General features: G+C 67.0%; 54 protein-coding genes. 10 read left to right on the forward strand and 44 right to left on the reverse strand.

Annotated features, from left to right (window positions below; genetic code table 11):
* Positions 1-175 precede the first annotated feature (175 nt).
* The 31 genes from AB4Y98_RS09000 to AB4Y98_RS09150 form a co-directional block, all read right to left on the reverse strand.
* On the reverse strand, positions 176-3,514 hold the full coding sequence (locus tag AB4Y98_RS09000; protein WP_442244200.1) for an ankyrin repeat domain-containing protein: 3,339 nt from the start codon (positions 3,512-3,514) through the stop codon (positions 176-178).
* Positions 3,507-3,767 (reverse strand): YcgL domain-containing protein, encoded by a 261-nt coding sequence (locus AB4Y98_RS09005; protein WP_442244201.1) that lies wholly within the window; start codon positions 3,765-3,767, stop codon positions 3,507-3,509. The genes AB4Y98_RS09000 and AB4Y98_RS09005 overlap by 8 nt, the downstream gene beginning before the upstream one ends.
* Positions 3,768-3,926: 159 nt before the next feature.
* Entirely contained in the window at positions 3,927-4,367 is a 441-nt protein-coding gene (locus AB4Y98_RS09010; protein WP_025877987.1) for a hypothetical protein, read from the reverse strand.
* Between the two features lie 37 nt (positions 4,368-4,404).
* On the reverse strand, positions 4,405-5,643 hold the full coding sequence (locus AB4Y98_RS09015) for a beta-ketoacyl-ACP synthase (protein WP_025877989.1): 1,239 nt from the start codon (positions 5,641-5,643) through the stop codon (positions 4,405-4,407).
* A complete protein-coding gene (locus AB4Y98_RS09020; protein ID WP_191077616.1) occupies positions 5,643-6,374 on the reverse strand; it encodes a 3-ketoacyl-ACP reductase FabG2 in 732 nt (243 codons plus the stop codon). Before AB4Y98_RS09020 ends, AB4Y98_RS09015 begins: the two co-directional genes overlap by 1 nt.
* Entirely contained in the window at positions 6,371-6,829 is a 459-nt protein-coding gene (locus AB4Y98_RS09025; RefSeq protein ID WP_442244202.1) for an ApeP family dehydratase, read from the reverse strand. Before AB4Y98_RS09025 ends, AB4Y98_RS09020 begins: the two co-directional genes overlap by 4 nt.
* The gene (locus tag AB4Y98_RS09030; protein WP_099844121.1) at positions 6,826-8,013 is read right to left on the reverse strand and encodes a beta-ketoacyl-[acyl-carrier-protein] synthase family protein; all 1,188 of its coding nucleotides are present in this window, start codon (positions 8,011-8,013) and stop codon (positions 6,826-6,828) included. The genes AB4Y98_RS09025 and AB4Y98_RS09030 overlap by 4 nt, the downstream gene beginning before the upstream one ends.
* On the reverse strand, positions 8,010-8,564 hold the full coding sequence (locus AB4Y98_RS09035; RefSeq protein ID WP_442244203.1) for a DUF3261 domain-containing protein: 555 nt from the start codon (positions 8,562-8,564) through the stop codon (positions 8,010-8,012). The genes AB4Y98_RS09030 and AB4Y98_RS09035 overlap by 4 nt, the downstream gene beginning before the upstream one ends.
* Positions 8,552-9,826, reverse strand: coding sequence for an NAD(P)/FAD-dependent oxidoreductase (locus AB4Y98_RS09040; protein ID WP_312788168.1), 1,275 nt, complete (start codon positions 9,824-9,826; stop codon positions 8,552-8,554). The genes AB4Y98_RS09035 and AB4Y98_RS09040 overlap by 13 nt, the downstream gene beginning before the upstream one ends.
* A gap of 62 nt (positions 9,827-9,888) precedes the next feature.
* Positions 9,889-12,234, reverse strand: coding sequence for an MMPL family transporter (locus AB4Y98_RS09045; protein ID WP_442244204.1), 2,346 nt, complete (start codon positions 12,232-12,234; stop codon positions 9,889-9,891).
* The gene (locus AB4Y98_RS09050; protein ID WP_099785846.1) at positions 12,227-12,856 is read right to left on the reverse strand and encodes an outer membrane lipoprotein carrier protein LolA; all 630 of its coding nucleotides are present in this window, start codon (positions 12,854-12,856) and stop codon (positions 12,227-12,229) included. The genes AB4Y98_RS09045 and AB4Y98_RS09050 overlap by 8 nt, the downstream gene beginning before the upstream one ends.
* The gene (locus AB4Y98_RS09055; RefSeq protein ID WP_025878003.1) at positions 12,853-13,284 is read right to left on the reverse strand and encodes an acyl-CoA thioesterase; all 432 of its coding nucleotides are present in this window, start codon (positions 13,282-13,284) and stop codon (positions 12,853-12,855) included. The genes AB4Y98_RS09050 and AB4Y98_RS09055 overlap by 4 nt, the downstream gene beginning before the upstream one ends.
* Positions 13,271-14,821 carry an HAL/PAL/TAL family ammonia-lyase gene (locus AB4Y98_RS09060; RefSeq protein ID WP_280884364.1) on the reverse strand — a complete coding sequence of 517 codons (1,551 nt, stop codon included), beginning with the start codon at positions 14,819-14,821 and terminating at the stop codon, positions 13,271-13,273. The genes AB4Y98_RS09055 and AB4Y98_RS09060 overlap by 14 nt, the downstream gene beginning before the upstream one ends.
* The gene (locus AB4Y98_RS09065; RefSeq protein ID WP_442244205.1) at positions 14,811-15,752 is read right to left on the reverse strand and encodes an LpxL/LpxP family acyltransferase; all 942 of its coding nucleotides are present in this window, start codon (positions 15,750-15,752) and stop codon (positions 14,811-14,813) included. The genes AB4Y98_RS09060 and AB4Y98_RS09065 overlap by 11 nt, the downstream gene beginning before the upstream one ends.
* Before the next feature lies 1 nt (position 15,753).
* Positions 15,754-16,524, reverse strand: a complete 771-nt coding sequence (locus AB4Y98_RS09070) for a glycosyltransferase family 2 protein (protein WP_442244206.1) — start codon at positions 16,522-16,524, stop codon at positions 15,754-15,756.
* The gene (locus tag AB4Y98_RS09075) at positions 16,514-18,202 is read right to left on the reverse strand and encodes an AMP-binding protein (protein WP_394197004.1); all 1,689 of its coding nucleotides are present in this window, start codon (positions 18,200-18,202) and stop codon (positions 16,514-16,516) included. Before AB4Y98_RS09075 ends, AB4Y98_RS09070 begins: the two co-directional genes overlap by 11 nt.
* Positions 18,195-18,746, reverse strand: a complete 552-nt coding sequence (locus AB4Y98_RS09080; protein WP_089238175.1) for a hypothetical protein — start codon at positions 18,744-18,746, stop codon at positions 18,195-18,197. The genes AB4Y98_RS09075 and AB4Y98_RS09080 overlap by 8 nt, the downstream gene beginning before the upstream one ends.
* A 22-nt stretch (positions 18,747-18,768) precedes the next feature.
* On the reverse strand, positions 18,769-19,026 hold the full coding sequence (locus AB4Y98_RS09085; protein ID WP_025878014.1) for an acyl carrier protein: 258 nt from the start codon (positions 19,024-19,026) through the stop codon (positions 18,769-18,771).
* Between the two features lie 16 nt (positions 19,027-19,042).
* Positions 19,043-19,300, reverse strand: coding sequence for a phosphopantetheine-binding protein (locus AB4Y98_RS09090; protein WP_005411610.1), 258 nt, complete (start codon positions 19,298-19,300; stop codon positions 19,043-19,045).
* Positions 19,287-20,084, reverse strand: coding sequence for a lysophospholipid acyltransferase family protein (locus tag AB4Y98_RS09095; RefSeq protein WP_442244207.1), 798 nt, complete (start codon positions 20,082-20,084; stop codon positions 19,287-19,289). Before AB4Y98_RS09095 ends, AB4Y98_RS09090 begins: the two co-directional genes overlap by 14 nt.
* Positions 20,077-20,823 (reverse strand): beta-ketoacyl synthase chain length factor, encoded by a 747-nt coding sequence (locus tag AB4Y98_RS09100; protein WP_442244208.1) that lies wholly within the window; start codon positions 20,821-20,823, stop codon positions 20,077-20,079. The genes AB4Y98_RS09095 and AB4Y98_RS09100 overlap by 8 nt, the downstream gene beginning before the upstream one ends.
* A 229-nt stretch (positions 20,824-21,052) precedes the next feature.
* Positions 21,053-22,066 (reverse strand): cytochrome d ubiquinol oxidase subunit II, encoded by a 1,014-nt coding sequence (gene cydB, locus AB4Y98_RS09105; protein ID WP_025878022.1) that lies wholly within the window; start codon positions 22,064-22,066, stop codon positions 21,053-21,055.
* A gap of 1 nt (position 22,067) precedes the next feature.
* A complete protein-coding gene (locus AB4Y98_RS09110; RefSeq protein WP_442244209.1) occupies positions 22,068-23,465 on the reverse strand; it encodes a cytochrome ubiquinol oxidase subunit I in 1,398 nt (465 codons plus the stop codon).
* Positions 23,466-23,594: 129 nt separating this feature from the next.
* Positions 23,595-24,794 (reverse strand): ABC transporter permease, encoded by a 1,200-nt coding sequence (locus AB4Y98_RS09115; protein WP_442244210.1) that lies wholly within the window; start codon positions 24,792-24,794, stop codon positions 23,595-23,597.
* A gap of 1 nt (position 24,795) precedes the next feature.
* On the reverse strand, positions 24,796-26,094 hold the full coding sequence (locus AB4Y98_RS09120; RefSeq protein ID WP_442244211.1) for an ABC transporter permease: 1,299 nt from the start codon (positions 26,092-26,094) through the stop codon (positions 24,796-24,798).
* 27 nt (positions 26,095-26,121) lie between these two features.
* Positions 26,122-26,946, reverse strand: coding sequence for a hypothetical protein (locus AB4Y98_RS09125; RefSeq protein WP_313250349.1), 825 nt, complete (start codon positions 26,944-26,946; stop codon positions 26,122-26,124).
* A complete protein-coding gene (locus AB4Y98_RS09130) occupies positions 26,943-28,154 on the reverse strand; it encodes a hypothetical protein (RefSeq protein WP_442244212.1) in 1,212 nt (403 codons plus the stop codon). The genes AB4Y98_RS09125 and AB4Y98_RS09130 overlap by 4 nt, the downstream gene beginning before the upstream one ends.
* A gap of 51 nt (positions 28,155-28,205) precedes the next feature.
* Positions 28,206-28,514: a hypothetical protein gene (locus AB4Y98_RS09135; RefSeq protein WP_313250347.1), complete on the reverse strand. Its 309-nt coding sequence runs from the start codon at positions 28,512-28,514 to the stop codon at positions 28,206-28,208.
* A gap of 326 nt (positions 28,515-28,840) precedes the next feature.
* Positions 28,841-29,056, reverse strand: coding sequence for a hypothetical protein (locus AB4Y98_RS09140; RefSeq protein ID WP_442244213.1), 216 nt, complete (start codon positions 29,054-29,056; stop codon positions 28,841-28,843).
* On the reverse strand, positions 29,053-29,706 hold the full coding sequence (locus AB4Y98_RS09145) for an RNA polymerase sigma factor (RefSeq protein WP_442244214.1): 654 nt from the start codon (positions 29,704-29,706) through the stop codon (positions 29,053-29,055). The genes AB4Y98_RS09140 and AB4Y98_RS09145 overlap by 4 nt, the downstream gene beginning before the upstream one ends.
* 37 nt (positions 29,707-29,743) lie before the next feature.
* Entirely contained in the window at positions 29,744-30,073 is a 330-nt protein-coding gene (locus tag AB4Y98_RS09150) for a hypothetical protein (protein ID WP_428703739.1), read from the reverse strand.
* Positions 30,074-30,240: 167 nt separating this feature from the next.
* Between AB4Y98_RS09150 and AB4Y98_RS09155 the strand changes: the two genes are divergently transcribed.
* From AB4Y98_RS09155 to AB4Y98_RS09180, 6 genes are all read left to right on the forward strand, one after another.
* Entirely contained in the window at positions 30,241-32,613 is a 2,373-nt protein-coding gene (locus AB4Y98_RS09155) for a S9 family peptidase (RefSeq protein ID WP_442244215.1), read from the forward strand.
* The gene (locus tag AB4Y98_RS09160; RefSeq protein ID WP_312112218.1) at positions 32,610-33,029 is read left to right on the forward strand and encodes an NUDIX hydrolase; all 420 of its coding nucleotides are present in this window, start codon (positions 32,610-32,612) and stop codon (positions 33,027-33,029) included. The genes AB4Y98_RS09155 and AB4Y98_RS09160 overlap by 4 nt, the downstream gene beginning before the upstream one ends.
* A gap of 30 nt (positions 33,030-33,059) precedes the next feature.
* Positions 33,060-33,623, forward strand: a complete 564-nt coding sequence (locus AB4Y98_RS09165; protein ID WP_223497138.1) for a hypothetical protein — start codon at positions 33,060-33,062, stop codon at positions 33,621-33,623.
* Between the two features lie 37 nt (positions 33,624-33,660).
* Entirely contained in the window at positions 33,661-34,842 is a 1,182-nt protein-coding gene (locus AB4Y98_RS09170; RefSeq protein ID WP_442244216.1) for a hypothetical protein, read from the forward strand.
* A 10-nt stretch (positions 34,843-34,852) separates the two neighbouring features.
* Positions 34,853-35,749 carry an oxygen-dependent coproporphyrinogen oxidase gene (gene hemF, locus AB4Y98_RS09175; RefSeq protein WP_312788025.1) on the forward strand — a complete coding sequence of 299 codons (897 nt, stop codon included), beginning with the start codon at positions 34,853-34,855 and terminating at the stop codon, positions 35,747-35,749.
* Between the two features lie 130 nt (positions 35,750-35,879).
* Positions 35,880-37,400 carry a hypothetical protein gene (locus AB4Y98_RS09180; RefSeq protein WP_312109268.1) on the forward strand — a complete coding sequence of 507 codons (1,521 nt, stop codon included), beginning with the start codon at positions 35,880-35,882 and terminating at the stop codon, positions 37,398-37,400.
* Between the two features lie 37 nt (positions 37,401-37,437).
* Here AB4Y98_RS09180 and AB4Y98_RS09185 read toward each other — a convergent pair whose 3' ends face one another.
* Positions 37,438-37,920: a DUF421 domain-containing protein gene (locus AB4Y98_RS09185; protein WP_223497144.1), complete on the reverse strand. Its 483-nt coding sequence runs from the start codon at positions 37,918-37,920 to the stop codon at positions 37,438-37,440.
* A 315-nt stretch (positions 37,921-38,235) separates the two neighbouring features.
* Positions 38,236-41,010: a DNA polymerase I gene (gene polA / locus AB4Y98_RS09190; protein ID WP_442244217.1), complete on the reverse strand. Its 2,775-nt coding sequence runs from the start codon at positions 41,008-41,010 to the stop codon at positions 38,236-38,238.
* Between the two features lie 97 nt (positions 41,011-41,107).
* Here polA and AB4Y98_RS09195 point away from each other — a divergent pair, with 97 nt between their 5' ends.
* Positions 41,108-41,392, forward strand: a complete 285-nt coding sequence (locus tag AB4Y98_RS09195; RefSeq protein ID WP_025878043.1) for a DUF2782 domain-containing protein — start codon at positions 41,108-41,110, stop codon at positions 41,390-41,392.
* A gap of 419 nt (positions 41,393-41,811) precedes the next feature.
* Here the strand turns inward: AB4Y98_RS09195 and AB4Y98_RS09200 are convergent, their stop codons facing one another.
* The 4 genes from AB4Y98_RS09200 to AB4Y98_RS09215 form a co-directional block, all read right to left on the reverse strand.
* The gene (locus AB4Y98_RS09200) at positions 41,812-42,258 is read right to left on the reverse strand and encodes a universal stress protein (RefSeq protein WP_025878044.1); all 447 of its coding nucleotides are present in this window, start codon (positions 42,256-42,258) and stop codon (positions 41,812-41,814) included.
* Between the two features lie 192 nt (positions 42,259-42,450).
* Positions 42,451-43,467, reverse strand: a complete 1,017-nt coding sequence (gene rtcA / locus AB4Y98_RS09205; RefSeq protein ID WP_025878045.1) for an RNA 3'-terminal phosphate cyclase — start codon at positions 43,465-43,467, stop codon at positions 42,451-42,453.
* Positions 43,468-43,548: 81 nt separating this feature from the next.
* Positions 43,549-44,775: an RtcB family protein gene (locus AB4Y98_RS09210; RefSeq protein ID WP_134833270.1), complete on the reverse strand. Its 1,227-nt coding sequence runs from the start codon at positions 44,773-44,775 to the stop codon at positions 43,549-43,551.
* Between the two features lie 529 nt (positions 44,776-45,304).
* The gene (locus AB4Y98_RS09215; RefSeq protein ID WP_230111241.1) at positions 45,305-46,852 is read right to left on the reverse strand and encodes a VWA domain-containing protein; all 1,548 of its coding nucleotides are present in this window, start codon (positions 46,850-46,852) and stop codon (positions 45,305-45,307) included.
* A gap of 187 nt (positions 46,853-47,039) precedes the next feature.
* Between AB4Y98_RS09215 and rtcR the strand changes: the two genes are divergently transcribed.
* Entirely contained in the window at positions 47,040-48,632 is a 1,593-nt protein-coding gene (gene rtcR / locus AB4Y98_RS09220; protein ID WP_442244218.1) for an RNA repair transcriptional activator RtcR, read from the forward strand.
* Positions 48,633-48,710: 78 nt separating this feature from the next.
* A complete protein-coding gene (locus AB4Y98_RS09225; protein ID WP_442244219.1) occupies positions 48,711-48,869 on the forward strand; it encodes a hypothetical protein in 159 nt (52 codons plus the stop codon).
* Positions 48,870-48,958: 89 nt separating this feature from the next.
* On the opposite strand, the gene AB4Y98_RS09230 is transcribed toward AB4Y98_RS09225, so the two are convergent.
* The gene (locus AB4Y98_RS09230; protein WP_033832536.1) at positions 48,959-49,513 is read right to left on the reverse strand and encodes a hypothetical protein; all 555 of its coding nucleotides are present in this window, start codon (positions 49,511-49,513) and stop codon (positions 48,959-48,961) included.
* Between the two features lie 141 nt (positions 49,514-49,654).
* On the opposite strand from AB4Y98_RS09230, the gene AB4Y98_RS09235 reads away from it, so the two are divergent.
* The gene (locus AB4Y98_RS09235) at positions 49,655-50,281 is read left to right on the forward strand and encodes a hypothetical protein (protein WP_442244220.1); all 627 of its coding nucleotides are present in this window, start codon (positions 49,655-49,657) and stop codon (positions 50,279-50,281) included.
* 12 nt (positions 50,282-50,293) lie between these two features.
* On the opposite strand, the gene AB4Y98_RS09240 is transcribed toward AB4Y98_RS09235, so the two are convergent.
* The 6 genes from AB4Y98_RS09240 to rpmB form a co-directional block, all read right to left on the reverse strand.
* Positions 50,294-50,620, reverse strand: coding sequence for a low molecular weight protein tyrosine phosphatase family protein (locus AB4Y98_RS09240; protein ID WP_025878054.1), 327 nt, complete (start codon positions 50,618-50,620; stop codon positions 50,294-50,296).
* Between the two features lie 97 nt (positions 50,621-50,717).
* Positions 50,718-52,910 (reverse strand): DNA helicase II, encoded by a 2,193-nt coding sequence (uvrD, locus tag AB4Y98_RS09245; protein ID WP_134833272.1) that lies wholly within the window; start codon positions 52,908-52,910, stop codon positions 50,718-50,720.
* Between the two features lie 9 nt (positions 52,911-52,919).
* Positions 52,920-54,341, reverse strand: coding sequence for an FAD/NAD(P)-binding protein (locus AB4Y98_RS09250; protein WP_442244221.1), 1,422 nt, complete (start codon positions 54,339-54,341; stop codon positions 52,920-52,922).
* A 24-nt stretch (positions 54,342-54,365) separates the two neighbouring features.
* On the reverse strand, positions 54,366-55,784 hold the full coding sequence (gene cls, locus AB4Y98_RS09255; RefSeq protein ID WP_025878058.1) for a cardiolipin synthase: 1,419 nt from the start codon (positions 55,782-55,784) through the stop codon (positions 54,366-54,368).
* A gap of 206 nt (positions 55,785-55,990) precedes the next feature.
* Complete coding sequence (gene rpmG / locus AB4Y98_RS09260; protein ID WP_170272460.1) at positions 55,991-56,158, reverse strand: 50S ribosomal protein L33; 168 nt, start codon at positions 56,156-56,158, stop codon at positions 55,991-55,993.
* A gap of 10 nt (positions 56,159-56,168) precedes the next feature.
* Positions 56,169-56,405 (reverse strand): 50S ribosomal protein L28, encoded by a 237-nt coding sequence (gene rpmB, locus AB4Y98_RS09265; RefSeq protein WP_005411638.1) that lies wholly within the window; start codon positions 56,403-56,405, stop codon positions 56,169-56,171.
* Positions 56,406-56,560 lie beyond the last annotated feature (155 nt).

Raw genomic sequence — 56,560 nt, forward strand, 5'->3', positions numbered from 1 at the left:
ACCTCATGAACCTCGCCAGGATTGCGAAGCTGCCGGCCAGCGGCCGGCACTGCCGCGCCTTGGGGTCAGCCGTTGTCGCGCAGGAACCTGGCCATCGAAGAGACACCCGGACCTCATGAACCTCGCCAGGATTGCGAAGCTGCCGGCCAGCGGCCGGCACTGCCGCGCCTTGGGGTCAGCCGTTGTCGCGCAGGAACCTGGCCATCGAAGAGACACCCGGCACGCGCGGCTCGAACTCGGCGGCGACGTCGATGAAGCCGCGCATCACCGCGATCTCGCGCGGGCTGCGGTTCAAGCCGTCACGTGCTTCCGGGTCGGCACCGGCGCGCAGCAGGCGCTGCACCAGCAGCGGCAACCCGTGCAGGGCGGCCAGGTGCAGCGGGCCGAAGCCGCGCGGATCGCGCACGTCCAGGCTGACGTCTTCATCCAGCAGGCGCTCGACGGCGGCCATCACCACCTGCTCGTCGCAGGCGGTTCCCGGTTCGGCGCGCGCGCCCAGCAGCAGCAGCAACGGCGTGACCGCACCGGCGGCGGCCTGGTCCGGCTCTGCACCAGCCAGCAGCAGGGTATCGAGCAGCGCCAGCAGGCGCGAACGGTCGCGCGCACTGAAGCCATACAGGGCTGCGCAGTGCAGCGGCGCCAGCTGCTGGGCATCGCCGGCGTGCACATCGGCACCGGCGGTGAGCAGGCGCGCCACGATGTCCGGCAGGCCCAGCGCCGAGGCCAGCATCAGCACGGTGACCCCGCCTGGCAGGCGGTGTTCGAGCTGCGCACCGGCGTCGAGCAGGGCCGAGACGATCTCGACCTGGCGCATGCTGACCGCCGCTGACAACGGCGTGGCACCACTGGCAGCGGCATGCTGCGGATCAGCGCCGCGCGCCAGCAGCAGGTCGACCACGGCCAGGTGGCCACCGCCGGCAGCACGCAGCAGCGCGGTGCAGCCCTGCGCATCGACGGCGTCGATGGCAAAGCCCAGATCATTCAGACGACGCACGGCGTCGACATCACCGGCCATCGCGGCGGCCGGAAGATCACCTTCGCGCAGGGTCCGGCGCGGCAGCGGCCAGACGCGCCAGTCCAGCCAATCAGCCAGATCACGACGACCGATCGACAACGCTACGCCCAGCGGTGTCTGCCCATCGGCTGCACGCGCTTCCGGCGAGGCGCCGTGCTGCACCAGCAGTTTCAAGGCGCTTTCGCGCGCCAGTGCAGTGGCCAGATGCAGCGCGGTCATGCCATGGCTGTCGCGTGCTTCGCGATCCACGCCAGTGGTGAGCAGGGCCTGCTGCAGGCGCAGCCAACCCAGGCGCACCGCCAGTGACAGCGGCGGATCACCGGCCGGCGAGGCCGCAAACGGATCGGCGCCGCGTTCCAGCAGTTCCAGCGCCAGCTGTTCCAGGCCACGCGCCGCCTGGTCGTGCTGCGCGCAGGCGGCCAGGAAACGCGCCAGGCCACCACGGCCGGCCGGCGACAGGCCATGCTGCAGCATCACCTGCAGGGCCGGTACGGCATCGATACCGCGCGACAGCAGCGCGAACATCGGTGTATCGGCACAGGCGTCACGCACGTACGGATCGGCACCATGGGCGAGCAGCCAGTCGACCGCGCGCGGCTCCAGTGCCAGCTCCGGATCGAGCAGCAGGCCACCCAGTTCTTCCGGCTGGCACAGCCTGGCCAGTGCGGCCATGCCATCGGTATTGCCGAACCCCAGCGCCTCGCGCAGCAGGGTCAACGGCGGGCGATCCGGCAGCAGGCCGCTGGCACTGGCCGTCTCACCGCGCTCGGCCAGGCCATCGCTGACGGCGGCAGGCAACGGGTAGGACGGATCCAGCAGGGCCACGATCGCCCAGCGACCGGCTTCGGCGGCGTAGTCCACCGCGCGCCGGCCGGCCGGATCGCTGCCGTCGGCGGCGATGCCCAGTTCCAGCAGGCGCTTGATCAACAGCGGCGAAACGTCCTCGGCCATCGTGGCCAGCAGCACCGCGTTGCGGCCATCGGTGTCGACCGCAACCAGGTCGGGTTTGTGCGGCAGCAGGTGCTCGACCACGGCGGCCCGGCCGGCGCGTGCGGCTTCCAGCCACGGGGTGCGGCCCAGCGCATCGCGCGCTTCCAGGTTGGCACCGGCGGCAAGCAGCACGCCGATGATGTCCACGTGGCCGGCCAGTGCGGCTTCATGCAGCGCGCTGCGGCGCTGGCGGTCACGCGCGTCGGCTCGGGCCTTGTGCTTGAGCAGCAGCTGCACACCTGCCGGATCGTCGTCCTCGGTGGCGGCCGCGGCCAGCAGCACCGGGGTGCCGTCAACCGGTTCACTGCGCGCGCCACGCTCCAGCAGGAAGCGCGCCAAGCGCCAGTTGCCGACCTGGCAGGCCACCGCCAAGGGCGACCAACCATCACGGTTCAGTGCGTCGACTTCAGCCGCCGCATCACGCAGCAGTGCGGCCACGCCCGGGTCGGAACTGCGTGCGGCGTGGTGCAGGGGCGTGTTGCCCTCGCTGTCGGTGGCGCGCGAATCGGCACCGTTGGCCAGCAGGGTCATCACCGCTTCCGGACGCCCATGCCAGCTGTCGCGGGTCGCGGCCAGCAGCGGGGTCATGCCGCGGTGCGGCGCGTTCACATCGACGCCGCGGCCGATCAGCTCGCGCAGCAGGCGCAGGTCCGGCAATACAGCGGCGAGCACCGCCAGGCTGCGCTGGTCGCGCCAGTTCGGGTCCGGCAGGGAATACGGATCGGCGCCGGCCTGCAGCAGTTGCAGCGCACGGTCGATGCGGCCGTGGCGTGCGGCTTCGTACAGGGCTGGGGTCAGCTCCTGCGGCGCCAAGGCTTCCAGTGGGGTGGTGTCGGCGACCGCGCTGAACAACGTCTCGCGATCGACCGGCAGTTCAGCGCTAACCGGGCCGCGCAGCGAGACCAGCGGCGCCGGTGCGATGCGCTGCAGCAGCAGGTGCAGCAGCGGCGACAGCAGCAGCACCGCCAGTGCCGACGGCCAACGCGCGCTTTCCGGCAGCAGGCCCGGCCAGGTCGGCAGTACCACCAGTGCGGCCAGGGCCATCACCAGTGCGGCCACGCCAAGGCCACGCCAGGCGCTGAGGTCGCGGCCGGCCAGCGCCTGCCAATGCTGGGCCAGGCCACCATCGAGGCGCTCGACATCATTCCACAGCGGCCAGGTGCGCCAGGCCGCCAGCAGGCCGGCGCTGACCAGCACGCTCAGGCCCAGCACCGCAGCCAGGCTACCGCTGTCGCGCAGCGCGGCCAGCGGCCAGGCCAGCAACAGGGCCAGCAGCAACGGTGCGGCGATCCACAGTGCCAGCAGCGCCGGCAGGTCCTGGCGGACGATCACCTTCGGCGGCAGCAGCGCACGGCTGCGCCGCCACCACGAGACTCCCAATGCGAACGCCGGTTGTGCCAGTGCCGCCAGCACCGCACCGGGCAGGCCGCCCAGCGCCGAACCCAGTGCCAGCAAGGCACCCAGGGTGAAGGCCAGCGACAGGGCGCGGGATCGGGAAAGCTCAGTCATAGTGGCGCAGCATCATGCTGCTCACCGACGGCGGCACCTGCAGGTAGAACCCGCGCTCGGTCAGTTCGCTGCGCACCTTGGCCGGGTCGGCCTGGGCCAGCCGGCGCTCCGCGTCCAGGGTCACTTCCAGCACGAAGACGAGCGAACCCAACGACGTCGACAGCGGCGCAGGCAAAGCGCTGAAGTCATCGCGTCGGGCGAGATAGACGTAGGTGTCCGGCTTGAGTTGGCTTTTATAGACGTAGGCGTGCATGTCCACGGGACGATAACCCGGGAAGAGCCGTGATTGTGTCGGAAAGCCGACACCGGGGAAAGCCGTCACGCGACGATGGCGGCGCGATCGACGGCGTTTCCCCGTTGAGGTTCAGCAATGTGGCGACGCCGTTCAGGCTGCGCCACCGGTCGGCAGCGCTTACTTGACCTTGGCGTAGGTGCCCTTCAGGGCCACGCCGGCGACGAAGGTGCCGGCCCAGCACTCGTAGTTGGTCGCGCTCTTGAACTCGTTCTTCTTGTAGTAGCTGACGATGTCGACCACGGCGTTGGCGCCGCGCGACTTGGCACCGTCCTGCAGGGCCAGCAGTGCCGACAGCGCGACCCAGTTGCAGGCCTCGACATCGCTCTTGTTGGCAGCGTTGGTCTTCTTGTTGGTCACGTCTTCGCCCAGGCGCTGCTGCACGCTGACCGGCTGGCCGGCCAGGTAGAAGCGCACGCTGCCATCGATGCCGGCATCTTTGGCGGCCTGCGAACTGATCAGCTCGCGCAGGGATTGTTCGACGCGGGTATCGCGCGCCGAAGCGGTGGAAGTCAGGGCCAGCAGCGCGGTGGCAGTGGCGATCAGCAGGGTGCGGCGCATCGGAACGTCTCCTTGTTGGGGTGCGGGTACAGCGGGGTCACGCGCTCCAGCGGCGGAACACCAGCGAGGTGTTGATGCCGCCGAAGGCGAAGTTGTTGCTCATCACGTACTCGGCCTGCAGCTCGCGGCCTTGTCCGGTGATGAAGTCGAGCTGGCCGCAACGCGGGTCCACCTCGACCAGGTTCAGGGTGGGCGCGAACCAGCCGGCGCGCATCATCTCGATGCTCATCCAGGCCTCGAACGCGCCGCAACCGCCCAGCATGTGGCCGACGTAGCTCTTCAACGAGCTGATCGGCACGCGGCTGCCGAACACCTGGGCGGTGGCCTGGGTCTCGGCGATGTCGCCGTGGTCGGTGGCGGTGCCATGGGCGTTCACGTAGTCGATCTGCGCCGGCTGCAGACCGGCGTCTTCCAGCGCCAGGCGCATGGCCTGGGCCATGGTATCGGCGCTGGGCTGGGTGACGTGCTGGCCGTCGCTGTTGGTGCCGTAGCCCACGATCTCAGCGAGGATGGTCGCGCCACGTGCCTGCGCGTGCTCCAGATCCTCCAGGATCAGCGTGCAGGCGCCCTCGCCCAGCACCAGGCCATCGCGGCCGGCATCGAACGGGCGCGGGGTGGTGTGCGGCGCATCGTTGCGCGTGCTGGTGGCGAACAGGGTGTCGAACACAGCGGCGGCAGTGGCGTCGAGCTGCTCGGCGCCACCGGCCACCATCACCGTCTGCTTGCCGCTGCGGATCGCTTCGTAGCCGGCGCCCACGCCCTGGCTGCCCGACGTACAGGCACTGGAGGTGGTGTAGACACGGCCGGACAAGCCGAAGAACACGCCGATATTGACCGGCGCGGTGTGGCTCATCATCTTCAGGTAGGTGGTGGCGCTGATGCCGTCGGTGGTGAACTCATGCAGCATGCGGCCGAATTCGCCGGTGGCCTCGTGGCTGCCCGACGATGAGCCGTAGGCCACGCCGGTGCGGCCACTGCGCAGCACCGGGTGCTCGAACAGGCCTGCCTCACGCAGGGCGACCTCGGTGGCGCGCACCGACATGATCGCGACCTTGCCCATCGAGCGGGTGGTCTTGCGGTTGTAGTTCGGCGGCAGCTCATAGTCCTGCGCGGGCGCGGCCAGCTTGGTGTTCAGGCCCGCATACACATCCCATTCCGGCATCGAACGCACCGCGTTGCGGCAGCTGCGCAGATGGGCCTGGATGGTCGGCCAGTCGTGGCCGAGCGGACTGATGGCGGCGGCACCGGTGACCACCACGCGACGATCGGCGGCCATCAGATCATCCCTCCATTGACCGAGATCACCTGGCGGGTGATGTACCCGGCCGGCTCGGACAGCAGGAACGCGACCGTGGCCGCCACTTCCTCGGGACGGCCGACGCGGCCGGCCGGGATCAGCTTCAATGCGTGTTCGACCACTTCTTCGTTGAGCATGTCGGTCTCGATCAGGCCCGGGGCCACGCAGTTGACGGTGATCTGGCGGCTGGCCAGTTCCAGCGCCAGTGCCTTGCTGGCACCGATGATGCCGGCCTTGGCCGCACTGTAATTGACCTGGCCACGGTTGCCGGCCACGCCCGACACCGAGGACAGGGTGACAATGCGGCCCGGCTTGCGCCGCCGCACCATCGGCATGATCAGCGGATGCAGCACGTTGTAGAAACCGTCCAGGTTGGTGTGGATCACCTGGTCCCAGTCGTCCTCGGACAATGCCGGGAACGCGCCGTCACGGGCGATGCCGGCATTGCACACCACGCCGTAATAGGCGCCATGTGCCTCCACGTCGGCCTCCAGCGCAGCACGCGCGGCAGCACGGTCGGCCACGTCGAAGGCCAGCACGCGGGCCTGCTGGCCCAGCGCGCGGATCTCGTCGGCCACTGCCTGTGCTTCTTCCACACGGCTGCGGCAATGCACCACCACGTCGAAGCCATCGCGCGCGATACGCAGCGCAATGGCCCGGCCGATGCCCCGGCTCGCGCCGGTCACCAGCACGCTTCGATTTCCTGTCATGCCTGTCCACTCTCCAGATAGGCCATCGAGTCGGCCGGTTCGAACACCGACACGTTGGCAACCGCCCATTCTTCTTCGCCTGCCAGGATGCGGCAGGCGAACATCCCTAATCCATTGTCGCCCAACAGCTCGCAACGCGCCTGTACCTGCAGGCGGGTGCCACTGGGGAAACTGCTGCGCGTGCTGGTATAGCGCCGGCTGCCAAGCAGGAAGCCCAGCTGCGGCGGGTTGCCGGCCGTGCGTGCGCGGCAGCCGGCCCAGGCAGCGATGGCCTGGGCCATGTATTCGATGCCGACCCATGCCGGGACCGCACCGTCTTCGATGAACAGGCCGGCCTCGGGCACCACCAGTTCCGCCTCGATGCCGTCCTGGTCCCAGCGCAGGATGCGGTCCAGCAGGCACATGTCCCGGCGGTGCGGCACCACCTCTTCGATGGCATACAGCGGCATGTTCATCGGCGCTCCAGTGCCAGCACGGCATTGCTGCCGCCGAAGGCGAACGAATTGCTCAGCACCCGCCGCGGCAGCTGCTGCAGGAAGGTCGCCGGGGCTACCAGCGGCAACGCCGGCAGCGCCGGATCGGCCACGCCGTCCCACCAGTGCGGCGGCAGCTGCTGCTGCGGATTCTCGGCCAGCAGGATCCAGCACAGCGCCGCTTCGATCGCACCGGACGCACCCAGCGTGTGGCCGGTCAGTGGCTTGGTCGAACTGGCCGGCACGGCGGTGCCCAGCACCTGCGCCACAGCGTGGCTTTCCATGGCGTCGTTGTGGCCGGTCGCGGTGCCATGCAGGTTCACGTAATCCACTTCCGAAGGTGCCCAGCCAGCACGCTGCAACGCCTGCTGCAGGGCATCGATGGCACCCAGACCCTGCGGGTCCGGTGCCGACATATGGTGCGCGTCGGCCGACTCACCCCACCCCGCCAGGCTGACCGGGCCTGCATCGCGGGTCAGCAGGAACAGCGCGGCGCCCTCGCCGATGTTGATCCCGCAGCGATGCTGCGAGAACGGATTGCAGCGCACTGCGGAGACCGATTCCAGCGCGCTGAACCCGGCAACGGTGAACCGGCACAGGGAGTCGGCACCACCGGCGATGACCGCATCGACGATGCCCGAGCGCAGCATGCGCGCGGCCGACATCAACGCCTTGGCACTGGACGAACAGGCCGTGGACAGCGTCCAGGCCGGGCCCAGCGCACCGCTGCGCTCACGCACGAACTGCGCGGCGGTGCCCATTTCCTGCTGTGCGTAGTCGAAGCCTTCGGGCCAATGGCCGTGCTCGGCGCGGGTACGCAGCGCCTGTTCGGATTCACCGATGCCCGAGGTGCTGGTGCCCAGCACCACCGCCACACGCTCGGCGCCGTAACGGTTGATGGCATCGGCAACGGCCGGCGCGATCTGCGCCAGTGCCACGTCCAGCAGAGCATTGTTGCGGCCACGCAGGGACACCGGCAGTTCTTCCAGCGTCGGCAGCGGGCTGTGCACTTCGCCCAGCGCGAGGGTGCGACCCGGCAGCAGGCTGGCGTTGTCGCTCAGGCCGCCGGGCGCATCGGCAAACAGCGCAGCAGCCACCGCGGTGCGGCCCTCGCCCAACGCGCAGACCACGCCGAGGTCGTTCAGGAAAATGGGAGCGCTCTTCATTCCTGGCCGGCCATGTCGATCGATTCGATGCGCAGGGTGTAGCCCTCGGCGCGGTTGTCCAGCTGCACGCTGCCATCGCCCAGGCGCTGCAGCTGCAGCCACACGGTGCCGTCGCGGGACAGGCTGCGCTGGCGGCCGTCATCGCTCACCTGCCAGCCGGCCGGCAGCGCGGCGGCAATTGCGTCCGTCGGCCACAGCGCGAACTGCAGGTCATCCAGTACGCGTTCGGCACGCACCTGTGGCGGCAGCCACGGTGCACGCTGCTGGGTCAACTGCTGGCCGTCCCACTGCAGGCGCACGCCGGTCTGGCCCATCGCCTGCACGGCCAGCCGCACCTGCTGTGCGTCGGCTTCCAGCAGCGCATCCAGATCACGCTCGTGGCTGCCGAAGCGGAAGTGCAGCTGCTGCTGCAGGGCCAACGGCGCCGACAGGCTGGACGGTGCCAGCCGCAGCGGCGGCAGTTCGACCAGCGGCCGCGGCATGCGGCTGGCACAGGCGGCCAGCAGCAGGCACAGCAGGACCGCGGAGAGGCGGACGATCAGGCGCTGCACAGTTCCTCCAGCACGCGCATGCGGCGGCCGCTGTCGTCGGCCACATACGGATTGTTGGTATCCCAGGCGTAGCCGGCCAGGATGGAACTGATCATGTCGCGCACCTGCGGCTGCTGGTCGGGGTGGTAGATGATCTTCTGGAAGCCGCCCTGGTACCAGCTTTCGACGAAGCGGCGGAACGTTTTCACACCGGCACGCAGCGGAATCGAGAATTCGCCTTCCCAGTCCACGGTCTCGCCCGCGTAGCGGCGCTTGAGGCATTCGCTGGCCAGCTGCGCCGACTTGAACGCGATGGTGACGCCGGAGGAGAACACCGGGTCGAGGAACTCACCGGCGTTGCCCAGCAGCGCATAGCCCGGGCCCCACAGCGAGCTGACATTGGCCGAATAGCCGGTGATGCGGCGCACCGGCAGCACCGCCCATTCGGCATTGGCCAGCAGCGAGGTCAGGTTCGGATCCTCGCCGACGATGGCCTGCAGCTTCTGCAGGTCGTCGCCTTCGTAGCGCTCGAAGAACGATGGCTCGGCGACCACGCCCAGCGAGCAGCAGCCGTTGGAGAACGGGATCGTCCAGTACCAGACGTCGATGTGCTCGGGATGGGTGGTGATCAGGATCTTGTTGCGGTCGAAATCCGCTTCGGCCGGGATGTTGTCGCGCACGTGGCAGAAGATCGCGCCGCGCACCGGGAAGTTGGAGGGTGATTCCAGGTCAAGCAGGCGTGGCAGCAGGCGCGCGAAGCCAGAGGCGTCGAGGATGAAATCGGCTTCGATGCGGTACTCGCTGCCATCGGGGCGGCGCACGCTCACCAGCGGCTGATCGCCCGGCTCGACGGACAGCACTTCGTCACCGAAGCGCAGGGTCGCGCCCATGCGCTCGGCGCCGCGCGCCAGCACGTTGTCGAAGTCGGCGCGCTGCACCTGGTAGGTAGTGCCCCAGCCCGGCGAGAACTTCTTCCTGAAGTCGAACGCGGTGCGCGCTTTCCCGTGCACGAAGGCCGCGCCGTTCTTGTACTGGAAGCCCGCCTCGACCACGTCCTGCAGCAGGCCCGCCGCTTCGATGTATTCCATGCTCTGCGGCAGCAGGCTCTCGCCGATGGAGAAGCGCGGGAACTGCTGGCGCTCCAGCATCAGCACCTTGCGGCCCTGCTGGCGCAGCATCGCCGCGGCCACCGAACCGGCCGGGCCGGCGCCGATGATCAGGATCTCGGTACGTTCCACGTCTTCGTGGCGGGAAGAATCAGCGGCATCCACAGCAGTAGTCATCGGTGCGTCCTTGTTGCTCGATCAGGTGGAAAAGCGGAGGAATCGGAATGAAGCGTGCCCGGTCAGGCCGGCGGAGCGTCATGCGGTGGCGGCCGGAACAGCGGCGAGATCAGCCACACCAGGCCGATGCCGAACAGCAGGGTGAGCCCGAACGCACGCAGCGCCGGCGTCTGCGAAAGACCCAGCAGGCCGAACGACAGCCAGGTGCTGGCCGCACCCACGCATACCGCCAGCCAGGCACTGGCATCGCCGCGGTGCTCGATCAGGAAGATGCCGTAGTCGATGCCCATGCCCAGCAGCAGCATCAGTGCCAGCACGTTGAACAGCTGCAGCGGCTGGCCGAACAGGCCGAGCAATCCAAGGGTGAGCGCGCCGGCCACCAGGGTCGGTGCGAATACGCGCCAGGCCTGGCGCCGGTAGCGCAGCCACAGGGCGCCGAACACCAGCACGATGCCGACCAGCAGCAGGCCACCCATCAGCTTGCGGTAGTGGCCCAGCAGCTGCGAGAAATCGGCCGTACGGTCGACCCAGCGCACGCCGTCCAGGCCTTCGGCAGCACCGCGCAGGGTGGCCAGTGCATCGGCACGCGACAGGTCATCGACCATCACCACGCTGATCATCTGCCCGCCCACGTTGCCGACCCACAGGTGGCGGAACGGCTGCGACGCCGGCGAGGCGAGGAACGCCTCGGCGCTCAGCGGCGCCGCTGCGAATGAGGGGCGCTGCAGGGGCTCGCCCACCGCTTCGCCCACGGCGGCCAGCACGCCGGGTTCCACCCTGGCGGTCAACGCCGCATCGGCCTGCTGCCGCGCGGGCGATGGCAACCAGTCACTGATTGCGCGGTAACCGCCGATGCGCTTGTCGTGGGTCAGTTCACGCAGGCGCGTGGTCAGCGCTTCTTCGCGCTGCAGCAGTTGTGCGGCATCGCTGCCCTGCACCAGGTAGAACTGCGCCGGGCTGGGCATGCCCAGCAACTGGCTGAGGCGGATCTGCTGGGCCATCAGCGCCGGCGGCGACGACTGCAGGCTGCGCAGGTCGTCGTTGCTCTGCAGGCGGGTGATGCCGATGACCGACACCAGCGCGGCCACGCCGAGGAAGATCGCCACCGGGCGACGCCCGTGCAGGCGCGGGAAACGCTCCAGCGTGTTGCCCAGCCACTGCGCGAAGCGGGTGGTACGGATCTCGCCACCGTCCAGCCACGGGAACCAGAAGATCACCGTGAGGAAGGCAGCGGCCAGCCCCACCACCGAGAACAGCGCCATCTGCCGCAGGCCGGGGAACGGCGCCAGGCCCAGCGCCAGGTACGCCAGCGCACTGGTCAGCAGCGCCAGCCACAGGCCCGGCAGCAGATGCCGCAGCAGCTTCCAGCGACGGTCGGCCGGCTCGGCCTGGCGCGAAGCGAACCAGTGGATGCCGTAGTCCTCGGCCACGCCGACCAGCGAGGCACCGAACACCAGGGTCAGCACATGCACCTTGTCGAACACCAGCACGGTCACCGCCAGCGCCACGCCACAACCGATCAGCAACGAAGCGGCAACCAGCAGGATCGGCCGCAGCGAGCGGAACGCCAGCCACACCAGCAGCAGCACCGCCGCCAGCGAACCCCAGCCGATGGTGTTGATCTCCTGGTTGGCCTGCACGGCAGCCGCTTCGGCATGCAACGGCACGCCGGCATGCAGGATCTCCAGATCCGGCGCAGCGGCCTTGGCCGCCTGTCCGGCGCGTTCGAGCAGGCCATCGAGATGACGCTCGCCATCGAGCCTGAAGGCCGAGCCCGGCGTATCGAACTGCAGCGCCGCCCAGTGCTTGCCTTCGGCCTCGAGCAGGCCGTCATCGCCCAAGCGCAGGCCGGAGCCCTGGGCCTGCTGCTGCCACCACTGCGGCCACAGCGACAGCGGATCCTGCCGCCACTCGGTCAACCGCGGCGCGCCCATCGGGCCGTACAGCGCGCCGAGTGCCTGTTCGGCCAACGCACCGGGTTCGGCCTGCTGCAACTGCTCGCGCTGGGCCGGGGTCAGCAGGCGATCGCGGTACGGTGCGTAGAACGCACGCGCCTCATCGAACCAGCCTTCGATCGAACCACTGGGCACCAGCAGCGCGCTGTCGGCATCACTGGCCATCGCCGCGGCGAACGCGGCCTGCGCGCGCTTGGCAGCGGCACCGTCGGTACTGCCGAGCAGCACCACCACCTGCCGCGAGCTGCCATCGGCAATGCGCCGGGTGACGTCGCTGAGCAGGCGGTCGTGCGCGTCCTGCGGCAGCAGGGCGAGGATGTCGGTGTCGATCCGCGACTCCTGGCTCCACAGTCGCCACTGCTGCGCACCCAGCACCAGCAACAGCAGCAGCCAGGCGATGCCCAGCCAGTGCCACCAGCGGCGCAGGCGATCCGGTGCGGCGCTGTCACTCAAAGCGGCGCGCCTCGTCGGCGTTCAACGTGGCCGGCGCTTCGCTCAGCGCAGTGAACTGGATGCGGGTGCGATCCTGGTTGGCTTCGATGATCTCGACCTGGCGCACGTAACGGTCGCCCTGCAACGTCAGCGACTGGAAGGCCTTGGCCAGCATCGCCGACTTCGGCGTCAGCTTCAGGCGCCAGCCCTGCCCTTCACGGGTGGCCTCGACGTTGAACTGGCTGGACAGTGCCTGCACGTCACCGCTCATCAACGCGAACATGATCGCGTTGACCGAGCGCATCGCCGGCTGCTGGCGCGCGTCCAGTTCGACGCGGGTGCTGCCATCGCGCTGGCGGCTGAGGATGCGGTCGGCAGTGACCACCACCTCCGACGGGAACGGCTTGAGCGTGGACCAGATCACGCCGTGCTTGCGCGCGACCACGAACTGGCCCTGCGAACGCAGTGGGTTCTTGAAACCGCTGACCTGCTTTTCCTGGGTGAACTGACCGCGCAGCACGTCCGGTCGGGCGACGGCCTGGGTGATGGCATCGACGGCGGCATCAGCCGCCTGCACCAGCGGTGCGGCCACCAGCAGCAGCGCGCACAGCAGCACGCGCGGAAGACGAAGGGATCGGTTCACGGGGCAGGCACTCCAAGACGCTGCCACAGCACCGGCGGGCACTGGTACAGCATTTCCTTGCTGGCCGCGTCGACCGCGACCTGGATGGTCATTGCGCGGGTCAGCACCTGGCCGCTTTCCGCATCAAGGATCTCGTATTCGATCTTCAGCCGGTTTTCCCACTCGACGATGCGCGAGCGCACCCGCAGCGCCTGGCCGAACAGCAGCGGCCGCACGTACTTCACCCGCGCATCGACCACCGGCCACAGGTAGCCCGATTCGAGCATCTGCGGATAGTCGTAGTCGTAGCGCTTCAGCAACGCGCAGCGCGCGATCTCGAAGTACTTGAAGTAGTTGCCATGCCAGACCACGTTCATCGGATCGCAGTCGTGGAAAGCAGGGGCCAGCTCGACCTCGCCGACCAGTTCGTTACCTTCATTCACCGACATACAGCTCCCAACGTTGCGCGCGGATCTCCACCAGCAGTTCCCGCAGTTCGCGATCCAGCGCGCGGTCTTCTTCGACCAGGGCGATGCGCTGCCCCAAGTCGGCGTACATGTCGGCCAGACTGCCATGCAGCTGCGCGTTCATGCCAACCCGTTCGCGCAGCGCCAGGCCCTGGCGGGCAGCGATCAGCATGGCCGCCACCACCTGTTCAGTCAGTTCGATCACGCGCAGGCAGTCGCGCGCGGCGATGGTGCCCATGCTGACCTTGTCCTGGTTGTGGCATTCGGTGGACCGTGAGAACACCGAGGCCGGCATGGTCTGCTTCAGGGCCTCGGCCGTCCACGCCGAAACGCTGATCTGCAGCGCCTTCAGGCCATGGTTGATCGCCGCGCGCGGGCCGGTGGCCGCCGACAGGTTGGCCGGCAGGCCGTGGTTGTAGCGGGCGTCGACCACCAGCGCCAGCTGCCGATCGAGCAGGTCGGCGATGTTGGCAACCGTATTCTTCAGCGTGTCCATCGCCAGCGCGATATGCCCGCCGTAGAAGTGGCCACCGTGCAGGATGCGCTCGCCGTCGGCGTCGATCAGCGGGTTGTCGTTGGCGCTGTTCAGTTCGGTTTCGATCAGCTGGCGCAGGAACGGCAGGGTGTCTTCCAGCACGCCGATCACGTGCGGCGCGCAGCGCAGCGAGTAGCGGTCCTGCAGGCGCTGCTCGTTGCGCGGCGGGCGCTCGCTGTGCAGGTCGCTGCGCAGGCGTGCGGCAATACGCGACTGCCCCGGGTGCGGCTTGGCGGCGAACAGGGTTTCATCGAAGTGATGCGCGTTGCCATCGCTGGACAGCACGTTGAAAGCGGTCAGGCGCGTGGCCATACGTGCCAGGTAATCGGCGCGCTGCCAGGCCAGGCAGGCCAGGCCGGTCATCACCGCCGTGCCGTTCATGATCGCCAGGCCTTCCTTCGGCCGCAGCTTCAGCGGCGTCATGCCGATCTTCGCCAGCACGTCGGCAGCCGGCTGTACGCGGCCGTCGTGCAGCACCTCGCGTTCGCCGCACAGCACGGCCGCCACGTACGACAGCGGGGTCAGGTCGCCACTGGCGCCCACCGAGCCTTCGGCCGGAATCAACGGCAGCACATCGTGCTGCAGCAGCGTGGCCAGGCCTTCCAGCAACGGCACGCTGACGCCGGACATGCCGCGCACCAGCGAAGCCAGGCGCGCGGCCAGCACGGCGCGGGTCTCGGCCGGGTCCAGGTAACGGCCCAGGCCGCAGCCATGGTAGGTGTACAGGTGGTGCGGCAGCTCGGCGACCAGTGCCGGCGGAATGTTCACGGTGCACGAATCGCCGTAGCCGGTGGTCACGCCATAGATGACGCCATCCTCGCGCAGCAGGCGGTCGAGGAAGTCGGCACCACGCCGGATATGTGCGCGGAACGCCGGCACATCGCTCAGCGCGGCCTCGCACTTGCGCTGGGCCAGGGCGACCACGTCTTCGATGGTCAGCGGTGCATCGCCGAAACGGCACACGGGTACGGCGTCAATCGTCATGAGGAGCCTGATCCCAGAAGGGGAAGAAATTGAACCAGTCCAGCGGGGACTGGATGACCTGGAGTTCCAGCCAGCGCGCGAAGCGCTGCGCCTGTTCGGCCAGTGCGGCATCGCGTGAACCGCGCGGCAGCACCACGCGGTCGGCGAACTGTTCGAATGCCACCCGATAGCCGTCGCCCTGGTGCAGGCACGACATCGTGTAGACCGGGCAGCCGAGCGCGGCCGCCAGCGCATAGGCGCCGATCGGGAACGGCGCGCGGTGGCCGAGGAAATCAGCCATCACGCTGCGCCCGCCCTGCACCGGCACGCGGTCGCCAACGATGGCGACGAAGCCACCCGAGGCGACCTTGTCGGCCAGCATCATCGCCGTGGCCGGGCCCATCTCGGTAACCTGCACCAGCTCCACCGCGGCCAGCGGGTCCAGCCGCTGCAACAGCCGGTTGAAGCGCTGCGCGTGCGCGGTATGCACCAGCACGGTGATGCGGAAGCCCGGCACCTGCTCGGCCAGCACCTGGCACAGTTCCAGGCAGCCGATGTGTGCGGTCAGGATGAGGCCGCCTTCGCGGCGCGCGATCCTGCCCAGCACCAGGTCACGCTGCAGGCGGATTCGCTCGGGCGGATAGCGGCCGCCGAGGCCGAGAATCTTGTCCAGCATCGTGTCGGCGAAGCTGAAGAAGTGGCGCAGGCTGTCGCGCCGGGTGGGCGCATGGCCCAGCGCACCGGCATGGGCCTGCAGCCGCTGCAGGTACTGCATCGAGGCCTGGCGACCGACGCGGTTGCCCAGCCAGTGGCAGGCCACGACCGGCCACACGCAGAGGTGGAACGGCCAGCGCCCGAACCAGCGGTGCACCCAGCACAGGAACAGCACGCCGGCCACCGACGTGGACTCGCCGATGTCGGCCCAGTGCGGGGCGTCGTGCGCGTGACTCATCTCAGCCCTGCCCCTGCAGGCGGCGCCACAGCAGGCGCGGCGCGCGCCAGAGCATGCCGAAGAACAGCCGGGTATGCATGCGGCTGATGCGCACGTTGTCGCGCCACACATCGAAATGCGAAACGCCGTCGGCCGGATAGGTCACCCGCGTAGCCAGGTGTTCGACCGGTACCTGCCGCCAGTACAGGCGCACCATCACTTCGGAGTCGAAATCCATGCGCCGGCCGATGGTTTCCTCGCCGACCAGGCGCAGCACCGGCGGCAGCGGATACACGCGGAATCCACACATGGTGTCGCGCAGGTGCAGCGACAGCGTGTTGATCCACACCCAGATGTGGGTGGCGTAGCGACCATACAGGCGCGCCTTCGGCACACTGGCATCGTAGGCGGGAATGCCGCAGATCACGGCGTCCGGCCGCGCGCGGGCGGCGTCGATGAAGCGCGGCAGGTCGCCGGTGTCGTGCTGGCCGTCGGCATCGATCTGCAGCACATGGGTATACCCACGACGCTGCGCTTCGGCGAAACCGGCCAGCATCGCACCGCCCTTGCCTTGGTTCGCGTCCAGCCGCAGCAGGTCGACACCCGCTCGCCGTGCCAGTTCCCGCAGCACCAGCGCGCAGGACGGCTGCGAGCCATCGTCGACCAGCAGGCAGGGCAGGCCCGCAGCCTGCACGCCATCGACGACCGCGCCGATGGCGTGTTCGTGGTCGTACACGGGAATGACCACCAGCGGCGCGAACGCGCCGCCAGCGGTGGCCGGCTCAATGCGCATCGGCGAACACCACCCTGCCGCTGGCGTGCACGCCATGCACCGAGGTGTAGCGGAACGTCAGCACGCCGCGCCCGGTGTCCCACTCCAGGTGCAGGGTCAGCTCGTCGCCGGGGCGGGCCACGCGCTGGAACTTCACTGCATCCATGCGCTGGAAACCAACCGGCAACACGAAGGCCTGGCGGCCGAAGCGCACCGCCCAGTCCAGCTGGGCGACGCCGGGCAGGATCGCCGCCTGCGGGAAGTGGCCCTGGAACGCGCGCAGCGCGGGGTCCAGCGTCATCCGCAGGGTGGCCGCCGCCTCGTCGCGACAGTCCCAGACCGGCACCGGCATCATCGGCTGGAACAGCGCCACCAGTGCGGCCTGGGTGACCTTGCCCTGGGCATTGATCGGCAGCGATTCGACCAGGCGCCAGCGCCGTGGCCGGGTAACCGCATCGTGGCCCTGCGCCAACCGCGCACCGAGCCGCTGCCCCAGCGCACGCCGTGCGCTGTCACCGGCACGTGCCAACGCCGGATCGGCCGGCACCACCACGGCCGCCAGCTGCTCGCGCTGGCCCTGCAGCACCAGCACGCGCACGTCCTCGACTTCTGGATCCTCACGCAGCGCGCGCTCCAGTGCATCCAGCGAAACGCGGCGTTCTTCGATCTTGACGATGCGGTCGGCACGGCCCAGCAGGCGGAAACGGCCATCGGCCAGTGCTTCCACGCGATCCTGGGTGCGCCACCAGTCCAACGTCTCCAGGTGCGGCGAGGCCACCGCCAGGCAGTCCTCCTCGATCCGCCACTGCACGCCTGGCAACGGCTGCCACGGCGGTGCATCGGTGTCCCAGCGGCGCCAGGCGATGCCACCGGTTTCACTGCTGCCGTAAACCTCGGTGGGCGCCACGCCCAACCACTGGCGGACCTGACGCGCGGCGTCCTCGGGCAGCGGGCCGCCGGAGGAGAACACCGCACGCAGGCGGCCGTGCAGGCTGGCCCAGTCGAGCTGCTCGGGCAGGCGCTTGAGATGGGCCGGGGTCGCCACCAGCACCGTGTCGGTACCGGCCAGCGCGCCCACCAGGTCTTCGTGGAAGAAGCGCCGGGGCTGGATCGCACGGCCGGCAGCCAGCGGCCACAGCACGCGGAACAGCAGGCCGTAGATATGCTGGTGGGACACGGTGCCATGTACCTGGGCACCGTCGAGCTGGGCGCCGAAGGCAGCCTGCAGCGCATCGACTTCGCGCGCCAGCTGGTCCAGCCGCTTGCTGATCGCGCTGGGCTGGCCGGTGCTGCCGGAGGTGAACACGCACAGTTCGCAGGCGCGCTCGTCCAACGGCAGCAGCGCCACGTCGGCGGCGGCGCTGTCGGTGGCCTGCAACGGCTGGTAATCCGCCGACAGGTCGCCTGCGAAGCCACTCACCTGCGGCTGCAGCGCCTGCAATGTCGCAGGCAGGTTGTCGGCGGCCAGGAACACCCGCTTGCCGGCATGCCAGGCACCGAACAACGCCGCAGCGAAGGCCACGGTGTCATCGAAGTAGAGCGCCCAGTCACGACCTTCGGCAGCGCTGAAAGCGTCATGCCAGGCCAGTACACGCAGGCGGAAGGCAGCGTGGTCGACGGCAACGCCATCGCAGATACCGATGTCGCGGCCGGGCTGCGCCGTGGTCAGCAGCCGATCCAGGGCGATCCAGTCAGCCATGCGCGTGCGCTGCCTTGACCCGACGCCGTACCAGCCATTCGCCCCCGAACAACAATCCCATCATCACGTACGCCAACAATCCGTTGTAGAGCATCCAGACCCGGTCCGACGCATACAGCGCGGTGAGCAGGGCGAGACCACCATTGAGAACGAAAAAGCCGCACCACACCTGGGTGACACGACGGGTATAGATCACCGCGAACGGTGGCAGGTCCGGCTCCTGCAGGCGCGCCAGGCGTTCCACCAGGGGCGGACCGAAGCGCAGGCTGGTGGCGAACACCGTCAACATCACCACGTTCACCAGCGCCGGGTACAGCTTCAGCGGCAGGGCCTGGTTGAGCACGGTGGCCAGCCCGGCCAGCAGGCCCGCGCCGGCGGCAGCGGCCCACCACAAGGGTTGCCGGGTGCTCAGCGCGCGCAGCAGGGCCAGCGCAAACAGCAGCAGCGCCAGCCAGCGCGGCTCGAAGCGGCCCATCGCCGCGTAGACCAGCACCGGATAGGCGAGCGAAATCGCTGCCACCACGACCATGCGTGCCCGTGCCATGGTCGCGGCGTCCGTGCTGCTGTCAGGCAGCGGCCTGACCGGGCAGCAGGCCATGCACAACATCAACGATGTCCTGCACGGTGCGCACGGCCTTGAACGCTTCAGGCTGCAGGTTGCGGCCGAGCAGCGGCTTGAGCTGCACGATCAGGTCCACGGCATCGATGCTGTCGATGTCCAGGTCGTCGTACAGGCGCGATTCCGGGCTGATCCGCGCCGGCTCGATCTCGAAGCTGTCGGTCAGGATGCGGACGATGCGCTCGAACAATTCATTCTTGGTCATGGCAGTTCCTGGCGCCTTACGACTGGCGGGCGGCGACGAACTCGCCGAGCGCGCGCACGCTGGAGAAATGGCGACGGGTTTCTTCCGAGTCGGCCGAGAGGCTGACACCGTACTTCTTCTGCAGCGCCAGGCCCAGTTCCAGTGCATCGATCGAGTCCAGGCCGAGGCCCTCCACGAACAGAGGCGCGGTCGGATCGATGTCCTCCGGGGTGATGTCCTCCAGTGAAAGCGAGGAAATGATCAATTCCTTGATCTCGTGCTCAAGTGCTTGCACGGGTCGGATCTCCAGACAGGTCGAAATAACGAGTGAGGTGGTCGGTGACGCGACGGGCCGCCAGGGCATCCCCCCTTGGCGAGTCATCTTCGGCCAGGAACGGCGCGATCGGGATATCTTCGCCGATCTGCAGCTGAACGTGAAAACGACGTGAGGGCACACGATACCACTTCTGGCCCTTGGTCAACGTCGGCGGGGTGCAGGTGATGCGCACCGGGGTGATGTCCAAGCGCCCGCGCACGGCGATGTTGGCCGCGCCGCGCTGTAGCCGCAGCGGCTGTCCGGGCACGCTGCGGGTGCCTTCCGGGAAGATGACCAGGGTGCCGCCGGCATGCACGGCCGCCGCGCAGTCATCGACCAGGCCGGCGCCGTCGTCATTGGAGATGTAGCCCGCCGCACGCACCGGGCCGCGCATGAACGGGTTGCAGGCCACCGCCCGCTTGACCACGCAGTCAGCGTTGGGCAGCAGGGCGATCAGGCAGACCACGTCGATCAGGGTCGGGTGGTTGGCCAGCACCAGCAGGCCGTCGCGCTGCAGGCGTTCGCGCCCGTCGACCTGCAGGGTCATCACCCCCAGCCGGCACATCAGCCACACATGGCTGGCGAAGGCACGCTGGACCAGCCGGCGGGCCCGGCGGCGACGCGCAAGCGGGTCGCGCATCAGCAGCAGTACCGGCATCACCAGCACGCCCAGCAACAGACCGCCGACGCCAAACGCGGCGAAGCTGAGGCCGGTGCCGAACACCCGCCAGGCATGATCAAGGCGGCGCAGCGCCTCAGCCACGGCGGCGCCAGGACCAGCGTTGGCCCTGGGTCAGGTGCTGCAGCTGCGGATCCCCGGCCAGCAGGAAGCGGTGCAGGTCCAGCGCATGCGGCAACACGCCCGGCGCGGTCGGCTCGGCATCGCCGGCGACCTGCCAGGACAGCGAAAGATCGGTGCCGCCGGCAGTACCGGCGGGTGCCAGGCGCCAGCACCAGGCGAAGAACGGGTCGGGTTCGTCGGCGAATTCAGCGTAAACGTCGGGCAATGGGGACTCATAGACCACGATCCGCACTTCACTGGCACCATCACCGAGCAGGCCGACGGCCTCCAGGCACGCCGCTTCCACCGTCGACTGGCCAGCGGACAACGCCAGGTAGTTGCCCCGGTGGCCGCGGGCGATCGAATACAGCGCGGCGATCGCGTTGTGCACCGACAGGCCGAAGCCGGTGGGTGACAGCGGCTGATCGTCCACCAGCGAGCCCAGCAGGTCCATCGAACGGGCGACATCGCCATGGCGGCTGGCGAACACCAGCGGCACCTGGCTGTCAGCGCCCTGCCCGTCCTCGCACCAGCACGCGGCCTGGATCGCCATGCGGCCCAGGCGCTCGATCCGGCGGCGCTGCATGGCCGGAATCTCGGCCAGCGCCGGCGTGTCCTCACCCTGCGGCAGGAACGGTGCTCCGGCCCAGCCCATCCATTGGCTACGCTCGGTCAGGCCAGGCGCCCAGGCGGCCCAGTCGACAACGGAAAATTCGATCATTACCGGTGATGTTTCGATGGGCGAACGAGAGTCTCGAGCCATTACGGCGACACGCGGCTGCCCCCCATTCCTGCAGCCATGCATCCGTCCAGGACGTCGCCGGCTGCCCCCCTGGCTGCCGGAAAGGAGCGCACGCTAGCACGTCCGACACAGGGATGACATGTTTCACAAAGCACAACGGGGAGCGGTCAGCGACCGCCCCCCGCATGGACCGATCCAGCGAGCCGGTTCAGTGGTAGCCGGCGTCGGCGCGTACCTTGCCGCGGAACACCCGGTAGGACCATGCCGTGTAGCCCAGGATCACCGGCAGCAGCACGACCAGCCCCACCAGGGTGAAGCCCAGCGACGAGGCCGGCGCGGCGGCCTGCCACAGCGTCATCGACGGCGGCAGCAGGTACGGCCACATACCCAGCACCAGGCCAGCGAAGCCAAGCACGAACAAGGCCAGGCTGAGCAGGAACGGCGGCAGGTCGCGACGCGGATGGGTGGCGCTGCGCCACAGCGCGATGGCCACCGCCAAGGTCAGCAGCGGCACCGGCGAAAGCCACCAGAAGTTGCCGTCGCTGAACCAGCGGTCCATCAGCCGCGACTGCAGGAACGGCAGCCAGCTGCTGACCAGGCCCATTGCCGCGATCACCGCCACCACCAGCGGGCGGGTCATCTGCCGGGCCAGCGCCTGCACGCGGCCTTCGGTCTTCAGGATCAGCCAGGTGCTGCCCAGCAGTGCGTAGCCGGCTACCAGCGCGGCACCGGTCAGCATCGCGAACGGGCTGAACCAGCCGAACGCCCCGCCCTGGTACACGCCATCGACCAGCGGCAGGCCCTGCACCAGCGTGCCGAGGATCACGCCCTGGGCGAACGTGGCCAGCAGCGAACCGAGGCCGAACGCCACGCTCCACAGCCGCCGTGAACGGTGCGCCTTGAAGCGGAACTCGAAGGCCACGCCACGGAACACCAGCGCCACCACCAGCAGCAGCACCGGCAGGTACAGCGCCGACAGCAGTACGGCATACGCCTTCGGGAAGGCGGCCATCAGGCCAGCGCCGCCGAGCACCAGCCAGGTCTCGTTGCCGTCCCAGATCGGCGCGGCGGTGTTCATCATCAGGTCCAGCTGTTCCTCGTCCTCGGCGAACGGGGCGAGGATGCCGATGCCGAGCACGAAGCCGTCCAGCACCACATACATCAGCACGCCAAAGCCGATCACCGCGAACCAGGCCACCGGCAACCAGGTCATCAGGTCCATGTCAGCGCTCCTCCAGCGGTTCGTCGGCGGCCGACAGCGGCCGCGCCGGGGTGTGGCTGCCATGGTCCAGCGACGGGCCTTCGTCGTACGGCTGCGGGCCGTGGCGCAGGATCTTCACCAGGTACCAGATGCCCCAGCCGAACACGAAGGCATAGCCGACCACATAGACACCCAGCGACAGCGCGGTCATCCATGCACTCTGCGGGCCCACCGCATCGGCGGTGCGCAGCACACCGTAGACGACCCACGGCTGCCGTCCCATCTCGGTAACGAACCAGCCCGATATCAATGCGATGAAGCCACTGGGCAGCATCCAGTTCCAGCCGCGCAGCAGCCACGGCGAATCCAGCAGCTTCTTCCGCCACAGCTGGATGGCCGAGACCCAGGCCAGCACCAGCATCAGCGTGCCCAGCCCGACCATGATGCGGAAAGCAAAGAACACCGGCGTCACCGGCGGCCGCTCGCTGGCCGGCACCGACGTCAGCGGATCGAACGTACCGTCCAGGGTATGGGTGAGGATCACGCTGCCGAGCTTGGGAATGGCCACCTCGAAATCGTTGCGCTCTTCCTTCTCGTTGGGCAGTGCGAACACCACCAGCGGCACGCCCTCGCCCTCCTTGGTCTCATGCCAGTGCGCTTCCATCGCCGCGATCTTCATCGGCTGGTGCTTGAGCGTGTTCAGGCCGTGCATGTCGCCGACGAAGATCTGCACCGGCACGGTCAGCGCGGCGAACGCCACCGCCGCGATCAGCATGCGCCGACCCGCTTCCACGTGCGTGCCCTTGCGCAGGTACCACGCGCCCACGCCACCGATCACAAAGCAGGTGGTGATGAACGAGCCCAGCGCCATGTGCGCCAGGCGATAGGGGAACGACGGATTGAATACCACCTGCCACCAGTCCACCGGATGCACGATGCCGTTGACCATCTCGTAGCCGGCCGGCGTATGCAGCCAGCTGTTGGACGACAGGATCCAGAACGTGGAGAACAGCGTGCCCAGCGCCACCATGCAGGTGGAGAAGAAATGCAGGCGCGGCGAGACCCGGCCCCAACCGAACATCATCACGCCGAGGAAGCTGGCTTCCAGGAAGAACGCGGTCAGCACCTCATAGGTCAGCAGCGGGCCGATGACCGTGCCGGCCACTTCGCTCAGCCGCGGCCAGTTGGTGCCGAACTGGAAAGCCATGACGATGCCGCTGACCACCCCCATGCCGAACGACACCGCGAAGATCTTCTGCCAGAAGAAATACAGCTCGCGCCATACCGGCAGCTTGGTTCGTAGCCAGCGCCATTCGATGAAGGCCAGCCAGCTGGCCGTGCCGATGGTGAAGGCCGGGAACAGTACGTGGAAACTGATGACGAATCCGAACTGGATCCGCGACAACAACAACGCGTCCAAGGGACGCCTCCTGCCGGGTACGGGTGGGATACCGGACCACTTTAGGAGGATTTAGTTAAGGTGGGATGCGACCGGGTGACGCGCTGCTTCACTTTGTCGCAGGTGGAGGCGGGTTCTGGGATGAATGGGCTAAAGGGGCTTCAAGAGCGCCAGGGGCGCCTCCCGAACAGTACGCAGTGCCCTGGGAATCAGCGCGGCAAGGCTTGCCGTCATCACCAGCGCAACGGCGATCATCCCGCTCAGCCACGACGACATCCACATGCCGTCCTGTGGCGACCATACGAGATGAAGCGAAAGTGCCCCCAGCAAGGCGCCGGGAGTGGTGAAAACACTGACTTCGAAGATGATCTCGGAAAAGATTACGGACCCACGAGCACCCAGCGTGCGTCGGATGCCGATGGAGCGTCTTCTTCGATCAAGCCATGCGCCGACCACCCCGGACACTCCCGCCATCAGCACACCCAGGACCACCACGGCCATGAAGGCCAGCATGGCTGTCGTGAAGCGGTCCGCGCGAACGTATGCATCGCGGTATCCCGCCAAGGTATCAACGCCTGCCGGGTTCACGATGCGATAGGAGCGCCGTAGCGCTTCGACGGCGCGGTCAAGCAACACGCGGTCAACGTCCAGATCGGACTTCGTAAGGTAGTACCGGTTCGCGCCTGATGGAAAACCGGGAAACAACGCCCACTGTGAATCCCGATCATTTCCTCCCGGTGCGGGTCCAACGACAGACGAAAACACGCCCACAACGACCCTGCTGCTCCCGGGTCCGAAGTGCAGCCGACGTCCAACTGCGTTCTTTGCCCCGAAAAGATGGGTGGCAAGCGCCTCACTGATCAGCACCACATCGGCTGCATCGGCAGTTTCATGCTCCGTCGGGCTGCGTCCCAGAACGATACCCGCGCCCAGCATCGTCAACAGACCCGGGCTGGCAGTTATCACGGCAATACGATCGCAGCCTGCCACGTTACTCGTACCTGCGGCCATGGAATGCGCCATGGCCGCATCGCTGATGCAGGCGCCGTAGTGATGGGCTCTGCCCCCGAACGGGACCGAGTCGCTTGCCACGGTCTGCCGGACGCCGGGAAGCTGGATCGCAGACAGGTCGGATCGCACCATCGACGGCTCCACGCCTCCTTCGACGTCCGAGACGCGGATGACGCCAATCGATCCTGCATCTGGAATGCTGTTCATGTTCAGCTTTGAAAGACCGCCTACGGCGGATTGCAGGGCAACCGTGCACGCCAGACTGGCAAGCGCCGCCTGCACGAACAGCAGCGCCGCACGACCTGCCTGGTTCCGGACCTCTCGCATCGAATCCAGCATCTCAGGCAGCTCCCTTTGCGAACATCCGCGATAGTGAATTGCTCCGGCAGATATCCAGCGCTGGAATGAGTGCACAGAGCAGCGCTGTTGCAAACCCGAGACCGGCGGACATCAAAACTGCCCTTGCATCCCATGTGGTTATCGCGGACGGAAGCACATCGGCCGCAGCGACCAACAGCATGCCCGTCACGTACGCGGTAGCGGCCAGGGCCGCACTGGCCAATCCAGACCAGGCGCATTCCCACATGAGCTGGGCAAGTACATCCCGCCGCCGAGCACCCAGCGCACGACGTATTGCAAGCTCCCGGCGACGTGCCCCCAGGCTGAAGCCGAGCAGCGCTGCGGCATTGACAATGCAGACCACGAGCAGGAGCAGCGACAGCCGAAGCTGCATCTGGGTGCGGTCGGGTACGAGCCCTTGCCGGTCCAGCCATTTCACCAGCGGCCAAAGACCGACCTGATCGGTGTCCGGATGGGTCTGCAGACCCTTCGTGTGTGCATATCCGCGCAGCATCGCGCTGTACCCAGCTACATCGTCCGGTGTGGGCAACCAGGCCCACAACTGCAGCCAGGAAACCTGAGGCCCCGCGAGATCCACCCCCTCTCCTCCACCCCAGACCGTCATGCCATCGACCACGGTCAACTCGTCCGCGATGGCAGTTTCAATGGGCAGATAGATCTGGTCGGGCGCCACGAAGGGACGGCGCGTCACATCCCCTTGGAACATCGGCACTGGATGCCAGTTCTCCGCAACGCCGATGACCATGTAATTGCGCCTGCTCAGTTCCAGCTGATGCCCGATGCATCCCTTCGGGCACTCGACTGCCGCCAGCGCGTGCGACAGCACAGCGACCCGACTGCCAGACTGCCCTTCCTCCGCCGTCCATGGGCGCCCTTGGACGATGGTGATCCCGAGCACGTTGAAGATCTCCGGCGTTGCGTATCTGGCACGGAGTCTGGCGCTGAATTGTCCGGGCTTCAGAAGCGTCACGGCGCCGCCCGCCATGGCAGCCTGCGACCACGCCTTGCCCTGGTGCAGAAGTGCTTTGGCATCAGGCCAGGTCAGCGCTTGACCGGAATCGGGGGCTCCTGCTCGCTGAACGCTCGGCCGGCTGTCCAGGTGCGGGCGGAAAAGCGACTCACTACGACCGGGAGCCGGATCTGATGATGCCTGGAGAACAATGGACAGCATCACCATTGCGGTTCCCACGCCTACACCGAGCATGAGAGCGATGGCCATATGGACACCGATGCGCTGCCTGAATCGTTTCAGCGCAAGAGAAAGGTAGTAGAAATCCACGAGTCCTCCATGGAGTCGGCCTGGCCTCTAGGCAAAAGCGAAGGGCATTCCACGCAGAAGGAGATCCCTGATTCTGTTGGAATCGCCGACGCTGGCCATATACGGGCTGAAGGCGTAAAAGGTGACCCTCTCATCCTTCTGGTAAAAGAGAACCTCACCCATTCGGCTGTCAAACGTTTCGCGACAGGCTACGACGAGAGTGGAAAGGAGCTCGCCATTGATCGCTACCGGACCTCGCGGAAACTCCAGATCAATCGCTTCGCCGTGATAGCTGCAGATCACGGGCATTCCATCGGGACGCTCGACAAAGAACGGATGCCATTGATCCTCCCCCTCTGTTACATCTGATTCACCATCCCATCTGAAGTACGACCAGACAGACTTCTGCACGGGATCCTTGAGATGCGAAATGTCCGGCATACGATGACCAAATCCGAAAGCGAACAGAGGAACGTTGATCCCAGGAGCTCGATCAGCGATCAGCTTCCACTGCGCGTTGAGAGGCAAGCGAGATCTGCTGACGCCGCGGGGACCGATCCCATGCGCCAACGCAACGGTCTGACCCAATACCACCCCCAATGCTGCATGCGCCCAGTTCTCATGCAAACCGCAATTTCGGAGCCTCGTGCCAATTTCGCAACAGGAAAGATCAAATACCCTGTTGATGACGTAACCCGGACGAGACGTCCGAATCCGATCAAAGTCCATGGGAGCAATGGGCGTTGCTTCTTGAACCGGCCATGCGGAGGTCAGCTCGTCAAGATGAATCACGCTGATGCCGCCAATGCCACTGAGAGCCGCTGCAACAACATCCTGCCGGTCAGAGTGAATGACAATTGCGCCACTCGTCATGTCAGATCCTCTGCGATCTCGCCATCTGCCGAAAGGCGATCAATTCGCTTGATCACGCTCTGCACGTTATCCACCAGCCCCATGAATTCCGCCGACGCGGGAAAGTCCAACAGAAAGAGGGCAGACATCCTGCTTTCAATGAAGAACCCACCATCAACATGCATCAGCCTTCGTTTCATTCTCTTGAGCATGATCGGGTCGAAGGTGGAGGGACACCTCCGCACGTGGTCGAGAAGCTGATGTATCGCGTAATAGACGAACACTGCATGCGCCAGCGAGTGATTGGGAATGAAGTTTCCTGACCACGGCGAAACAGGCCGAACCCTGATCGAACCAGACATGAATTTTCCGTAGACGTCTTCATACGCTGACAGGAAGGAGTGCACCGATTCGTGCAGAATCGCCTCCGCGCACAGGTCAACGGTCATCTCTGTCCGATGGACATTCAGCATCCGAATACAACCTGCATGGATGGGCCGATACTCCGAGCCGAGATTGAGCAGGGCCACGTCTTCGCCTTCTTCAATTGACTTCCTTACAAGCACACGCCTTGTGAATGTTCGGACCAACAAGCCCAGATGTGGCGCTGCCTCGTCCAGCATGTGAATAGCCGCTTCGAGCTTTTCTCCTATTGCGTCCATCTCCTCCTGTGAGATATCCAGGCATGGACGACAGAATGTCCCGCTCTCTGCCTCGTACCTGCGTGAGAGCCGACTATCCCCATCAAGGACGATCACTCCACCAAGTCGGGGACGCTGCACCCTTTCAGTGCCGCCTCTGTGGTGCTTGAGAGTCCAGTCGCCCAGCGCACTTTCGTGAGGACTTTGATCCGAAAGCTCACCCGACCCACAATGAAGCTGCCGGTCGGGGTTCTCCGCGAGCACGGCGAGCAACAACGCGTGAATTGTCGAAATCGACTCCCCATTCTCATTCTCATAGGCAACGCCCGAGGGGTTGTCCAAGAATCCGGATACCCATGGCGAACCAAGAAGCCTTCGCCTTGCCGACGAGTCGAGATGAGGGATGGATCGGGCGACCGCATCGACCGCGGCTCTGCTCTCCGATCCTTCACTCCCCTTCGCTGAAAGGGCATCACCCAAGCGTCGCGAAATATTTTCGAACCATGCGCCCAACAATGTCGAGCACACGTCGGCAGTCCTGCTAGGTTCATCGAGTGCGCGCTTCAGATCTTCAAGGGACAGCTCCATCAATCGCTCCTGGATGGTGAGCGATCGCCTTGATGGCGATCGCTCGTTCCATCAGACGTTGAACTTCTGGATTTTCGGGACCGCGTGATCGCCCTTGAACACCTCTTTTTGTTGGTCCCCTGTGGAGTAATGGCCACAATGAGTACCTCCACTTGAATAGCTGGTGCACTGGGTTCCTGCGATTTCATGATCGCCAGAAATTACGTGTACCGCGCTCTCGCTTTGGATAGTGATCTCCAGGATCGAGATCTCCTGAGCCGGCACAAGCACGTCCGGCTGCGCTGCAGTTGCCATGCCTGACAGGCCAAGTAGCGCTATGAGAGTTGGGGGGAGAAGCACAGATTTGTCGATCTTCGACATGATTCAGCTCCATTGAAGTTCGTACAGCGGGAAATGGGTGCGGGCCTTCGCGGCTCCGACCAGCGCCAGCGGTTGCCGACGATCGAGATTTCTCCAAGCTGTGCATCGATATCAACAGCGACGGAGGACTTTGCAACTATCCTCATGAGACGCGCCGACGCAGAGTGATTGACAGCAGACCCGGCACCAGAACGATGGCGCTGCCACGTCGCAATCCGGCGTTATTCGCCACTGACTGACGCGGCTCACAGATGCGAAGGAATTCATCAGCAGTCCATTGATATGCCAGACCGCGCAGAATGCGTCTCACGCGCCGCCGGATACGGTCAGCGCCAGAAGTACCAGATGACCCCCGCCACAAGCGCACCAAACAACAGCACCTGCACCACGACATAGCCCACGCCGCTATCGCGTGATTCGGAGGTAATGCGCTTTCGCAACGCCTCACTCACATCCGGCGTCTCTTCCTGCTGCGCCTGCTCACGCAACGCGTCTGCCAGCGCGCGCTCTTCCGCATCGCGAGAATCGGTCGGTCGGTTCACAACAGTTCTCCGGCGGTGGCATGCCGCACCATTTCCTGCTTCAGGACCTGGCGCGCACGGTACAGGTGGCTCTTGATGGTACCGCGGGCCAGGCCTGTCACCTGTTCGATCTCGGCCAGATCGAAATCCTCCAGATAATGCAGGCCTACGATCAGGCGCTGCGGCGCACTCAATCGTTCCAGCGCCGCGCCGAGGTGGCGGCCGGCCTGCAGTGTCTCGCTGAGTTCCGCCGGGCCCGGCCCGTCGTTACCAATCCCCAATTCCTCGGGCGCTTCCACCGCCACCATCCACTGCGCTTCCAGTCTCCGCCGCCGCAGGTACTGCAGGGCGGTGGTGTAGGCCACGCGCGAAATCCAGGTCCGCAGTGAAGATTCGAAACGGAACCGATGCAGCTGGCGGAACACCGCCAGGAACGTTTCCTGCAGCAGGTCGGCCACGTGGTCGCGGTCGCCGACCATGCGCCCGATCACATGCGCGCAGGTGCGCTGGTGTATTTCCACCAGCTGCGTGAAGGCCGGTTGCGAGCCGTCGATGATGGCGCGCACCAGCGCCTGGTCCGCATCCAGCGGCTCGGCGGATATGGTTGCCGTCGCGGCATCCTGCCGACGTCGCCCCCGCAATGCGGCCAGCGCCTCCCCGAGCAGGCTCATGCGTGGGGCTCTCCCTGTGCCCGCAGCATGCGCCGGCTCAGCCCTTGCGCACTGTGGGGCGGGTGAAGTGCCAGGCCAGCAGCTGACCCAGGCCGGCACTGCCGACCATCGCGGCGGCAGCGCCGAACGTCAGGTCGCGTGCACCGATGGCTTCCAGCAGCGCCATGGCCAGTGCCAGGCAGACCAGGCTGATGCCCCAGCGCAGCGCGCCTTGGCGGCGGCGCTCCTCTTCCAGCACCGCCAGCGAGCGGATCACCTCTTCCGGCACGTGCGGTGCCACCAGCTTGCCGCGCGCACGCGCATCGGCGATGGCATGGATCGCATAGGCGGTGCAGATGAAGAGGGTGATCGGGATGAGTTCCTGCATGGTCGTGCTCCTGTCCGGTGGATGATGCGGGTTCAGGAGATTGGATGCGCGACCCTGCCGACCGGTTGCACCACTTTGCCAATCCCGCTGCCATGACCTGTGGCCCCCTCCCCCGGCCGTTGCGGCTGCTACGCTTGCCCGGTTTCCTCTTCTGGTGCCGTCCGCCCATGTCCCGAGTGCTGCCCCTGTCCCTCCTGCTGTCTGCCATGCTGGCCGCTCCGGCCGCCCAGGCCGCGCCGACGCCGATCACCATCGAACAGGCCATGGCCGACCCGGACTGGATCGGTCCGCCGGTGGAGAAGGCCTGGTGGTCGTGGAACAGCCAGCAGGTGGAATACCAGCTCAAGCGCAACGGCAGCCCGGTGCGCGACACCTTCCGCCAGCCGATCGCCGGTGGCGTGGCCGCGCAGGTGGCCGATGACCAGCGCGGCAGCCTGGACGTGGCCGATCCGGTGTACGACCGCAGCCGCACGCGCAGCGCGTTCGTGCGCAACGGCGACGTGTTCGTGCGCGACCTGCGCAGCGGCGCACTGACCCAGCTGACCCGCAGCAACGAGCGCGCCAGCGGTGTGAACTTCGCCGCCGACAACGGCGTGATCTGGCGGGTCGGCCAGAACTGGTTCCACTGGACCGCCGCCAGCGGCGTGCAGCAGGTGGCCAGCCTGAAGGCCGACAAGGATCCCAGCACGCCGCCGAAGGCCGACGTGCTGCGCGACCAGCAGCTGCGCACGCTGGAAACCCTGCGCCGCGACCGCGAACAGCGCGAGGCGCTGAAGGACCAGGACCAGCGCTGGCGCCAGGCCGACCCGACCCGCGCACCGGGTCCGGTGTTCCTGGGTGCCGACGTGGAGATCGTCGACAGCGTGCTGTCGCCGGACCTGGGCCACCTGATCGTGACCACCAAGCCGAAGGACTTCGATGACGGCCGCGGCGGCAAGATGCCGCTGTACGTGACCGAGTCGGGCTATGAGGAAACCGAGGACACCCGTCCCCGCGTCGGTCGCAACGGCTTCGAGCCGCACACCCTGTGGTTCGTGGATGTACGCAGCGGCAAGGCCGAGAAGCTGTCGCTGTCCAGCCTGCCGGGCATCGGCACCGATCCGCTGGCCGAGCTGCGCCGCAAGGCCGGCAAGGACGCGCTGAAGGGCGACCGCAGCGTGCAGGTGATGAGCGACTTCATGGGCGGTGGCATCCGCTGGAGTGCTGACGGCCAGCAGGCCGCAGTGATGTTGCGCGCCAACGACAACAAGGACCGCTGGATCGTCAGCGTTGCTGCCGCCGACGGCCGCGTGCAGAACCGCCACCGGCTGACCGACAACGCCTGGATCAACTGGGGCTTCAACGATTTCGGCTGGATGGCCGATGGCCGCACGCTGTGGCTGTTGTCCGAGGAATCCGGCTTCTCGCACCTGTACACCCAGGCCGGTGGCGGCAAGCCGCAGGCGCTGACCAGCGGCAAGTGGGAAACCTCGGCGCCGGTGCTGTCCGCCGACGGCAAGGGCTTCTACTTCCTGTGCAACCAGCAGGCCCCGCATGACTACGAAGTCTGCGCGGTCGATACCGCTGCCCGCCAGGTGCGCGAACTGACCAGCCTCAATGGCGTGGAGGACTTCTCGCTGTCGCCGGACGGCCAGCAGCTGCTGGTGCGCTATTCCGGCGCCTACCTGCCGGCGCAGCTGGCGGTGGTGCCGAGCACCGGCGCTGGCCAGGCGCGCGTGCTGACCGATACCCGCACCGCCGAGTACAAGGCGCGCCAGTGGATCCAGCCGAAGCTGGTGGCGGTGCCGTCCAAACATGGCGCCGGCGTGGTCTGGGCCAAGTACTACGAGCCGGAAAACAAGGAACCCGGCAAGAAGTACCCGGTCGTGATGTTCGTGCACGGTGCCGGCTACCTGCAGAACGTGCACCAGCGCTACCCGGCCTACTTCCGCGAGCAGATGTTCCACAACCTGCTGGTGCAGAAGGGTTACATCGTGCTGGACATGGACTACCGCGGCAGCGAGGGCTACGGCCGCGACTGGCGCACGGCGATCTACCGCAACATGGGCCACCCGGAACTGGAAGACTACAAGGACGGCCTGGACTGGCTGGTCGACACCCAGCAGGGCGACCGTGACCACGCCGGCATCTACGGCGGCTCCTACGGCGGCTTCATGACCTTCATGGCCCTGTTCCGCTCGCCGGGCACGTTCAAGGCCGGCGCCGCGCTGCGCCCGGTGGTCGACTGGCACCAGTACAACCACGGCTACACCAGCAACATCCTCAACACCCCGGACATCGATCCGGAGGCGTACCGCGTGTCGTCGCCGATCGAGTACGCACAGAACCTGCAGGACAACCTGCTGATCGCCCACGGCATGATGGACGACAACGTGTTCTTCCAGGATTCGGTGAACCTGACCCAGCGTCTGATCGAGCTGCACAAGGACAACTGGTCGATCGCGCCGTACCCGCTGGAGCGCCACGGCTACGTGCGTGCTGATTCCTGGCTGGACCAGTACAAGCGCATCCTCAAGCTGTTCGAGCAGAACCTGAAGTGAGTGCTGCCGCGGCCACGATCCACATCGTGGCCGCGGTCATCCTCGATGATCGCGGCCGGGCATTGGTCGTGCGCAAGCACGGTGCCAGCCGCTTCATGCAGCCGGGCGGCAAGCCCGAGCCGGGCGAGGAGCCGCTGCAGGCACTTGCACGCGAGCTGGACGAGGAACTGGGCGTGCAGCTGCACACCGCTTCCGCCATCGCACTCGGGAGTTTCGAGGACTGGGCGGTGAACGAGCCCGGCCACCGCGTGCAGGCACAGGCCTGGCGGGTCTGGATCGAAGGTGAGCCGTGCGCGCGTGCGGAGATCGCCGAACTGGCCTGGGTACCGCTGCAGCCGCCGCACGGCCAGCCCTTGGCACCCTTGAGCGAACACCATATCCTGCCGGCGGTCGCCGCCCTGGCGACGGCTCGCTGACGAAGCGGGCACCGCCCAGCCGGACAACGGATGTCAGCCTCGATTCCCCCGATTCCCGCCCCCACCCCACCTCCACCCAACAACTGGGTCGGCGCAGTGGCGCAGGGCTCGTTCTGGTTGTGCCTGCTGGTCACCCTCTACTTCCTCGCGCAGGCGCTGATGGCGGCGGCACTGGCCCGCACCGAATTCTGGACCACGCTGGTGACAGTAGCGTGGGAGCAGCAGCTCGACGGCAGCCTGTGGTGGATGCTGAAACACCCGGCGGCCACCTCGCTTCTGGTTGCCCTGCTCTGCCTGGTCTCGACCCTGGCCAGCTGGGGCCTGTGGCGCGGGCGCCGGTGGGGGCTGTGGGCCTATGTGTGGATGCTCGGCCTGAGCGCGCTGGCCAACTTCGTGATCGCCTGGTGGATGGACCGCCTGCTGCTGGTGTTGATCGCGCTGCTCGCCAGCGACCCCACGGCGCAGCATGAGCTGCAGGTGCAGCGTGTGCTGTTCACCCTGACACTGGTCGGTACCTCGGTGCTGTTCGCGGGGCTGCAGGGCTGGCTGGGCTGGCGCCTGCTGCGACCGGACATCCGCTGCCGCTTCCGCTGACTCCCCTCCCGCGTTCCGCCTTCGACAAGGATGTCGCATGCCTGCCCTGCTCCGAATGCTTCTGGTCGTCACTGCGCTGCTGGCCACCCCGCCGGCGCCGGCCGCAGCCTCCGCTTCCACGCCCGCGCCGCTGCGATGTGGCCGGTACGTCAATTCGCAGAATGATGCCGCGCTGGTGATCGATTCACACAACCGGGGCCGTCGCCTGGCGACGGGCTTTGATCTCGAATCGCTGCAGATCGAACGCGATGGCAACGGCCTGGTGCTGGTCAACCTGGATGACGGCGTGGCAACAGCGCTCACTGCCAGTGCCGATGGCAGGCGCATCAACGACACGCTGCAGGACTACCAGCTGCGTGCACCGGCGGTCTGCCAGCCGGTGGCCGTGAACGCCGCCGGCAGCTGCCTGGCCGATGCGAACCGCTGCATGGCTCGCCTGCACGCGGCGACGCCGCCGCAGCTGCTGACCGCCTGCCAACAGGGCGTGGGCGCGGCCTGCAGCGGCCTGTTGCTGGGCTACGTGGACGATGCGCTCCTCGCCGCCGCGTCTGCCAAGGGCGTAGCGCTGGCTACCGCCGCACCGGCGCCCTGCACCACCGATGCGGAGCGCGAGGAGGTACTGACCTGCCGTGATGCCCGTCGTGACGCGTTGGCCGCCGCCGTGGCACAGGCCAGCGGCCAGGCGTTCGCCCGTGGCATCGATCCAGCGTGGGTGGAACTGCCGGCGGCGCAGCGCGACCAGCTGCAGCAGCTGTGCCTGCAGCAGCGTGCTGGCCGCTTCTGCACCGAAGTGGCCGAGCAGCAGTTGAATGCGCGCGATCCGCGGGCGGCCGTGCAGGCGTTGCAGGTGGTCTGCGACAGCGGTCGCTACAGCGCATGCGAACGGGTCGAGCCCCTGCAGGCACTCGGTGCTGCATTGCGCCTGGTCGATGCGACCGAGTCGCCCTGTGGCCTGTACCGGGCCGACGGCGGCACCCTCGATGCGGTTGCGTTCGGTGACGATGGCTACGCGACGATCGGTGGCCAGCGCTCGCAAGTACGCCTGTTGGACGGTGCCATCCACCTGCGCAATGACCACGGCAGCGATCATGTGCTGCGCCTGCTGGCCAATGGCGACCTGCTGGGCATGGATGCCTGGACCGGCTACCAGCGTTACCAGCGCCAGCCGGGCACGACGCAATGCGCAGCCAGCGAGGGCCCGCGCACGTCCCTGCGGTAAAGTACGCGCCATGAACGAATTCGAGCGCGTTCGCGCCTACCTCACCGACCTGCAGGACCGCATCTGTGCGGCGATCGAGTCCGCCGATGGCCGGGCACGCTTCCAGGAAGACCTGTGGCAGCGTGCCGAGGGCGGCGGCGGTCGCACCCGCGTGCTGCGCGATGGCGCAGTGTTCGAGCAGGCCGGCATCGGCTTTTCCGATGTGGCCGGCAGCCGCCTGCCGCCCTCGGCCTCCGCCAACCGGCCAGAGTTGGCCGGTGCCTCATGGCGCGCCACCGGGGTGTCGCTGGTGTTCCACCCGCTCAATCCCTACGTGCCGACCACCCACGCCAACGTGCGTTTCTTCCAGGCACAGCGCGATGGCGAAGTGGTGGCCAGCTGGTTCGGCGGTGGCTTCGACCTGACCCCGTTCTACCCGTTCGACGAGGACGTGCAGCACTGGCATCGGGTGGCACGCGATCTGTGTGCACCGTTCGGTGAAGAGCGCTACGCGGCGCACAAGCGCTGGTGCGATGAGTATTTCTTCCTGCGCCACCGCAATGAGACGCGCGGTGTGGGTGGTCTGTTCTTCGATGATCTGCACGGCGATTTCGAACGCGATTTCGCCTACCTGCGTGCGGTCGGCGATGGCTTCCTCGATGCCTACCTGCCGATCGTGCAGCAGCGCAAGGATACGCCCTACGGCGAACGCGAGCGCGAGTTCCAGCTGTACCGCCGTGGCCGCTACGTGGAGTTCAACCTGGTCTACGACCGCGGCACGCTGTTCGGCCTGCAGAGCGGCGGCCGCAGCGAGAGCATCCTGATGAGCCTGCCCCCGCGCGTGCGCTGGGAGTACGGCTTCAGCCCGGAAGACGGCAGCGCCGAAGCGCGCCTGGCCGATTACCTGGTGCCCCGCGACTGGCTGTAGGCGCTTCGGGCACGGGACGCTGCACGCGTTGCCGCTGCGCAATCCCGGCACCGCCGCACGCGTGGCGGTGGCCCCGCTGCGGCGTGCTCGGCTTCATTCCCCCTCTTGTTTTGAATCAAGGAAGACCGTGATGCCCGTTGTTGTTTCCCTACGCCGCCGGATGACCACCTGGCGCGCCATGCTGCTGCTCGCGCTGGCCGTGCCCAGCCTGCCGGTGGCTGCGCAGTCGATGGCCTGCGGCACTTACCTGCAGGACGATGGCAACGCCAGCCTGACCATCGAAAGCGAAGCCCACGGCTTCCTTTCGGGCCCCTACCAGGCCACGGAACGGCTGCGGCTGGTACGCCAGGACAACCTGCTGGGCACTGGCAACCTGTCCACCGGCCGCCTGGAGAACTGGGAGTTCAGCGACAACGACCGTACGGTCACCGGCGGGTACCACACGTTCCACCTGCGAGCAGCGGCCGCCTGCAAGCCGGTACCGGAGATGGTCGAAGGCAGCTGCATGGCCGACACCAGCGACTGCCTGGAGGCACTGCCCGAGGCCGCGCCCACGCAGCTGCACGCCTGGTGCAGCGAGGGCGTGGAGGCGGCCTGCACCCAACTGCAGGAGACCTACCAGCGCCAGGCCGAGGAGGCTCAGCCGCAGCGTGCCCAGGCCGAGCCGCAGATGCCGCCCTACTGCCGCGATGACGCATCGCCCGAGGAGGGAGAAGCGTGCATGGCCGTCATGAAGGCCATGGCCGGCGAACTGATGGGCAGGGCGGTGATGGGCCTGGAGCGGACGCTGGACGCACCGCTGCCAGCAGCGCAGCTGGACGAACTGGCGGCGCTGTGCGCGCAGCAGCAGGGCGAGTCATTCTGCAGCAACGTGGCCGAGGCGCTGTGGAACGGCGGACGCCTGCAGCAGGCGCAGCAGGCCCTGCAGCGCTCCTGCACGCAGCGCGAGGGCAGTTACGCCTGTGGCCCGGCCAAGGGCTTGGCGATGCTGACCCCGCTGGCGCCGGCGGCGCTGACCCCGGTCGCGGCTACCGCGCTTCCCTGCGGCCGCTTCGAGGCCGAGCTTGGCCTGCTGTCGCCGCTGCGGTTCCTGGATGCCGGCCTGGTCGAAGTGGAGGGTGTCGGCACCCGCCTGCGCGCACGCGTGCAGGACGGCAGGATCCTGATCAGTCGTGACGTCGGCAGCGATTTCGTACTGCAGCCACTGAGCAACGGAACCCTGGCCGGGATGGACAAGGACAACCGCTACGGCTACTACCAGCGCATGGACAAGTCCGCGACGAGCTGCCAGCCGCCGCCGGCATTCGTGGAGATTCCGCAGCCGCTGGACTGCCCGATCCTGGCCCGCAAGGGCGGTGCCGCGTCATGCTGCAACGACGGCAAGCTGCTCGGCTGCAAGGTCGCGGGTGAGGAACTGCACAGCGCGGAGAAGTGGGCGCAGGCCCAGCCCTATTTCATCAAGCTGTGCAGCGCCGGCGTGCGCGATGGCTGCCTGGGGCTCGCCGCAGGCTATGCACATACTGCCGACCCCAAGGTACCGCAGACGATGGCGGCGATCTGCGCCAAGGACGGCAAGGGCACCCATGTAGCCTGCGATGTGGACGCCACACGTGACTGGGCCGGCATGAAGGCGCAGGCCGCGGAGCAATAGCAGCAAGCGCAGCACCACGACGGCCCACCGCACCCGCTCACTCGTCCTTGCGCTTGGGAATGATGGTGATGTGGCCGTTGGTTTCCAGCAGTGCCAGTTCCACTTCTTCCACGCCGATGCAGCTCTGCTGGCGCATGGCGACATCGAAATCGGCGCGGCTGACCAGCTCGCGCCGCAGCACACTGTCGAAGAGCTTGCCGTTGCGCGCGATCACCACCGGTTCGCCCTCGATCAGCCGTTCCATGCGGCGGCTGCGGGCGGTGATCCAGCCTACGCCATAGTTCAGCAGGATCAGCGTGGCGGCCAGCAGCAGGCCGCCGGCCAGCGAGGTATCGGTGCCCAGCAATGCGTTCTGCACCGCGTTGCCCAGCAGCACGATCAGCAGCACGTCGAACGGGGTGACCTGTCCCAGCGCGCGCTTGCCGCTGAGCCGGACCATGCCCAGCACGACTGCGTAGACCACCACCGCGCGCAGGATGAATTCCCACCACGGCATCGCCAAGTCGAACAGATCGGGCATCGCGGGTTTCCCTGCTGGGCGGTGGCCCAGCGTGGCGCAGCAGCGCAAAAATAAAAAGCCCCGCTGACCAGGGGGAGGTCAACGGGGCCGGGGAACGGGCGCTTGGGGAGGAGCCCCCGTTCCGAGATCTGCTCCAGGGGATGGGAGAGATCCACGACAGGCATTGCGCCTGTCGGGAGTTATAGAAGCACTCCGAACACTAACGGTTCGTGAAGGGGCCCAATTTAATAAGCACCCATCAGGGAAACATTCATGTTTGAGTCAGAAATATCATGCAAATGAACGAATTCACGGCGTTTTCGGCCTGAATGCGACTCAGTGCGCCTCATCCCAATTGCTGCCAGTACCGGTATCGACCACCAACGGCACCCGCAATTGTGCCGCTTGCGACATGCGCTGCACGACATTGCTACGCAGTTCTTCGATGAAACCGGCCTCGGCTTCGAACACCAGTTCATCGTGCACCTGCAGGATCATCCGCGCCGGTGCGCCGCTGTCACGCAGCCATTTGTCCACATCGACCATGGCGCGCTTGATGATGTCGGCGGCGGTGCCCTGCATCGGTGCATTGATCGCCGCACGTTCAGCGCCAGCACGCAGGCCCTGGTTACGTGCATGAATGTCGTTCAGGTACAGCCGGCGACCGAACAGGGTCTCCACGTAGCCCTGCTCGCGGGCCTGCTCGCGCATGCGCTCCATGAAGTCACGCACGCCCGGATAGCGGCTGAAGTACAGCGCCACGTAATCCTGCGCCTGGCCGCGGTCGATGCCGAGGTTGCGGGCCAGTCCGAACGCACTCATGCCGTACATCAGGCCGAAGTTGATCGCCTTGGCCGCGCGGCGCTCGTTGCTGGTCACTTCTTCCAGGGTGCGGCCGAACACCTCGGCGGCGGTGGCGCGATGCACGTCGGCGCCCTGCTCGAAGGCCCGCACCAGGCCCGGGTCTCCGGACAGATGCGCCATGATCCGCAGCTCGATCTGCGAATAGTCGGCCGCCAGCAGCTGGAAGCCTTCCGGGGCGATGAACGCACGGCGGATGCGGCGGCCATCCTCGGTGCGGATCGGGATGTTCTGCAGGTTCGGATCGGACGAGGACAGGCGGCCGGTGGCGGCACCGGACTGGTGGTAGCTGGTGTGCACCCGGCCGGTTTCGGAGTTGACCATCTCCGGCAGCTTGTCGGTATAGGTGCTGCGCAGTTTGGCCAGGCCACGGTACTCGAGGATCACCCGGGGCAGAACGTGCTGCTCGGCAATCGCCTCCAGCGCCTCTTCATTGGTGCTGGGCTGGCCCTTGGGGGTCTTCACCACCGCCGGCAGCTTCAGCTCATCGAACAGCACCGCCTGCAGCTGCTTGGGCGAATCCAGGTTGAAGCTGCGCCCGGCCAGTTCAGTGGCCTTCTGCTGCGCGGCCAGCATGCGCGAGGACAGGTCCTGGCTCTGCCGGCGCAGTTCGTCGGTGTCGATCCGCACGCCATTGGCTTCGATGCTGGTCAGCACCGGTACCAGCGGCATCTCGATGCTGCGGTACACGCTGTCCAGGGTCGGTTCGGCCAGCAGCTGCGGCTGCAGCGCGTGGTGCAGGCGCAGGGTGATGTCGGCGTCTTCGGCGGCGTAGCGGCCGGCCTCGTCGATGCCCACCTGCGAGAACGAAATCTGCTTGGCGCCCTTGCCTGCCACGTCCTCGAACTTGATGGTGTTGTAGCCCAGGTAACGCAGGGCCAGCGAATCCATGTCGTGGCGGGTGGCGGTGGAATTGAGCACGAAGCTCTCAAGCATGGTGTCGTCGTGGTAGCCCTGCACGTCCACGCCATGGCGGCGCAGTACATGCAGGTCGTACTTGCCATGCTGGCCCAGCTTCTTCTTCGCCGGATCCTGCAGCACCGGCCGCAGCGCATCGAGCACCTGTGCCAGCGGAAGCTGTGCCGGCGCGCCCGGATAGTCATGGCCGACCGGGATGTAGGCGGCCTTGCCCGGCTCCACCGCCAGGCTGATGCCCACCAGCCGCGCGCGCATCGCATCCAGCGCGTCGGTCTCGGTATCGAAGCTGATCAGATCGGCCTGCTGCACGCGCGCGACCCAGGCCTGCAGCTGCTCTGTGGTCAGCACGGTCTCGTACTCGCCGGGCGCCGACAGCGCAGGATCGAGCTCGCCCGCCGGCGGCGCTTCGGCGCTGCCACGGGCAAAGCCGGCCGCGGTGCCGCGCAGGCTGGGTGTGGCCTCGCTGACCTGCGCCGGAGCGGCGATCGGACCGCCCAGCTCCTTCAACGCCTGGGTGAAGCCATAGCGCAGGTACAGCTCGCCCAGCGTGGGCACATCCGGATCACGCAGCGCCAGTGTGGTCGGGCTGGCATCAAGGGCGACGTCGGTGCGGATGGTCACCAGCTCCTTGTTCAGCGGCAGCCGCTCCAGCGCGGCGCGCAGGTTCTCGCCGATCTTGCCCTTCATCGTCGGCGCCGCTGCCATCACCCCGTCCAGATGCTGGTATTCGGCCAGCCACTTGGCGGCCGTCTTCGGCCCGCACTTCTCCACCCCGGGCACGTTGTCCACGGTGTCGCCCATCAGCGCCAGCAGGTCGACGATCTGGTCCGCACGCACGCCGAACTTGTCCATCACCGCCGCGTCCGAATCCATGCGGCTGCCGGTCATGGTGTTGACCAGTTCGATGCCGGGCCGGACCAGCTGGGCGAAATCCTTGTCGCCGGTCGAGATGGTGACCTTCAGGTCCTGTGCCACGCCCTGCAGGGCCAGGGTGCCGATCACATCGTCGGCCTCCACGCCTTCGATGCGCAGGATGCTGATGCCCAGTGCTTCGACGATGCGGCACATTGGCTCAACCTGGCTGCGCAGTTCATCGGGCATCGGCGGGCGGTTGGCCTTGTACTGGTCGTACAGGTCATCGCGGAAGGTCTTGCCGGGGGCATCGACGACGAAGGCGACGTAGGCCGGGCGCTCCTTCAGCGTCGAGCGCAGCATGTTGACCACGCCGAACAGCGCGCCGGTGGGCTCACCCTGTGCATTGGACAGGGGCGGCAGCGCGTGGAACGCGCGGTACAGGTAACTGGACCCGTCGATCAGGACTAATCTGCTCATGTGTCGATTCTACGCGCCTGTTCCTGCATCGCGGCGACACGGCAGCGACGCGGCGATGGGGCATAATCAAGGCTCTTTCCAGGCAAAGGCCCCGCCGATGAAGACCCTGATGCTGGCTTCCCTGCTCCTGCTTGCTGGCTGCGCCAGCATGGGCGGTGCAGGCGCTCCCCCGGTGGACGTCAAGGGCGCCGATGTCTCCAAGCGGACCATGGACAACGGCGACACCATCGAGGAATACCGGGTGTCCGGCCAGTTGCGCATGGTCAAGGTGACGCCGGCACGTGGCGCCCCGTTCTACATGTACGACAAGAACGGCGATGGCCGCTTCGACAACGACAAGGATGGCGTGTCGCCGGTGTACTGGAAGCTGTACAGCTGGTGATGCGACAGGGTCGGATCCCTTTCCGCAGGAAAGGGCTCTGACCCCATCAAGGCGATCGGCCCGGCCCATCCACGCATGGCGTGGATCTACTGGGCATTGCGGTGGCCCCATCCACGCATGGCGTGGATCTACTGCGCATTGCGGTGGTCCCATCCACGCATGGCGTGGATCTACTGGGCATTGCGGTGGCCCTATCCACGCATGGCGTGGATCTACTGCGCATTGCGGTGGCCCCATCCACGCATGGCGTGGATCTACTGGCATTGCGGTGGCCCCATCCACGCATGGCGTGGACCTTTGACGGTGAACTGGAGTAGATCCACGCCATGCGTGGATGCTCTTCGGGCCGCCGATAAAAAACAACGCCGGCGCGCATCCTGCGGCCGGCGTCGGGTCCCCTCCCCGGGAACGCTTCCGTATCAGCGGATGACCAGCACCGGCAGCGTGCTGCGCGCCAGCACCTCGGCGGTCTGGCTGCCCAGCAGCACGCGGGTGACGCCGCGGCGGCCGTGCGAGGTCATTACGATCAGATCGCTGTTGCGCTGGCCCGCCGTCTCGATGATGCCGTCGGCCGCGTAGCGGTCCAGCACATGCACCGGATTGGCGGTGATGCCCTGCTCGGCCGCCTTGGCCAGGGCCGGCTGCAGCACCTTCTGCGCGCCTTCCTCTCGGTCGGCCTTGTATTCGGGGCTGTTCATGTAGCCCACGCTCCAGCCCATGGCGTCGTACATGCCGACGGCCCAAGGCTCGGAGACGGTGACGATGTCGACCTCGGCGTTGAGGTCCTTGGCCAGCTCCAGGCCCTTGGCCAGGCCCTTGTCGGCCAGCTCCGAGCCATCGGTGGCGATCAGGATGCGCTTGTACATGGTGGGGCTCCGCGGTGATCCAGCCAGTGGGAACGACACCATTACACAGCCTGTGTGGAGATCGTGCCTTGCGCAGGATCAATCCGACAGCGCGCAGCGATGCCTGCGCAGCGCGGCATGATCGGCCGACGCGCCCAGGATCGACAGGCGACTGGAATGCTCCGGTAGCGCCGGGCCACGCCCGGCGGGCACTCAGGCCTGCACCGTCACCCGCCAGCCACCGTCGTGCGGCTGCCAGTCGAATTCCACCGGCAGGAACTTCTCGATCAACCGCGCATTGCTGACCAGGTGATCGCTCAGCACGTGGGTGGTGAACGCACCGCCGCCCGCCAGCGCCATCGGCAGCAGCAACTGGTCGGACAGGTACTCGCCAACAGCACCGGTCCCGTCCAGGTACTGCTTGACCTGCCCGGCCAGGCGCGCCCCGACCTGCTCGGCGGAGACACTGCGCTCGCCGTGGCCGCTGAACACCTCCACGTGATCACCATGACGCACGCGCACCAGGGCGACGTTGCCCGGTCCCAGCGCCGGCCGTATCGACTGCACGTTGCGCGGGTGCGGGTCCACGCCCAGCGTCTCGGCCAGTACCTGCAGTTCGCGCAGGCCGATGCCGCTGGACAGGCCGGACATCAGCACCTGTGCCTCGATCGCCTGCAACGGTGCACGCACCTCCAACGACGGCGGCTGCAACGCCGCGCACGGCTGCACCTGCACCTCCATCACGCCGCCACCGGCTGGATGGAAACCGTGCTGCAGCAGCTGCATCGACGCCTGCACGCCCATCCGGCCCAGCGCCGGCAGATAGCTTTGCGCGATGAAATCCGCGCTGGGTGCCAGCGGATTGTGGGTACCGCCTTCCAGGCGCAGCTGCGACGGCCCCTGCGCGCGCCACAGCGCGGGTAGTACGGTCTGCAGCACCAGCGTGGCCGAGCCGGCGCTGCCGGTCGCGAAGTGGTAGGTGCCGGCGCTCACCCGCCCCGGCTCGAAACGCAACGAGGTAGCGCCCAGTTCTGCACCGTGCACACAGGCGTTGCCGACCCGCGCCGCAGCGTTCACCGCGGTCAGGTGCTGGCGCATCAACCCCGGCTTGCGCCGGATCGCGCGGATGTTGTGCAGCGTGAAGCCGGTGCCGGTGCACAGGCTCAGGGTCAGTGCCGAGCGCAGCAGCTGTCCGCCTCCGTGCCCGCCATCCAGTTCAATCATGTCCATCTGTCTGTTCCTCCGTGCCCGTTGTTCGATGCCGGGCCCTGCTGCCGTGCGCGGCGCAGTGTACGCCGCGCACGGGTTGCCTCATCCCTTCACGCACACCACCTGGCGCAGCGTGTGCACGATCTCGACCAGATCGCGCTGGGCCTCCATCACCGCCTCGATCGGCTTGTAGGCCGCCGGCGATTCATCCACCACCTCCGCATCCTTGCGGCACTCCACGTGCGCGGTGGCCTTGGCGTGGTCATCCACCGTGATCAGCTTGCGTGCCTGGGTACGGCTCATCACGCGGCCGGCACCGTGGCTGCAGCTGTGGAAGCTGTCCTCGTTGCCGAGGCCACGCACGATGAAGCTCTTGGCCCCCATGCTGCCCGGAATGATGCCCAGTTCGCCCTTGCGCGCACTCACCGCGCCCTTGCGGGTCAGCATCACTTCCTTGCCGAAGTGGGTCTCGCGGTTCACGTAGTTGTGGTGGCAGTTCACCGCCTCGGCCTCGGCCTCGAACGGCTTGCTGATCACCGTACGCACCGCGGCCACCACGTTGCGCATCATCACCTCGCGGTTCATGCGTGCGAAACGCTGCGCCCAGTCCACCGCGAACACATAGTCGCCGTAGTGCTGGCTGCCCTCGGGCAGGTAGGCCAGGTCCTGGTCGGGCAGGTTGATCATCCAGCGGCGCATTTCCTGCTTGGCCAGCTCGATGAAGTAGGTGCCGATGGCATTGCCTACGCCACGCGAACCGGAGTGCAGCATGAACCACACGCGCTGCTCCTGGTCCAGGCAGACCTCGACGAAGTGGTTGCCGGTACCCAGCGTTCCCAGGTGCTTGAGGTTGTTGGTGTTCTTCAGGCGCGGGTGACGCTCGCAGATCAATGCGAAGTCATCCACCAGCTGCGCCCAGCCTTCCACAGCCAGTTCGGGCGGCGTGTCCCAACTGCCCTTGTCACGGCCCCCGCGGGTAACGCTGCGGCCGTGCGGCACCGCCCGCTCGATCGCGCTGCGCACCGCCGACAGGTTGTCCGGCAGGTCGCTGGCAACCAGCGTGGTGCGCACCGCGATCATGCCGCAGCCGATGTCCACGCCCACCGCTGCAGGAATGATCGCGCCGATGGTCGGCACCACCGAACCCACGGTCGCGCCCTTGCCCAGGTGCACGTCGGGCATCACCGAGATCCACTTGTGGATGAAGGGCAGCTTGGCGATGTTCTGCAGCTGCTCGCGCGCCTGGTCTTCCAGCGGCACGCCGCGGGTCCACAGCTTGATCGGTGCAGCACCCGGCTGCTGGATCACGTCGTAATTGAGGGTGGTCATGGTGATGTTTCCTTTCATCCAAAGCAAAAACTAAGAAGGTGCGGTGACAAGGGTGGTGGAACATTCCGTCACCCACGTTGCCGTGGGGGACGGCCGGGACTTGAACCCGACCCCGAAGGGCTTCCGATGTAGTTCCACCTGCATTCCCCGCGCAACGAAAGCGAAGGTGCCGGCAGCACGACAAGAATCTGGAGGAACATCCTGCTCTACCACTGAGCTACCGCCGCGTTGCCGCGGCAGGCGGGAGTCGAACCCGCGACCTGGAGCTTAAGAGGCTGTAGTTCCTCCGGCATTCGCACTGCCGGCGGTGAAGCATCGGCGCCGTTGCCGGTGCCGTTTGAAAAGGTACGGTGACAAGGGAAGTGGAACGTCTGCTTCCTCACGACAGGCAGGAAACGCGGGACTCGAACCCGACCCCGAAGGGACAACCAATGTAGTTCCACCAGCATTCACCGCAAAAACGAATTCCTGGCCCTGCCCGGCTGGCCCCATTGCCAGCCGGGCGGTCCGTGGCGACATCCTTGCCGCCTTACAACGCCATGTCCTGGATGCGCTCGACCCAGCTGCTGCCGTCTTCGGCCGCAGCGGCGTACTGCGCGATCAGGTCGAACACCGCATCGCTGAAGCCTCCGATGTGCAGCACGTCACCGCGCTGCACGGTCTGGCTGCTGGACACCGGCTGCAGGTCGATGCACACCAGCCGCGCCTGCGGGCAACGACGCTTCAGTGCATCCCACTGCAGCATCGTGGCCGTCTGGCCGCCGCTGCGGGTGTCACGCCAACTCTCGTTGTCCGACACCATCACCACCAGGTCCACCGGCTCGCGCCGCAGGTTGAGGTAGTGCAGCGGCGCGCTGACCGACGTACCGCCACCGTTGATCGCCAGCTGGCGGGCCAACGTCATCACGCTGTCGCGCGGGTTCAGCCGCACGTGGCGCACCTCGGTGTCGAACGGCAATACCTTGGCCTGCGGCTGCCCGCGCAGTACGCAGGCTGCAACCAGCGCCGCCACGTCCACACAGCGTGCCGCGGTACTGGCGCCCTTGCGGTAGCCGGTTACCGGCGACTGCATGGAACCGGATACGTCCACCGCCACCACCACCCGCCCCGGCAATGCCGGCGCCGATGCCGTCGCGATCTCCATCGCATCCTGCAGCGCTTCCAGGATCGGCGGCGGCAAGCCAGCGCCCGCGTGGAACGCCATCAGCAGCTGGTAGGGCAACACACGGGCACGACGCACCTGCTGCGGATCACGCAGGCGATCCGCGATCACCTGCACCATCGCCGGATCATTGAACACGCCATTGCGGGCGAACGTGTTGAGGTTCATCCGCATCGACTGCCACGATGCGTTGCGGGCCAGTGCCGACCACTGCGCCGCATCCAGCGGCAGCGTGCTGTAGTACTGGAACGGCAGGTCCGGCGGCAGTCCGCGCGGGTCACGCTTGAACGCCTCGTACGCCTGCACCACTGCCGGCAGCTGCACCTCGTCGTACGGACGACCGATGATCCATGCATACAGCGCCTTGCGCTCGGCGTTGGCCGGCTTCGGGTGCACCATGCGGATCAGGTCGGCCAGCGACGGCTGCTGGCCGATTGCCGCACGCACCAGCGTTTCCGCCGACGCCTGCTGGATCCACTCACGCACCCTGCGCTTGGGCAGCGAGCCCAGCGAACGGCGCCCCACCTGGCCGCTACGCATGATCTGTACGAACGTGCGCAGCTGGCGGCCGTTGTCGATCACCCGCGGGAACACCAGGGCGAACGCCTCCGGATCGCGCAGGCTCAGCACCGCCAGCAGCAGTGCCGGCATGTCCTTCATGTGCGCAACCTGGCGGGCGTACAGCGCGGTGCGGGCGATGAAGCGCGGCTCGACCTGCGCGGTCAGCGCCAGCACCTGCTGCAGCTGCGCCTCGGCGTCGCTGTAGAAAGTGTTGTTCAGGCACCCGGTGGCCGCATACAGCGCCAGCGCTGCACGCGAGTCGCGGCGGTAGGCCAGGCCACCGGCTTCATTGACGGTGTCTGCCTGCGGCGGCTGCGGGGTGCGCATCCAGGAGAAGAGCGAAAGGTTGGCCATGTTGATGTCCTCGGCGGGAACAGCCCGCGTCGTGTCTTGCTGGATATAGAGCAATGGCCGTGCCAACTTTTTCCATGAGAATCCATGTGATTGATTTTCATGAAATTTCTTGTGAATCGAGCTGTCTTGATCAGCGGATCGTTGTAAAAAGATATATATTGTCGGCGCATCTTTTATAGGAATGGATATGGCGCGTCGACAGGTGGTCTTCGGCATGCTCGGCACCCAGCTCGACGCGGGCGAAGGGCCGGGCCGCTGGCAGAAGTGGCGCCCGACGGTGTCGCTGGGCATGCATGAGGATTTCCTGCCCGACCGCATCGAGCTGCTGCTGGATGAGCGCCGCTACAGCAAGCTGGCGCGCGTGGTCTGCGAGGATCTGGTACAGGCTGCGCCGGGCATCAGCGTGCAGCGCCACGACACCTACCTGGCAGATCCGTGGGAGTTCGAAGGGGTCTACGCCACCCTGCATGACTTCCTCGCCAGCTATCCGTTCCAGCCGGAGGAGGAGGACTACTACGTCCACATCACCACCGGCACGCATGTGGCGCAGATCTGCTGGTTTCTGCTGACCGAGAGCCGGCACTTTCCCGGGCGACTGCTGCAGACCTCGCCGCCGCGCAAGCAGGACGGCGCCGCCGGCACGTACGCGGTCATCGACCTCGATCTATCGCGTTACGACCACATCGCGCAGCGTTTCGCCCAGCAGCAGCTGCAGGACCGCGACCTGCTGAAGGGCGGCATCGCCACCCGCAACGCCGCCTTCAACCGCATGATCGAGCAGATCGAAACGGTGGCCACGCGCTCGCGCGCGCCGATGCTGCTGATGGGACCGACCGGCGCCGGCAAGAGCCAGCTGGCCAAGCGTGTGTTCGAGTTGAAGAAGCTCAAGCATCAGCTGCCGGGCCGCTTCGTCGAGGTGAACTGCGCCACGCTGCGCGGCGATGGTGCGATGAGCACCTTGTTCGGCCATACCAAGGGCGCCTATACCGGTGCTTCCAGCGACCGCGCCGGCCTGCTGCGCTCAGCCCACCAGGGTCTGCTGTTCCTGGACGAGATCGGCGAACTCGGCCAGGACGAACAAGCGATGCTGCTGCGGGCACTGGAAGAGAAGCGCTTCCTGCCGGTGGGCAGCGACCGCGAAGTGGAGAGCGACTTCCAGTTGATCGCCGGCACCAACCGCGACCTGCAGCAGTCCGTGCTGGAAGGCCGCTTCCGCGAAGACCTGCTGGCGCGCCTCAACCTGTGGACCTACCGCCTGCCGGGCCTGGCCCAGCGCATGGAAGACATCGAACCGAACATCGAGTTCGAGCTGGAGCGCTGGTCGCAGGACCAACATGCGCGGGTGCGCTTCAACACCGAGGCGCGCACGCGCTATCTCGCATTCGCCACCAGCCCGGAAGCGGCGTGGCGCGGCAACTTCCGCGACCTGGGCGCGTCAATCATGCGCCTGGCCACGTTGGCCAGCGCCGGGCGCATCCAGATCGAGGGCGTGGACGACGAGATCGCGCGCCTGCGGGCACAGTGGCGCGGTGGCGATGCGCCGTCTCCGCTGGATGCCCTGCTGGGCGAGGCCGTGGACGCGCTGGACCGTTTCGACCGCGTGCAGCTGGAAGAAGTGGTGCGGGTCTGTGCACGCTCGAAGTCGCTGTCCGCCGCCGGGCGCGAGCTGTTTGCGGTCTCGCGCACCCAGCGCGCCAGCACCAACGACGCCGACCGCCTGCGCAAGTACCTGGCGAAGTTCGGGCTGGACTGGGAGCAGGTGCGGGGTCCGGCCCGGTAACGCGACGGCACAGCTTGCGCGCGCACCGGCCACGGCGCATGCTCCGGCTGCAACCACCCACCTGAACGGAGATTTCCCATGCAGGACCGTCCCCGCTCGACCTCCAAAACCGGCCTGATCATCGTGCTGGCCTGCGTCGCTGCCTTCGTTCTGCTCGTGGGTGGCTACCAGTTCGGCAAATCACTGGCCAAGGCAGACAACGCACAGCAGGCCACGGCCGCCCCGCTGGCACGCTGACCGCGCTGCGGTAGTGCCGGCCGCTGGCCGGCAGCCGCCGCTATCCCGGCACCTGGAGCAGCCGGCCCGCTCCACTCGAAACCGCAGCTTCAGGCGATCTGCACCACGCGTGCGTTCTGGCACAGCGGGTAGCTGCCGACGAACTCGGCGATCGCCTCACGCATCGCCTCGAACGACTGGCCGTACATGTACAGCGCGGTCTCGCTCGGGCCCTGCCACCAGCTGCAGATCTCGCCCAGGCCATCGATGCGCTCGGACAGCTGTTCGAATACGTGGTTCGAATCGCACTGCTCGTACACCTCGTCAGGCAGGGTCAGGCCATCCAGGTAGATGCCCAGGCCTTCGGTCACGCCGAAGCTGCGGTCGGCCTCGCCTGCGCCCTGCACCTGCGACCCCTTCGGTGCCCCCAGCTGCTCCAGCAGGTCGACCAGCTTCGGCACGCCCGCGGCATCGACCAGTGCCACTTCGATATCGCCGTACTCGACTTCGCCCTCGTCGGACATCGCAGTACCGCCTCCGGTGATCCCGCCCAGCTCGGCCGCCTGCAGCAGCGCGTCCAGCGGATCCTCGAACAGCTCATGGCGATGCTCGGGCTGCAGCCTGGCGTTCAACTTCACGGTGACATGCAGCGTGGGTTCGGTCATGAGGGCGTTCCTGGGAGATGTGGCCGCTATTGTAGAGCCGTGCCATGCCCGGCCGCTTTGCGGCGTCGGCGCCTCGTCCTTTCAGGCGATGTGCAAGCGATAATGCGCGGCGCAAGGACACCATTCCAACAGGGGGAATACATGAAGTCGATCATTACGCTGGCACTGCTGCTGTTGCTCACGGGCTGCGGCATCCGCACCGAAGTGGTGCGCGTGAACGTGCCGGACATCCGGGTGAACCCGGAGCAGGGCCCGGTGGTGGTGGTGGCCCCGGTGCGTGACAACCGCCCCCAGTACTTCCCGCAGGTGCAATCGGCGGCGCGTGCGAAGAACATCGGTGGTGTCATCCGTGCCGGCAATGGCGTGCTGGTGGAGCTCGAAACGTCCACAGCGCCGGACAAGGCACGCGAGATCATGATCCAAGCGCTGCGCAACATGGGTTACAGGACTGCCGACAAGTGCGAGGCATCGTGTACGCATCTGGACGCCACGCTGAACGATTTTTCGGTAAGTGCTCCGGTGAATGTTTGGCGCGCCGCGACGTACACCCAGCAGATGCTTGCAGACATCGCGGTACAGGTGACGGCACGCAAGGATGGCCAGACGCGCACCTTCACGACTACCGGCCATGGCGCAAACATCTTCCAGGTAGCCTCGCGGGAGAACTGGGAGATCGCCCTGGAACGCGCGGTAAAGAGCTTCACCAGCAGCCTGCAGCAGTCGATGTCCGAACAGGACACGGCCGCGCAACCGCAGGCGCAGGACTGATCGCCGACCGGGTCAGCGCAGGAACGGGATCACTTTGCGCTTGAGCAGTTCCACCAGCACCGGGTCCATGTACTCGTAGTCATCGGGAATATCCAGGCAGATCACCCGCTTGCCGTTCAACCATGCCTTGTAGCGGCTGGAAAGCCGGTTGCGGTGCGTCCGCTCCATCACGAACACCAGATCGGCCCATTGCAGCAGCTCGGGGCTGAGCACTTCCTCGGCGTCGGCGAGCAGCCCGGCCGAGGCGGTTTCGACGCCCGGCCAATCGGCGAACACCTGCTCGGCCGTCGGGCTGCGCAGACGGTTCTGGCTGCAGAGGAAGAGCACGTTGCGGGTCATGAGCACTCGCCTTTGTAGAGCCGAGCCCGTGCTCGGCTGCTTTCCATCGCGTCGGGGTCAGAGCCCTCCTACGGGAGGGATCCGACCCCGGCGGTGATCAGATCACCGTCAGGTTGGCATACGCCATCACCAGCCACTTGCTGCCGGCGTCGGCGAACTCGATCTGCACGCGCGCGTGGGCACCGTTGCCTTCGTAGTCGGTCACCATGCCTTCGCCGAACTTGGGATGGTTGACCAGCGCACCCAGCTTGATCGGCGGCGTTTCGATGGCGGCATGTCCCATCACCCGGCTTGCGCCCATCGACGCCGGCCGCGAGACCTGCACCTTCGGCCGCACTTCGTGCAGCAGCTCGCGCGGGATCTCGCGCAGGAAACGCGAAGGCAGGCTGTAGTTGTCCTGGCCGTGGATGCGCCGCGATTCGGCGTAGCTGAGCACCAGCTTCTGCCGCGCGCGGGTGATGCCGACGTAGGCCAGCCGACGCTCTTCCTCCAGCCGCCCGCTTTCCTCCAGCGACCGTGCACTGGGGAACAGCCCCTCTTCCACGCCGGCCAGGAACACCAGCGGGAATTCCAGGCCCTTGGCCGAGTGCAGCGTCATCAGCTGCACACCTTCCTCGCCGGCCTGCGCCTGGCCCTCACCGGCCTCCAGCGCGGCGTAGGCCAGAAACGCGACCAGCTCGTCCATGTCCTCGCCCACTTCCTCGATGTCGTCGGCACGGCGCACGAAGCGCGAGGCCACCGACACGAGTTCGTCGAGGTTGTCGGTGCGCGATTCCGAATCCAGCGCGTTGCGGCTTTCCTTGCTCCAGTGCTCGCGCAACTGCGAGCGCACCAGTACATGGTCCACGCGCTCGGCAAGGGTCATCTGCAGGGTCTGCGCCTGCAGTTCGTTGACCAGCACCAGGAAGCCGGCCAGCGCATTGCGCGCACGCGCCGCCAGTGCGCTGCCCTGGGTCACCAGCATGGTGGCTTCCCACAACGAGATGCCTTGGGCGCGCGCTTCGCGGCGCACTTCGTCCAGCGTGCGGTCACCGATGCCACGCGTGGGCGTGTTCACCGCGCGCTCGAATGCAGCGTCGTCGTTGCGGTTGGACAGCAGGCGCAGGTAGGCCAGCGCATCCTTCACTTCGGCGCGCTCGAAGAAGCGCATGCCGCCATACACGCGGTACGGCACCTGTTCGCTCAGCAGCGCTTCTTCCAGCGCGCGCGACTGCGCGTTGCTGCGGTAGAGCACGGCCACTTCGGTGTAGCTGCCGCCGTCGCGCACCCACTGCCGTGCGCGCTCGACGATGTAGCGCGCCTCGTCCATCTCGTTGTACGCCGCATACAGGTCGATCGGCTCGCCGTCACCACTGTCGGTCCACAGCTGCTTGCCGATGCGGTCCGGATTGTGCGCGATCACCGCGTTGGCGGCGCTGAGGATGTTGGCGGTGGAACGGTAGTTCTGCTCCAGGCGGATGGTCTGCGCGCCCGGGAAATCGCGCAGGAAGCCCTGCACGTTCTCGACCTTGGCACCGCGCCAGCCGTAGATGGCCTGGTCATCATCACCGACCACGAACACGTGGCCCTCGTGCCCGGCCAATACCCGCACGAAGGCGTACTGGATGGCGTTGGTATCCTGGAATTCGTCCACCAGGATCTCGCGGAACCGCGCGCGGTAATGCGACAGCAACGGCGGATTGTCGCGCAGCAGTTCGTGCGCGCGCAGCAGCAGCTCGGCGAAATCGACCAAGCCGGCACGGTCACACCGCGCCTGGTACTCGGCGTAGGCCTGGCGCATGGTTTCCAGCCACGCATCGTTCGGCTCGGGCTGGATGTGCTGCGGGCGGCGGCCCTCATCCTTCTGCGCGTTGATCCACCAGGCAATCTGCTTGGGCGGGTACTTGCCGTCATCCAGCTCCAGCGCCTGTACCACGCGCTTGACCAGGCGCAGCTGGTCGTCCGAATCCATCACCTGGAAGCTTTCAGGCAGCTTGGCGTCCTGCCAGTGCAGGCGCAGCAGGCGGTTGGCCAGGCCGTGGAAGGTTCCGATCCACATGCCGCGGCTGCCATGCGGCAGCTGCGCGTCGATGCGATGGCGCATCTCGCCGGCGGCCTTGTTGGTGAAGGTCACCGCGAAGATGCCGTGGGTCGGCACGCCTTCGACTTCATGCAGCCAGGCAATGCGGTGGGTGAGTACGCGCGTCTTGCCCGACCCGGCACCGGCCAGCACCAGGTGGTGACCGAGGGGAGCGGAGACGGCTTCGCGCTGGGCCGGGTTCAGGCCATCAAGCAAGTGGGAGACATCCATGCCTCCATTTTACGGCATCGACGTCGCAGCTCCTGCGACCACCTGCGTGGCAAGTGCCTGCGCCTGCTGACGCAGTTCAGGCACCGCCAGGCTTTCCCACAGGCTGCCGATGCGCAGGCTGCCGAGTACCCCCAGGCGCGCCTGTGGCTGGCCAGCCTCTGCACACAACCGGTCGCCCGGCACGCTGCTGTCCAGGCCCAGCCCATGCGGGCCGGGGCGGGCCAGCCCATCGGCCTGCAGCTGCTGCAGCAAGGGATTGCGCAGTGCCGAGGCACGGGTTTCCACACCGGTGGCATTGACCACCGCAGCGATCGTCCACTGCACGTTGCCGCCGCCCGCCTCGCGACCCGACAGCCGCAGGGCATCACCGTCGCGCCACACGCGCTGCAGGCGCGCGCGGTGAACGCGCAGCTGGCCGCTGGCCTGCAGCGCCTGCAACTGCTCGGCCACCGGTTCAGCAATGCGATGGCGGTGCACGTCCCAGTAGCGCACCACGTGGCGCAGGAAGCGGCGCTGATCGGCGGCGTCCAGGCTGCACCAGAGCGCTTGCCCATGCGGGCGGATGCGATCCATCACGCCTTGCCAAGGAATGCCGTCGGCCTGTGCCTGCCGCGCGTGCTGGCGCAGTGCACGCAGACGCCGGCGCAGAGTCATCGTCAGCAGCTCCTGCGGGTCGAACGCCGGCAGGCCACCGTGTGCATGCGGTAACGGCAGCAGGCCATGGCGCGAGATCACGTGCAGCGGCCCGCTGTGACCCGCAGCCACCAACGCCAGCACGGTGTCGGCCATGCTCAGCCCGGAGCCGACGATGGCCAGGGCATGGTCACCGGCCAGCGTGCGTACGCCGTCGTAATCCCAGGCTTCGACCACGTCATCGGCAGATAGCGCGTCGACGCCGTCCACCGGCAACGGCCGCATGCTGTTGCCGGTGGCAATCACCACCTGCGCTGCATGCAGCGTTTGGCCATCGCCCAGCTGCAGCTGGTAACCGTGGTCATCCGGCTGCATCGCCAGCACCGGTTGGGCGATGACCTGCAATCGCGCCGCGCTGGCCGCTTCGGCCTCGCGCAGGCGCTGCTGCAGGTAGGCAGCGAAGTAGTGGCGACACACATAGCGTTCGCCCAGCACCTCGCGCGCCTCGCCCGGGTAGGCGTTGGCGTCCTGCAGGAAATCGAGGAAGTCGCCGGGCTGGTCGGGGAAGGCGCTCATTTTCGCCGCCGGCACGTTCAGCAGGTGCTCCGGCCACGGCGTGGCATAGGCAATGCCCTGTGCCAGCTGCGAGGCCGGCTCGAAGATGGCCAGCGCCAGCGGCGCTCGGGCCTGGCGCAACACCTGGATCGCCACCAGCACCCCGGCGGCACCACCGCCGATGATCGCCAGGTCCAGTTCGCCACTACGCGGTGAATCAGTCATGCGCCGATTGTAGGCCATCGGCCCTGCCCGGCTGGCGTTGGCCTACATCAAGGCATCGGCCAGGCGCGCGATGCCCTCGCGGCTGCGCAGCCACGCGGGACGCTTGCGCCACTGCTCCAGGTCCAGCAGGCGCGACTGGCGCAGGTAGTCGTCCTCGATGGCGCACAACTGCGTGACCAGCTGACGGTCGTAGCAGATCAGGCCGATTTCGGCATTCAGCGCGAACGAGCGGATATCCATGTTGATCGACCCGAGCACGGCGATGTCCTCATCCACGCTCATGTGCTTGGCATGCAGGAACTGCGGCTCGTACAGCGCGATCTGCACACCGCAGCGCAGCAGCTCATCGTAGTAGGCCTCCTGCGCCCACGAGGTCAGCCGCTGGTTGTTGCTGGCCGACAGGATCAGCTGCACCTGCACGCCGGACAGCGCGGCGATGCGCAGTGCACTCAGCGTTGCTTCGTCGGGCACGAAGTAGGGCGTGACCATCACCAGCCGGCGCCGGGCAAGATGGATCAGCGCGGCCACCGCATCGCGCGCGTTGCTGTACGGGTAGGCCGGGCCGCTGGGCAGCAGCTGGGTGGCGATGTCCTCGCTGCACACCGGCACGTCGGCGATGACCTCCAGGCGCTGCCCGGTTTCGATGTACCAGTCGCTGGCGAACACCGCTTCAAGGTGCGCCACCGCAGGCCCGCGCACGCGCGCCACCAGCTCGCGGTTGGGGTGGCCGGCAACGAATTCAGGGCGCGCCAGGTTCTGCGAACCGACATAGCCCACTTCGTTGTCGATCACTGCGATCTTGCGATGGTTGCGCAGGTCCATGCGTCCGCTGCGGCGCCAACGCAGGCCGCCGGGCAGCATCGCGCGCACTTCGATGTCACGTGACCGCAGCCGCTTGCTGTATGCGCGCAGGCCCCGCTTGGCGCCGACCGCATCCAGCAGCACGCGGCACTGCACCCCGCGCGCTGCGGCACGCTGCAGGGCTTCGACGATGGCCTCGCCCACGGTGTCATCGAACATCAGGTAGTACAGCAGGTGCACCCGGTCCTGGGCCTGGTCGATGTCGGCGATCAGGGTGTGCAGTGATTCGTCATAGTCGGTCAGCAGGTCGATCGCGTTGCCGTGCACCGGCATGAAATCGCCCTGGCGCTGCACCAGCGGCACCACTTCGGCGCTGGCCGAATCGGGCTGCGGCGTCCAGCGCAGGCGGCGCTGCAGCGCCTGTTCTTCACGGATGACCTGCGAGGCCTCGGCCTGCCGGCGGATGCGCTCGCGCGACAGCCACGGATGCCCGAACAGCAGATAGAGCGGCAGGCCCAGCAGCGGCACGAAGCCGACCAGCAGCAGCCAGCTGCGCGCCGCGCCCGGCGTGGTGCGGGTGGGGATCCAGCACAGCGCCACCAGCCGGATCAGCCAGTCGATCAACAGCAGGTACGAGCCCAGCAGCCACTCGAACAGCATCGCGTCGCCCGTTGGGAGGTGTGGGGCCATTCTGCCCAGCGGGGTGGGTAGAGTCGAGCGGCGCTGGGGACAGCGTGTCGACCAACGGTCGGCACCCACGGGGTCGGAACGTGTCGACCAAGGTCGACACCTACCGGGGGCGGGGGGCACAAAAAAACCCGCCACGAGGGCGGGTTTTTTCGGAAGCGACCCGCAATCCTTGCGGATTACTTGATCTTGCCTTCCTTGTACGGGACGTGCTTGCGCACGACCGGATCGTACTTGGAGAATTCCATCTTCCCCGGGGTGTTCTTCTTGTTCTTGTCGGTCGTGTAGAAGTGACCGGTACCGGCGGTCGAAATCATACGGACCTTATCGCGCTTGCCTGCCATGATCGTCTACTCCTCAGACCTTTTCGCCGCGCGCACGCAGCTCAGCCAGAACGGAATCGATACCGTTCTTGTCGATGGTGCGCAGTGCATGCGCGGAAACACGAAGCTTCACCCAGCGGTTCTCACTGGCGACCCAGAAGCGGCGCTCGTGCAGGTTGGGCAGGAAACGACGACGGGTCTTGTTGTTGGCGTGCGAGACGTTGTTACCCGTCTGCACTCGCTTGCCGGAAACCTGGCATACGCGGGACATTGCGCACCTCGATAGTAAGTTGTGTCTCCCCGTAGCCCGGGGGACGGCGGCCTCGATGGTTGCCCACCACACGTCAAGAGAATCAAAGGGTTACGCTGGCGTTGGGCGGCCGGGGACGTGCTCCCGGGGGCGCCGCCCGATAGAAAACCGGACAC

Origin of the sequence: Stenotrophomonas sp. 2YAF26 (assembly GCF_052114625.1) — a bacterium.
Classification (GTDB): domain Bacteria; phylum Pseudomonadota; class Gammaproteobacteria; order Xanthomonadales; family Xanthomonadaceae; genus Stenotrophomonas; species Stenotrophomonas indicatrix.

Excerpts from the sequence above, each read along its gene's own strand:
- AB4Y98_RS09010 (WP_025877987.1), bottom strand. The coding sequence starts at position 4,367 with ATGCGCCGCACCCTGCTGATCGCCACTGCCACCGCGCTGCTGGCCCTG.
- rtcR (WP_442244218.1), top strand. The coding sequence starts at position 47,040 with ATGGCGCGTCGACAGGTGGTCTTCGGCATGCTCGGCACCCAGCTCGAC.
- AB4Y98_RS09115 (WP_442244210.1), bottom strand. The coding sequence starts at position 24,794 with ATGCTGGATTCGATGCGAGAGGTCCGGAACCAGGCAGGTCGTGCGGCG.
- AB4Y98_RS09030 (WP_099844121.1), bottom strand. The coding sequence starts at position 8,013 with ATGAAGAGCGCTCCCATTTTCCTGAACGACCTCGGCGTGGTCTGCGCG.
- AB4Y98_RS09225 (WP_442244219.1), top strand. The coding sequence starts at position 48,711 with ATGCAGGACCGTCCCCGCTCGACCTCCAAAACCGGCCTGATCATCGTG.
- AB4Y98_RS09170 (WP_442244216.1), top strand. The coding sequence starts at position 33,661 with ATGCCTGCCCTGCTCCGAATGCTTCTGGTCGTCACTGCGCTGCTGGCC.
- polA (WP_442244217.1), bottom strand. The coding sequence starts at position 41,010 with ATGAGCAGATTAGTCCTGATCGACGGGTCCAGTTACCTGTACCGCGCG.
- AB4Y98_RS09195 (WP_025878043.1), top strand. The coding sequence starts at position 41,108 with ATGAAGACCCTGATGCTGGCTTCCCTGCTCCTGCTTGCTGGCTGCGCC.
- AB4Y98_RS09135 (WP_313250347.1), bottom strand. The coding sequence starts at position 28,514 with ATGTCGAAGATCGACAAATCTGTGCTTCTCCCCCCAACTCTCATAGCG.
- AB4Y98_RS09180 (WP_312109268.1), top strand. The coding sequence starts at position 35,880 with ATGCCCGTTGTTGTTTCCCTACGCCGCCGGATGACCACCTGGCGCGCC.
- AB4Y98_RS09075 (WP_394197004.1), bottom strand. The coding sequence starts at position 18,202 with ATGGCTGACTGGATCGCCCTGGATCGGCTGCTGACCACGGCGCAGCCC.
- AB4Y98_RS09000 (WP_442244200.1), bottom strand. The coding sequence starts at position 3,514 with ATGACTGAGCTTTCCCGATCCCGCGCCCTGTCGCTGGCCTTCACCCTG.
- rtcA (WP_025878045.1), bottom strand. The coding sequence starts at position 43,467 with ATGGACATGATTGAACTGGATGGCGGGCACGGAGGCGGACAGCTGCTG.
- AB4Y98_RS09250 (WP_442244221.1), bottom strand. The coding sequence starts at position 54,341 with ATGGCCTACAATCGGCGCATGACTGATTCACCGCGTAGTGGCGAACTG.
- AB4Y98_RS09240 (WP_025878054.1), bottom strand. The coding sequence starts at position 50,620 with ATGACCCGCAACGTGCTCTTCCTCTGCAGCCAGAACCGTCTGCGCAGC.
- AB4Y98_RS09165 (WP_223497138.1), top strand. The coding sequence starts at position 33,060 with ATGTCAGCCTCGATTCCCCCGATTCCCGCCCCCACCCCACCTCCACCC.
- AB4Y98_RS09125 (WP_313250349.1), bottom strand. The coding sequence starts at position 26,946 with ATGACGAGTGGCGCAATTGTCATTCACTCTGACCGGCAGGATGTTGTT.
- AB4Y98_RS09060 (WP_280884364.1), bottom strand. The coding sequence starts at position 14,821 with ATGACGATTGACGCCGTACCCGTGTGCCGTTTCGGCGATGCACCGCTG.
- hemF (WP_312788025.1), top strand. The coding sequence starts at position 34,853 with ATGAACGAATTCGAGCGCGTTCGCGCCTACCTCACCGACCTGCAGGAC.
- AB4Y98_RS09230 (WP_033832536.1), bottom strand. The coding sequence starts at position 49,513 with ATGACCGAACCCACGCTGCATGTCACCGTGAAGTTGAACGCCAGGCTG.
- AB4Y98_RS09235 (WP_442244220.1), top strand. The coding sequence starts at position 49,655 with ATGAAGTCGATCATTACGCTGGCACTGCTGCTGTTGCTCACGGGCTGC.
- AB4Y98_RS09070 (WP_442244206.1), bottom strand. The coding sequence starts at position 16,524 with ATGCGCATTGAGCCGGCCACCGCTGGCGGCGCGTTCGCGCCGCTGGTG.
- AB4Y98_RS09145 (WP_442244214.1), bottom strand. The coding sequence starts at position 29,706 with ATGAGCCTGCTCGGGGAGGCGCTGGCCGCATTGCGGGGGCGACGTCGG.
- uvrD (WP_134833272.1), bottom strand. The coding sequence starts at position 52,910 with ATGGATGTCTCCCACTTGCTTGATGGCCTGAACCCGGCCCAGCGCGAA.
- AB4Y98_RS09200 (WP_025878044.1), bottom strand. The coding sequence starts at position 42,258 with ATGTACAAGCGCATCCTGATCGCCACCGATGGCTCGGAGCTGGCCGAC.
- AB4Y98_RS09065 (WP_442244205.1), bottom strand. The coding sequence starts at position 15,752 with ATGAGTCACGCGCACGACGCCCCGCACTGGGCCGACATCGGCGAGTCC.
- AB4Y98_RS09040 (WP_312788168.1), bottom strand. The coding sequence starts at position 9,826 with ATGACTACTGCTGTGGATGCCGCTGATTCTTCCCGCCACGAAGACGTG.
- AB4Y98_RS09155 (WP_442244215.1), top strand. The coding sequence starts at position 30,241 with ATGTCCCGAGTGCTGCCCCTGTCCCTCCTGCTGTCTGCCATGCTGGCC.
- AB4Y98_RS09210 (WP_134833270.1), bottom strand. The coding sequence starts at position 44,775 with ATGACCACCCTCAATTACGACGTGATCCAGCAGCCGGGTGCTGCACCG.
- AB4Y98_RS09025 (WP_442244202.1), bottom strand. The coding sequence starts at position 6,829 with ATGAACATGCCGCTGTATGCCATCGAAGAGGTGGTGCCGCACCGCCGG.
- rpmB (WP_005411638.1), bottom strand. The coding sequence starts at position 56,405 with ATGTCCCGCGTATGCCAGGTTTCCGGCAAGCGAGTGCAGACGGGTAAC.
- cydB (WP_025878022.1), bottom strand. The coding sequence starts at position 22,066 with ATGGACCTGATGACCTGGTTGCCGGTGGCCTGGTTCGCGGTGATCGGC.
- AB4Y98_RS09185 (WP_223497144.1), bottom strand. The coding sequence starts at position 37,920 with ATGCCCGATCTGTTCGACTTGGCGATGCCGTGGTGGGAATTCATCCTG.
- AB4Y98_RS09215 (WP_230111241.1), bottom strand. The coding sequence starts at position 46,852 with ATGGCCAACCTTTCGCTCTTCTCCTGGATGCGCACCCCGCAGCCGCCG.
- AB4Y98_RS09020 (WP_191077616.1), bottom strand. The coding sequence starts at position 6,374 with ATGACAGGAAATCGAAGCGTGCTGGTGACCGGCGCGAGCCGGGGCATC.
- AB4Y98_RS09130 (WP_442244212.1), bottom strand. The coding sequence starts at position 28,154 with ATGGAGCTGTCCCTTGAAGATCTGAAGCGCGCACTCGATGAACCTAGC.
- AB4Y98_RS09005 (WP_442244201.1), bottom strand. The coding sequence starts at position 3,767 with ATGCACGCCTACGTCTATAAAAGCCAACTCAAGCCGGACACCTACGTC.
- AB4Y98_RS09150 (WP_428703739.1), bottom strand. The coding sequence starts at position 30,073 with ATGCAGGAACTCATCCCGATCACCCTCTTCATCTGCACCGCCTATGCG.
- cls (WP_025878058.1), bottom strand. The coding sequence starts at position 55,784 with ATGCTGTTCGAGTGGCTGCTGGGCTCGTACCTGCTGTTGATCGACTGG.
- AB4Y98_RS09080 (WP_089238175.1), bottom strand. The coding sequence starts at position 18,746 with ATGGCACGGGCACGCATGGTCGTGGTGGCAGCGATTTCGCTCGCCTAT.
- AB4Y98_RS09055 (WP_025878003.1), bottom strand. The coding sequence starts at position 13,284 with ATGTCGGTGAATGAAGGTAACGAACTGGTCGGCGAGGTCGAGCTGGCC.
- AB4Y98_RS09015 (WP_025877989.1), bottom strand. The coding sequence starts at position 5,643 with ATGGCCGCCGATCGTCGCGTGGTGGTCACCGGTGCCGCCGCCATCAGT.
- AB4Y98_RS09100 (WP_442244208.1), bottom strand. The coding sequence starts at position 20,823 with ATGATCGAATTTTCCGTTGTCGACTGGGCCGCCTGGGCGCCTGGCCTG.
- AB4Y98_RS09085 (WP_025878014.1), bottom strand. The coding sequence starts at position 19,026 with ATGACCAAGAATGAATTGTTCGAGCGCATCGTCCGCATCCTGACCGAC.